A 46,847-nucleotide genomic window follows, 5' to 3' on the forward strand; every position below is an offset into this window, starting at 1 on the left:
TTCCAGGGCAAGGTAACGAACAACTATTCGGGCAACTCTTGTCTTGGCATTGGTAGCAGTTGGTGGGAGCGCTCGGTGAACCCGAACAACTCCTACAGCTTCCTCAGGGTCAACACCGACGGCGATCCGTCGGACTACTACAACGCGACGTACTCGTATTGTGTCTGTCCCGCTTTCTCCTTCTAACCTTCGCACATGGACCTCTCCGGCATTTGCTGGAGAGGTTCCTTTACGTTATCTAGAGGTCTCATGGTTCCCAAGAGCAAACAGACTGAATCAGTCTCGACTGAATATCTCCGACAAGCACGGATTGTCTGGCGTGAACTCATTTCGATAGCCAAGAAGCTACCGAAATCCCGTGCCCTCACCGAGACGCAGTACATCTGTCGCGCCGGCTACGACCTGATGCAGGCAACGGCCGAGGCCGATGGAATCTACGCGATGACTCAAGTCGAAAGTGCCCAGAGGCTTTCCTGCCTGAATGATGCCTACGGACGGCTTTGCCTGATTGCGATGTTGATCGATGCCTGGCTGGACGATATGCCCCAAGTTGTCTACACGGAAAGAGACCAGAATGGTGCCGAAATTCAAGTCAAGAAGCCGTTTGTGAAGATGGAAAGGCTTATCTCGCTCGCTGGATCCGTGTCCAATACCATGAAGGTAACCAAAGGCGCGATAAAGTCGGAACGGCATCGCCTGAAGCAATTTGCGTCAACAGGCGAGACGGATAATGGAGAATTTTCCTAACTTCCCGAGGCTGTTTACCTCTCGATGCTCACCCTGTGGAGTGCCGAGAGGTGGGCATCCGTAGATTGGTAGCAATTGGTGGGAGCGCTCGGTGAACCCGAACAACTCCAACAACTTCCTCAATGTCAACACCAACGGCGATCCGTCGAACAACAACAACGCGACGAACTCGAATTGTGTCTGTCCCGATTTTCTCCATTTGGTCTGAGTAGCGCATCTCGTGAAAGCGGAATGGTAAAGGAGAAAAGGGGATACCCACCGGTCGGCGTCCCATTCGGCGCTGCGAATACAGGCCCCGGTGATGCAAGATGGGCGGACTTGCCTCTCGAAAGAGACGGCATCTGGATCGCATCCGCGGTTGTCAGGCACATCGGAATCGGCACCTTGAATAGGGGTGCAGCCGGGGCTTATTGATGATTTGCGAAAGGAGGGAGCTCCTTGAACCGCTCCCAACGGGCAAGGCGGCGTGAACGCCGAGAGAAGAGCCGTCGAGATCTGAGCCGCCGATCGCTCGAGGCGGTACCGAAGACGCCTGAAGACGTTTTCTCTTTCGAAAACCTATATAGAGCGGCTCGTGTATGTGCGAAGGGTACCTTATGGAAATCGGCTGCGATGAAGTTCGATAGGTACCGCGCCGTCAACTGTATCCGCCTGCGCGAGAGTCTGCTATCGGGTAAGTATCGCCGCCAGCCCCCAGTCCGCTTCACCCTTTGCGAGCGTGGCAAGATCAGGCATATCGTGGGGCCGCGCTACAAGGATCGAGTCGTCCAGCGTTGCCTATGCGATCGCTTTATCGTCCCTATGTTGTCGCGAAGCCTCGTCTATTCGAACTCGGCGAGCCTGAAAGGCAAGGGTACCTCCTTCGCACGCAGCCGATTCGAACGGGACATGCTTGCGGCACGCAGGAGATATGGCCCAGACGCTCGGGTTTTCCAATATGACGTCAAGAATTATTTCGGAAGCATCCCCTCGGTTCGGGCGCATGCCGTCCTGTCTGAAATTATCTTGAAGCCCTATCAAGGACGGCCTGAATCGGACTCCATGTCACGCCTCCTCGATATCGCCGCTCTCTATAGCCGCGAATCGGATTTCCTGACATTGGGCAATCAAGTGAACCAGCTTGCAGCGATCGCCTATTTGAACAGGCTGGATCACGCCTTCCATGAACTCCTCGGGCAGGGCGGGGCTGGCCGCTATATGGATGATGGCTACATTTTCTGCTCTGAAAAAGACCTGCCGTACATCCGCCATCTCTTCCTAGCGGGTCTTGAATCCCTGGGGCTTCAGCCAAATGCAAAGGCCTGCTTCTCCTCCCGCCTGAATCGGGAGCTGACGTTTCTCAAGATTCGATTCTCTTGCGCTGATGGCCATCCGTGCCGCCATCTCTCCCAGACCACACTCATCCGATATCGAAGGCACCTCAAGTCCCTTTGCTCGTCTGTGGATTTGCAAGAACTGCCGCCTGAAGTCATCAACGCATCTATCGCGAGCTTCAAGGGTGTCCTGTCCGTCTCCACCGCAAGGCACAGACGTGCTCTCGAATCGAAAGCCTTGTCGCCGCTTCGGACATTTACGGACATTCCCGGACAATGTCCTAAAACAGCCCAAAAATGTCCGAAAACGCCCCCATATGTCCGCAATTGCTTACCATCCACCGATAACACAGGAAATATATAACGGCGCACCGTTAACTATGCTAGTATCCTAGCTGTCAGGCCGCACCCCAAACGACCTGCCGGACAGATAGGATGACGATATGAACACTCTGATTGCAGGAGGCGGAGCCAAATCCGCCTCCTCCCTTTTGCGAAGTGAAAAACCTATAGGAAGCCGAATGTTCTACTTCGAGGACGAGCCGCACGATGACGGCACCTTCGTCCATGAGGCGGTTCAGTCGCTGGTAGGCGAGGTCGTGGATGTCGCTATGCCGTCCCCGTTCAAGGCACGCGGCATGGAGACCGTGCGCATGGAGATTGCCCAAGCATACCCCGCATTTTTCATCGGACGCCGAGTGAGCGGCCACAAGCGCGGCCTCGTTGTGAGCGTCCGCTATGCCGATATCTCGAGCGGTACCTGTATATCAGACCAGATCTCCATCGCGGTGCGCCGAATCGAGGCATCCCACAGCCGAGCGGCAGGCCATGCGACCCGCGCAAAGCGTGCGAACTTCATCGCAGACCTTATCGATTAGCGTTTCGAGAGAGGAACCGACATGTCCGATATCAACAACGTTTCCCTGACCGGCCGTCTGACGCGACCGCCCGAGCTGCGTACGACCGCGGGCGGCACGCAACTCCTGTCGTTCACCCTGGCGTTCAACACCTCGGTTCGAAACAGGCAGACCGGCGAGTGGGACGAAAGGGGCAACTTCATCGACTGCACCATCTTCGGCAAGCGTGCCGAAGCCCTGTCGCGCTATCTCGCGAAGGGCCAGAAAGTCGCAATCGCAGGCGAGCTCCGTTACTCGACATGGGACAAGGATGGCCAGCGCCATTCCAAACTCGATTTGATTGTCGCTAACATCGAGTTCTTGGCATCCCCTAGGACGCAAGCCCAACCCACGCAGCCATCTGCCCCGCAAGCCCCGATGCCTCCCGTCGTCGATGACTTCGATGACGATATCCCTTTCTAGGGGCGTGGGTTCGTTGCGATTCAACAAGAGCTCGGTAGGCGGTCAGGCGGCAATCGAATTCATCTTATTTGCTGTCATGCTGATAATAGCGTTTGCTTTTCTCATCATGACGTATCTGGACAACGGTGGATTTCGAGGCGGACGCGATTCGCCTGACGTCGAGCTGACGCAGACGGGAACCATCGAGGGCAAATATATTGACTCGGCGGGCTTCAGCAAGAGCTACTACGTCACCGTCCGAAACGGTAGTCACCAGGCAGACCACGAGGTTTCCCTAGCCGAGTACAACGCCGCCGCGGTCGGTGCGGATTTCCCGATCGTGCTGACCGATTCCGATTCCGTCAAAACCGATGAGGCTCAAGAGCAAGCCGACAACACCGAAGCAGATTCTGCCAAATCCCAGGCGGCTGAGCGCCAGAACAATGCCTACTGGCAGTGGTTTTGGACCCACCGGTTGCTCACGAACATGAGCGCGGCCGGCGAATAATCGTGAAGCATTCTGAGCCCGAACACCTTCTAGTTTCACAGGAGCGCTAGATGCACATTATCGAGAAACTTCGCGATATCTGGATGAGATACGGCAGCGGGTTCAATAACCTGAGCCCTTACGAGCAGGACGAGTTCATACATAGCGCATGGATCTTCGTGATCAAATGCGGCGTCCTCGCATGTATCGGCACATTTATCGTGATTTTGGAACAATCCTTCTAGTTTCACAGGAGTGATATATGCACGTTATCGAGAAACTTCGCGATATTTGGACGAGATACGGCGGCGGGTTCAATAGCCTCGCCCGCTGCGAGCAGGTCGAGATTCTGCATGGTGTATGGACCTTCTCACTCGCGCTCAGCTGTCTCGCCTGCATCGCCACGCTCATCGTGACGATCGTACGCCTGATTGAGCTCTTGGCGTAATCCCCTGACATACAACTGTATATACCTGGGCGGCTCTGTCAGAGCCGCCCTTGAAGAAAGGAAGCTGCATGCTCTTCGAATCTGTAATCTTCAGCCTGCTCCCCATCATCGTCGGTATCCTAGTCGTGGCGATGGTCTTCGAGTCCTGCTGGCGCAAATGCCCGCCGGACAAACTGATGATCGTATCTGGATTCGGTCAGATGCGCAGCGTCTCCGGCAAGGGTACGTTCGTTATCCCGCTCCTCCAGCGCGTCGACACTCTCTCCCTCGGTGCCGTGCAGGTGCAGCTGACCACCGAAAATGAGATCCCCACACAGGATGCGATCCTCATCCACGCCTGCGCCGTGGCGAACTTCCAGATTGGCCAAACTCCCGAGCTCATCGAGACTGCGTCCAAGAACTACCTGAATATGGACAAGGAGGAGATGACGCGCCAAGTCACCGAGGTCATGCTGGGCAAGATGCGCGAGGTTATCGGTCAGATGGATCTGAAGGAGCTCATGCGCGACCGCGAGAGCTTCAATGCAAAGGTCTTCGACGGCTCCAAGGACGACCTTGCCAACCTCGGCCTCGAGCTGCGCACCTTCAACGTCCAGGACTTCTCCGACTCCCAAGGCATCATCCGCTCCATGGGCGCCGATCAAGCGGCCGAGATTAAAAAGGAAGCCGAGTTGGCGCAGATCAAGGCGGCCGAGGAGGTCGCCATCCGCCAGAACCAGCTCGACCTGAAACAGGCCGATCTCAAGAAGCAGGCCGACAAGGCAAAGGCCGAGGCCGATATGGTGAAAGCAACCGTCACGGCCGAGAAACAGCGCGAGCTCTACATCGCCCAGCAGGAAGCCGAGATCGCCGCGGAGACCAAGAAGGTCGAGCTTGCCGAGCGTCAGGCGGACGTGAGGGAGCGCGAGCTGAACGCGACCGTGAAGAAGCAGGCCGAGGCCGACCGCTACGCCGCAGAGCAGGCAGCCGAAGCCGATCTCTACAAGCGCACGAAGCAGGCGGAGGCCGCCCGCATCGAGCGTCAGAACGCCTCCGACGCCGAGCTGTATTCCGCTCAGAAGGACGCCGAGGGTATCAAGGCGAAAGCCACGGCAGAGGCCGAGGCTACGCGCCTGAAGGGCGAGGCTGACGGCGCATCCGAGAAGAGCAGGGGAGAGGGCATCGCTGCCGGCGTGAAGGCCCAGGCACAGGCCTACAACGGCATGGAGAACCCCTATCTGCTCGCCAACCGCTACATCGACATCATGCCCCAGGTGGCCGAGCAGGTCGCGAAGCCGCTGACAGCCGTCGACTCCATCAAGATGTACGGCTCGGGCAACGCCCAGAAGCTCGTAAAGGAGACCACCTCGATTGTCGACCAGGTCGCATCTGGCCTGAAGGACAGCACGGGAATCGACCTGCCGTCCCTGCTGAACGGCCTGATTTCGAGCTCCGATACCGATACCGACCCTGCAGAAAGCCCAGTTGACTGATGGCGGTCCTGCTGGTCGTCTCGGCCTTGCTGCTCGACTTCCTCGGATGCACGATGCCCCTGTCATGGATAGCGGACACCAAGGGCATCAAAGCAGGCGTCTTTCTGATTTGGCTGACACTCGCTATCGTTGCCGTCCTGATGGGATTGCTGCATCGCGATGAGCTGGCGGGGGTGAACCCCCTGTTGACGGCAGGTCTTGAATCAATCTGCCTAGTCTCCGCGATCTATCCCTTGTTCGGTTTCGCTACGAGCTTGGCTCCCTGCGGTACCGCCCAGATCAACACGGTAACCGTCCTTGCCATCTTAGATCTCCTTGTGTCGACCGCAGGATATGTTTCCCTGCTTTTAGGAACGGTCTGGCTCATATTTTTCTAGCTCAAGGGCTATGTGGCTCCGCAGCTGATTTTCTTCCCCCGCAACCCAGACGGTTGCGGGGGCTTTTCTTTGCCGATTGGACCCATCCCACGCAAATACTAACGACGCACCGATAATCCTCAGATAATGCTTGCATTATGCCGATAGGCTGTTATCATATAGTTAAGTCAAAAGCGTGCCCCAAGCGCTGATTGACGGACAGGAAGATGACTACGCGACATCTATAAATATCGCAAGGTAACGGACGGTACGCCGCCCGTTACCGAGGCTATCTATGTCTGTAATTCCGTTCGGGGTCGCACGAAACCGAAGGGAGTCCGATGATGGGTGCCGATGGCGTGGCGCAGGTCGCAAGGACGATTGCAGTAATCAACAACAAGGGCGGGGTCGGGAAAACCACCGCGAGCAAGGCCCTCTGCGAGGGCATGGCCGAGCGCGGGTTTAACGTTCTTCTGATCGATATGGATGCCCAGGCGAACATCACGACTTGGATGAAGGCCGAGACCGCTCCTGCCGTCCCCACGGTCTTCAATCTGCTCGAGAAGCCCAAGACATCCCTCTCTGATTGCGTCCAGTTCATGGAAGGTTGCGACATCATCGCTGGCGACATCACGATGAAGGATCTCGATTCGGTCCTCTCCCAAGGCCTCGGTCGAGAGTTTCGCCTGAAGCGGGCCTTGGAGCCTGCGATGGACGTCTACGACTACATCGTCATCGATTGCCCCCCGTCCCTCGGTCTTTCTACCTTGAACGCCCTCGTCGCGGCAGACGACGTGGTTATCGTAACCGAGCCGTCGATGTTCTCGATTAACGGTTTCGGCAACGTCTACGACCTCGTCGAGTCCATCAAAGCCGACTATGCGTTCAACCCCGACCTCAATATCGACGGCATCCTGCTCAACAAGTACAGCAAGGACGAGGTCGCATCCCGCGCCGCCGACGAACAGCTTCCCGCGATCGCCGAGCTCGGCCACACGAAGCTCTACGCGGCGCGCCCGATGAAGCACAAGGCGATTGAGGACGCGGCGAACAACAAGGAGCCGCTGTTCGGCTTCCGCCCCAACGATGCCGCCGTGGCCGAGTTCCGCAAGTTCGTTGACGAATATCTGGGCGGCGAATAGCCATGGGCGCACCATCGAAGAACCGCATGGATCTCACGGCCGACGCGAAGCGTGCCATGCTGAGCCGGCGTTCGGGGAGTCCGTCCGTGCGCTCTGCGGAAACTGCCAAATCGACAGGCCCCTATCCCTTTGGCGATGAATGCGTAAAGGGAATGGCGGCGGCGATCAAGGCCGCGTACTCGAAGGAATACGCTGCGGCTGACTTCCCGCGCCAGACGCAGGTCTCCTTCAAGATTGATTCCAAGGCGGTAGACCGCATGAAGGTCGCAGCCGTCACCCACCACATCCGCATGCGCGATCTTTGGGCGATAGCGACCGATATCGTCATCCAAGCACTCGATGAACTCGATAGGGAAGGAATTTAAATGGACGAGATTGAGGATATTACCGGAACCTCGCTTCGGGATTGGCAGGTCAAGCGGGTCTTGGAACCCAAAGACGCTCTCATTCCGAAGGGCATGAAGACGCTTGCCAAGACGCTTCGCCACGCGGGGCAGCTGCTCGCGGTGGCGACCGCTTCCAACCCCGATGATTCCGGAATTCCTTTCTATGCCTTTATCACCGTCTCCAGCAAGGACCGCTCCGAGATGAAGGCGTTTATCTGCGAGCTGACCCCCGAGCAATACGAAGACCTATTCGAAGATGAAAGCGAGTGACCCTATGTCCGATTCTGCAAACAAGCTGCCCGTCATGACCGATGAACAGCGCCGTGAGAACCTTGAGAAGGCCACAGCCGTCCGAAAAGAGCGCAAGGCCTTACTCGATTTGGTCCGACAGGGTTCCGTCGCCTTTGAGCAGGCTTCGGCCGACCCCAAATACTGGCGCATTCCCGTGGTTCGTCTGCTGATCGCCGTCCCAGGCATCGGCAAGGCGAAGGCGACCCAGCTCATGGCCCAAGCTGGCATCGCCCCGAATCGTCGAGTCAAGGGCCTCGGTTGCCGCCAGCGTGACTACATCATCGACCATCTCCCCGCATCCAAGGGTTAAGCCATGCTCTCATTTGCGGTGCTCGTGTATTTCGCGGCGGTCATATCAGTCTATGCTGCCGCCATGGCCCTGCTCCTTTGTCCTTGGCTGGCGAAGGAGCTGCGGCGTCGTCTCCCTCGTATTTGATCGATTCTATTTCACGGGTCGGGTTTCACGCTTTCCCGACACCCCATTTGTTTGACTCCTTTCCTTCCTTTATGTGACACGTGCCTGAGTGGAAGACGGCGCCGCAGCCCCCTCGCCATATAGCTGCCGACATGCTCGGCGCGCTGGACTCTGTTCGAATTCCATTGTTCTCCCCATTTATCCCTACAAGCAGTGGTTTCTCGACACGCCATAGAGTCCATCGCGCCGAGTAAGTCGGCGAATTTCCCTACGCCTATAAATAAGATTGGTGATCCGATATGAGCCAGCTGACTGCTGTCGATATTTCCGATAGCGATCGTTTTGAACTCGCAGAGGTCCTCAAAGAGGAATCTGAATCGAGCTCCGCCCCTCGTCCCCTTGAGGACATCCTGCAGGAGACCTGCGACGACGATTTCGACCCCATGAGCCAGCGCAGTTGCTACGAGCTACTCTCGGCATATATCGCCCGCCCGACGGCAACCATCGTGTCGAAAAACGGACATTCCCCCTGCTCGAATTGCGGTACCGGCATCCCATATCACACCCGCTTCGCCGCATACTGCCTGGGCTGCGGAGCCGTTTTCAGCATCTAATCGCACGCATGCCGACCCCGCCGCGCCGCTTCGCTCACTGGGACGACATGCGTTGGGACGCAAGTTGATAGCCATCCCCCCTTATAGAAAGCAGTATCCGAATGGAACCGACTTCAAATCCGATCGATCCTTTTCCCCGCATGGAGCCCGAGGAGCTTCGCGAGCGCCGAAACGCCCTGAAACTCAAGACTTGCCCCTTCTGCGGCGGGGCTGTGAAACCCCGCTGGGCTCCGTGGCTGGACGGGGCTCCGTGCTGGGAAATCGAGCATACAGATATCGAGCAGGCCGTCGCCGCCAAATGTCCGATCGAGATGGGCGGCTATGACTCCCTGGAGCAGTTGCAGCAGGTATGGGATGCCCGCTGCCCTAATGACTCCGCTCCCATGACTTACAAGGACGCAAACGATGCCGGCGCGTAAGTACAAGCTGGAACGGACGGCCTTTATCGGGTGTCCGAACACCTCCTACATGGATGTAGACGATGCTAAAGCCTGTCCCTTCTGCGGCAGCACGCAGGTGACCATCTATCCCTTCGGGCGGGGTGCGACCTCATATGTCGAGGGAGTTCCTACGCTCTACTTCTCCTCTGCCACCTGCAAATGCCAAGGCTGTACCGCAGAGATAGACGGTCCCCAGCGCAAATCGATTATCGAGGGCGAGGACGAATACAACGCCTGCATCGCCGCCCTTAAGACTTGGAACACTCGATATAGGGAAAAGTAGGGGGAATTGATTCATGGCCACAAATTGCAATATCAATTTTGGGACTCTCGAGCGGTCTTTAGGCGAGATTCGCGCGGAGCTGGAGCGGCGCAACGAAATCGAGGAGGAGAAGCTCCACGTCTTGAAGAAAATCGAGAAGGGTCTCCGAATGAAGTCGGACAGATAGCCGACTTTGCTGAATCCCATAGAATCAGGAGGCATAAATTGGGACAGCGTGAAGAGATGACAGAGGAGCTGTCCGAGCGTGTCTTGGCTCGGTTGCGCCACGAGTATTCCCTGGTGGCGTCCGAGGTCTGGGTGGATGATGATCACCGCGTCGATTTCGTCGCATTCAGGCCTGAACGCTTATCACCGTTTCCATCTTCCATCGAGCGGGGTGAGTTCGTCTTCGTCGAGGTCAAGTCGTGCATGGCCGATTTCAAGAGCGGTCACGGCCTGACCTTCCAGGGTGATTTAAACTGGCTTGTCTGTCCGCAGAGTCTCGCCGAATCACTCTACCAAACGCTGGGGCTCCCTAAGGATGCGCAGGTCTTCTGCCCGGACAAAGGGGGTCGCCTGCGGAAGAAATTCGATCTCAGCATCGGCGCGGGGAGCAGCCGCATCGCACCCGCCTCCGAGTTACTGTATCGAATGGTGAACCATAGCTACAACACTTGGCGGACCTCACGCGGTGTCTTCGGCTCATATTGCCCTTGGTGCTCCCCATACAATCCCAAGCCCCTGGGCGATATCGATACCGTCAGCGGGGACATGGACCTGATTGACGGGATAGGGCTCACGCTCGATGTCAGTGACCCACATGGGGCGCATTTGACGATGTCCCACGACAACGGCATCGACTGCGCCTATATTCCCATCAACTATTGTCCGATCTGCGGGCGAAATTTTCGGAAGGATAGATAAATGACCGTTATCCAGTATTGCCGTCACGAGGCCAAATGGCGCGATCTCGTGATTATCCGAGCTAACGGATGGGTGGAGTGCTCGGCCTATATCGAACACAAGAATTTATTACGCCTGCCGCCCGATATAGCCAATGCCGAGGTTGTCGGCGCAGAGCGCGGCTGGATTCGCATCGCGAACCGGTTAGGCGGGTTAGAAGATGCCCCATGCATCTATCTCGATATCAAATAGGGAAGTTAAAGGAGGCTGATTATGACCGTTATCGAATACTGTTGGCATAAGACCAGGGTGTACGAACTCGTGATTATCCGAGCATACGGACGGGTGAGGTGCTCGGCCTATATCGACCACGAGGATTTATTTCGCCTGCCGCGCGATATAGCCAATGCCGAGGTTATCCGCTCAAAGCGCGGCTATATTGACATCGCAACTCGCGAGGGCGGCGCATGGAGTTCTCCGTGTGTCTATCTCGATATCAAATAGGGAAGTACTCTGAATGGATCGAGACGAGATTGCAGTCATCATTCCCTGCTATAACGAGGCGCTGACCATCGGCAAGGTGGTCGAAGATTTCAAACGCGAGCTGCCAGCCTCGACTGTCTACGTCTACGACAACGATTCGACTGATGCGACGGCTGCGATCGCGATGAGGCACGGCGCGACCGTCCGATTCGAGCCTCGCCGCGGCAAGGGAAACGTCTGCCGGCAGATGTTCCGCGATATCGATGCCGCCTGCTACCTCATGGTGGACGGCGATGATACCTACCCAGCTCAAGCAGCGAGAGCCCTTTGCGAACCGATTCTAAGCGGACGAGCCGATATGGTGGTCGGGGACAGGCTGTCTAACGGGACGTACGCTAAGGAGAATAGGCGTGCGCTCCATGGCTTTGGCAACGATTTGGTTCGCGCCATGATCAAGTGGATTTACGGCTACGAATACGCCGACGTCATGACGGGTTTCCGCGCCATGTCCAAGCCCTTCGTCAAGACGTTCCCCGTTCTTTCAGACGGCTTCCAAATCGAGAGCGAGATATCAATACATGCCGTCGACCGCCGTTGGCGCATCCAAAGCGTCCCCGTAGACTATCGAGACCGACCTGAAGGTTCGCAGTCGAAGCTGAATACCCTGTCCGACGGCATTAAGGTCGTCGCAATGGTCGGCACCCTTTTCAAGAACTATCGACCCCGGAGTTCTTTTCCCTGATCGCGCTTTTATTCTTCCTCGCGGGGATTGCGCTAGGTGTCCCCGTCATTCACGAGTTCGTTGCGACCGGGGTCGTGCCCCGCTTCCCGACTGCGATTCTCGCGGCGGCATTGATTTTCCTCTGCGCTCTTTCGCTCGCCACCGGCTTTATTCTCGATGCCGTGGCGAAGTCGGATCGCAGGCAGTGGGAGCTTGAGGTCTATCGCTCTTTTCTTCATCCCAACAACAGCACGAACGATAAGCCGTGGTGGGCATCCGAGTTCCAGCCGCGAGGTAGCGACCCCTCGGCTTTATAGTTTCGTTTCACCGCGTAAATCTGAAAAGATTTACGCTCTGCTGACTTTCGTGCAGATATTTAGCTATAATAACTATAGTTAATGCGAACGTTCCCCAAGCGTTCCAATGGACAGGATGTAGTCGAAATGAATATCTACGAATCGCCCGCGCATTTGCCCGATTTAGACACTCGAATCCACTTCGCCGCAAGGCTCCGCCACAACTCGCACTGTCATTTCGCGGCGGGCATACCCATCTTTCCCGCTGCAATCGGCGGCATCATTGAGGAGACGGTCGCCGACGAGATGCCCTTTACCGATGAGGATACGCTGGGCATGCTTGCGAACCTGATTGACCCCGGCACCTGCGAGAACCTCAACGGGCCGCAGACCGGACACTTCACGTGCTCCGCTTGCGGGGCGGACGGCCCGCTCGGCAAGGTTCGCCTGCCCGATGATAGTTGCAAGAACGGATGGAGGGTCGAACTCATAAAGAGCTGCCCCTACTGCGGACGCAAGGTCGTGGCCCCCAAAGGGACGCTTTTTCAGGTAATTCCGGACGGCACTAAAGCCCGTCAAGACTGAAAATAGAATCGAGACCCCATATGGATAACCTAATCAACGTGAACCGCGAGATGGCCGGTGCGCTCCGTTCCCTTGCCCTTGCAGGTCCCAAGCCTGTCAGTGAATACGTCAATGTCGCCGCTGCACTGTCTAAGCTGGGCATTGAATGCCACAATGCCGAAGGGGAACTCCTTTTTGAGAGGCGCGACGCGCTCACACTTGCAGACTATATCGATCGCCCTGTAGGTGATTCCGGCTTCCAAAGGCAGATTCGTAGTGATATCGCCATGTCCCTCCGCTATGCAGTCTCGGACGCAGTCTTCGAGGAAATATCGGACGGCGATACTTTGGGCCAACGAGGCCTGCTGGACCTTTGCGACCTCGCCGAGGCTCTCGGCTTGGACGTGAAGTACTACAACGAGGAATATCCAGCGGTCGAGCAATGTGCCGCAAGAGACTTAGCCGACAAGATTGACGTGCAGACATGTAGATACGTCCGCGAGCGGGTTGGCGTATGGATTTGCGACAAATGCGGCCACGATGAGGGGAAGTACGGCGCCCATTCCTACCGCCATTGCCCCATCTGCGGCCGCAAGATCGAGAAGACGGTGGGGTAAAAGGTGCCGGAGGAAACCAACGCAATGACATCTCGGGAATGTCGCGCCTTATGGCAGGCTCTTAAATTTCAATATGCGGACATCGAGCCATATGATTTCGATGCCCTGCAGGGATATATCGCTCTCGAATGTGCCGAATCGTGCCGCAAGGGCGAGACTCCACGCTATACGATTCCCCGCCGCAAGGACGACAGCCTCTGCTGTAAGATGAACCCCGACGGTGGCATCCTAAGGGCATACCTGAAAATCGACTGTCCCGGCCAGTGGAACGGCCGCGAGGCGGTCAGTTTCAACTCCGACGGCTTTATCGGCTTCTGCGGCTGGGCTGACTCGGTCAACAGCCAGCCGTTTTACCGCGCCTGGCGCGCATGGTGCTGCAACTATATGACATACAAGCTCGAAGATCCGATAGTCTTGATAATGAATGGGATGGAAAATGTTTGATACTGCTGATTGTGACCGTATCCATAGCATGCATGGCGATTCGGTCATCGTAGACCCCGCCGAGCTCATCGGGCTCGCCGAATACCTTGAATCGATAACGAACACGGTGTACTGGGAGGGCAGGGCTATCTGCGGCGCGGGAAACGATATCTCCAAGCGCCTGCGGGAGATAGTCTACCAATCAAGGCCCTGCTGAAAGGAAACTGTCTTGGATATACTTCCATGCCCCTTTTGCAGCAACACTGACATAGAGCCGACCCGATACGACGTCGACGTCTGGGACGATAAGGACGGAAACACCCTTTATTGCGTCCGCATGATCATGAACTGTGGCGAGTGCAACATGCATATGATCGGTCCCGACGGGGTGGCCGAGACCATAGACGATGCCGAAAGCGCCGCGCGAGAGGGATTGATTCGCCAATGGAACACGAGATTCAAGAACTGACGGGAGCTGTAATTGGAGTTCTGGATTAGGATCATATTATTCGCTTTTGGTTTGGCTTGGATGATTTACATTTTAAGTGCCGTCTTAACGGCGCATAAGTCATCCCCAAAGCGATTCGATCTGTGTAGCGCCTTGGCTGTAATCATGGGATTGGCTCTAATGGCTTTATTGCAGGCAGGCGTTCCGACGGGTCTCGAAGCTGTAGATGGAAACGTCGAGGCTGTCGAGACCAATCCCTTGGTTTCGCTCAAGACCGATTCGCGCCTTGACGGCAAAGCGGCGCTATCTTTTGGATACCTCACGGAACAGGACGAGTATGTTGTGATGGTGAGAAAGGGCGATGGAGGCTATCGTAGAAAAAGTTACCCAGCCGACGATACAGTGGTGTACGAGGATGCAGATGCCGATGCTGCGAGGGTCGAAGTAGTCGATCAACATGTGGTCATCCGTGAAACTCACGAGTTTCCTATAGTAGGTGAGTGGACACGCGATCGACGAGAGCTCTCAAAGCGCGAGATACGCATGCATGTCCCCAAGGGAAGTATCGTCCAGGGAGAATACGACTTCCAATAGATACTCTTGGCGCTTGCACAATTCTCAAAAGGCGGTCGAGAGATCGCCTTTTTTAGTGTTCTTTCACCGATTGGATCTTGTATCCGGCTCCAAATACAACTATACTATGCGCTATCAGCGGGACGGAAAGCGGCTCGCAACCCAATATGAGAGGACGTTCTCCAAATGACATTCCATTGCCTGATAGTCGGAAGCAGGGGATATACCGATTACGCCTCATTCAAGGCGAAATGCGATGCCCTGCTTGCCGGCAAGACCGATATCGAGATTGTCTCGGGCGGTGCATCCGGCACCGATGCCATGGCGGAGCGTTATGCCCGCGAGCTCGGCTACTCGTTGCAGATTTTTCCCGCCGAGTGGTCCCGATATGGGAAACGAGCAGGTTACGTTAGGAACCGCGAGATGCATTCCTATATCTCCACCCATGCCGACCGCGGCGTTATCGCCTTTTGGGACGGACACAGCAAAGGCACCGCCCAGAGCTTCGCCCTTGCAAAAGAGTTCGACAACCCTATTAGGATTATCAGGATTGACCCTCGCCATGGCATTTATGCCACATGATTTCATAGGTATGTCTTATCGCCAGACCGTTATATCCAACGGAAACTGACGGCGCGTCGTTTTCCTGTGCTAAAATCAACGTCAGTTAATGCGTTTCCCCAAGACGCATCGGACAGGAGAAGAACAAGCGCAGCTCGGCAAAACCTCTCGGTCTGCGCTAGATTATAGGCAGGGCTGAACTTGCCGAAGGGCTGACCGATCGGTCGGGGAGACGCATCCGTACTTGGATACGAAAGGATGCGAGACAAATGACCCGACATACCGAAAAGAGCCGCCCGTGAAAATCTCCAATGCGAAAGTCAGACAACTGCTAGAGTTCGGCATCGCGCTCTTCTTTGCCGTAGGCACCTCGTTTTTGGCTCAAGGCGCTGGATTCTTCGGTGTCTCCGCTGCCAATCAGTTTGTCACGGCTCCCCATTCTTCTGATGCAACCTCGACCGCAAGCCAGCCGATTTCGATTCCTGGCTACACCGGCAACCCGTCTGTAACGCTTTCGGATACGAGTGGTTTGTCACCTAAAACGGCACCTACTGATCCGATTCTCCCAGATCTCGATTCGAGTGGCCGCTGCGGCTCAGTCGAGATGGTTGTGTCTCTTGAGACGGCTCCCGCACGAGGGGAGAAGCGTGGCTCAATCGGAATGGTGAGGCCCTCCGGTTGGCACACGGTTCGCGACGATTCCCTTGATGGCAAGTATCTGTACAATCGCTGCCACTTGGTAGCCTGGTGCCTGTCTGGCATGAACGCCGAGAAGCGCAACCTAATCACGGGAACCCGCTATATGAACATCGAGGGCATGCTGCCCTATGAGATGCAGGTGTGCGACTTTATCTTTGCCGGCGGCGGTCGCGTTTACTACAAGGTGACCCCCGATTTCCGTGACGGCGAATTGGTTGCCCGCGGTGTCCGCATCCAGGCGTACTCCTTGGCGGATAAGGGCAAGAGCATCGATTTCGATGTCTACTGCTATAACGTTCAGCCTGGCTACAGGATTGATTACGCCACGGGCGAAGCGACGAAAGTAAATTGATTTGATTTCAGAACGGAGATTCATACATGTACACAACGGTGACTTTTATGGGGCGCGACGTGACTGCCAATGCGGAGGATGAGCTCCCGATCAAGAACCACCTTCCTGCTGACCTGGGGGCGAGCTTCCGCACGCTGAACCAGTGGCTCAATCGCGGTTTCGCGCCAAAAGCGAAGGCCGTTGGATATAGGATGCATCCTTCGGTCATGGCTCGGAGAACGTATGTCTATTTCCATGAATCGGATGTTGAGGACGATTGCGGTCACAGCCCGGCCGACTCGGCCAGCTACCTCAATGAAAAACAGGTGGTTCAGAGCGCCTTAAAGCAAAGCACGGGCTCAGGCGGCTTGACTGCAATCGGCATGAAAGGCCTTATGGACTAGGTGGTTGTTTTGGAAGAGCCCGGAAACGAGACGCGCCTACCTATTCCATGGGGCGCCGTTATCTACGCCGCGATAATCCTAGCGGCTATCGGCACGGTTCTACTGATAAGGTCGTTCGTTATTGAGCCGTTCAGCATCCCCACCGAATCGATGTGCGATACGCTTCGAGTCGGCGATAGCGTGCTAGCTGAGAAGATTACCCTGGAGTTGGGTGAAACCGCCTCTGCGGGGGACGTTATCGTCTTCGAGAACCCCGAAAAGGGCTCCGAGAAAGACGTCCTATGTAAGCGTGTTGTCGCCTGCGCCGGACAGACGGTCGATATGAAAAACGGATCGGTATATATCGATGGGAAGAAAATCACGGAGGATTACGCGAAGGGCGATTCCTATCCGCTGTACCTTGGAAAGGGCAAGCATATATCCTACCCCTATAAGGTTCCCGAGGGCGAGATTTGGGTCATGGGCGACAACAGGGAGAATTCCGCAGATTCCCGCTATTTCGGCCCGATATCAGAGGACAGCGTGATAGGCATCTGCGTCATGCGCTACCTGCCTTGGAACCGTATCGGCCTCCTTTGAGACATATAGTTTGACATTTAGTCATACTCAAAAGGGCATCCTTTAATGGATGCCCTTTTCGTAAATCTCTTTGTTATTATTCTCATTTTGATCTTGCAGCCCTGCCCATATTCAACTATACTATATGGCAACAAGCGGGACGAACGGCGTCCTGCAGACCCGAAGGGAGATTCCCTATGAATCGTAAATTGGACGACTTCCTCTTCTATTTCCCGAGGATTGTCATGGCGCTGATTGGCGTAGCGTCGTTCGCTTTCAGTGCATGGTTCAGCCAGTTCTACTACCTGTACCTGAACTGCATCGTATTACCCATCTCTTGGGCTATTACTGCATATGGCATCGAGTGTGCTAGCCAAGTGGTCAAAGCCTACCGCTGCTCGCTTTAAACGCCAACAGGGGAGCGCAACAGCGCTCCCTACCTTATCGACCTATACCTTTTGGAGAAAGGAAACCGCAATGACCGAGGAAACCATGAGCCTGGATGAAGTCGCTAAGGAGTGCCGCCAAGCGGCCGAGGAGTTGGCAAATAAGCCCGGATGCGCTAGGGATCTCGATGCTCTCATGGACGAGAAGCACACCGAGTTCGGCCGAACCCTGTACGGCACCGACAGCGGTTGCAGCGATGCCCTGAGGGCCCGATTTGAAGCCAACAGGCGCAACAACCGAGCGGACGCGATTGAGAATCTCGAGGCTCTCGCAACGCTGCTCGAACGTCTCCCTGCGTGCGATTATTGCGGCTTCCAGATGACTGGATACGACAGCTATTTCTCGCAGGTCATATTCGGCGCAGTGGAGGTTCTCAAGAACAACAACTAGCCCTGAACAAAAGGCGGTCGCAAGATCGCCTTTTTTCGTGCAATTTTCCCAGACAGATGTTGTATCTTATCTAATATGCAACTATACTATATGTCAACAAGCGGGATGTAAAGGCGCCCCGCAAACCCGTAAGGAGACACTCTATGAACGACAACGTCTTGGCGGTTATTTTTACCCGACCCGAGGACGATGACTACGAAACTGTTGACCTGTTCGAGAGCTTTGCCGATGCTCGCGAGTTTATGCTTGAAGATTGCGCCAATCTAGTCGCGGAGTTCGGCGATGGGCTAGATATCGACGATAACCTTCATGAGTTAACCGTCCGATGGGTGGGGACACCGCTTTGGAAATGGTCTATCAAGAAGCCTCGCTTTCATTAGGCAAGATATTGTCGATCTCAACAGCAGGAGGAACCCCATGAAGGAATATTCCGATCAATTCTTTGAGCTCAAGTGGCATGAGCTGGGAAACGTCCCGATTAGTTGAGTAGATTGACGGCCGCATGCGCATCGACGCATACGGTTGAAAGGAGGACACGATGCAACCGAATCGCAAGGAGATCGAGACGATTGCTAGGGTTCGAGCCATGAACCATGAGGCGCAGCGCCTGATGGGCAAGGTCAAGGCGCTTGAAGATCCCGAACCGGGGGCGTTTCGAGACCGCATCAATGCGAATTACGACCAGATGCGCCTGGCGATGGAAAGAATTGGACTTCTGCTTGAGGTGAGATTGCATACGCCCGAACGGAATGGCGCCGACTATATATTCCAGAAACTAGACAGGGACTTGGATATCCTCGATTATGAGATTGGTGTCTTGGACACCCTGATTGACCTCTGGCAGCTTCAGAACTTTTAGACAGCTCGCCGGACAGGTGGCAACTAAAAGGTTGCCTCCTGAATCATCTGAAACGAGAAGGGAACGACCATGAAGAAGATTTACAAATACACCGAGACCCGTTCTTGGTATTTCGAACTCGACGTTGACGAGAAAATGCAACCCGAGAAGGCCCTGACGGCATTACAGTGAACTGCTTCAATTACTATCTGACCGACCGCGCCGAGGACGAGTTTGCCTGCGGATGGAGTAAAACGTCAGAAGACGAGAAATCCCCCTGCACTGATCGCGCTACCGAGTATTTCCGAGGGGTTGCGGAAAGGGAGCTAGCGGGAGAAGCCCGAAATATGGTTCTGAAATCATTGAATGGGACAGAATAACCTGAAATGAAATTAGTAGCTCCATGGCTGCTTTTTTCTGGACTATTTTCCTGAATGACCTTGCGTCCTCCTTTGTAAACAACTATACTATATGCCAACAAGCGGGATGAATGGCATCCTGCACGCCAGTTAGGAGATATTGATATGAGCTGCTACGTCGTTTCCGATCTCACGATTTCCGCAATCGTCGCCGCAATGGCAGACACCGATTTCGAGCCGGCGAGCTTGAAGGACGAGGAGTCGGGCGTCAAGTACAACCCCGCGACTTGCGGCCAGATTGTCGGGCAGATGCTTCTCGATGCCAATTACGCTTCCGTCAACGAGTACTACGGCAAGCATACCCGCGCCCATGAGTTCAAGCTCACGCAGAAGCAGGACGGGAAGCCCTTCACCCTCGGCGAGAAGTACGGCTGCATCGAGTGCTACGAGTATCAGGCCTGCCAGCAGCCCGGATACGATAATTCGGAGATCCACGGCGCACTCGATTACGCAAAGGACGACTTGACCCGCAAGATGCTTAAAAAGCTCGGTGAGGAGTGTGTCTGGGGTCTGGAATAACTTCATTTCACACAAAAGGCGGTCTCGCGACCGCCTTTTGTGTGAACGATTTCCCAGTTGGATCTTGCATCCCTACCCATATTCAACTATACTATATGTCAACAAGCGGGATGAAGGGCATCCCGCAAACCCGAAGGGAGACACCCCATGAAAAACTTCACAATCAAGGTCACCGAGCATCGTGAAGGTCTGTTCGTCGTTGAGGGCAAGGACGAGAATGATGCCCTGGAGCGTTTGGGTCGAATCATAGAGAGCAATGCTTTCTGGAATGACTTCGAGAACTGCGGCGAGTATTCGCTCGAAACTGAGGTCGAGTCCGACGACAGCTGTGATGATCCGATTTCCGAGTGGAACGACGAAAGCTACCGCGACCTGTTTGGCAATTAGTCCCAACAAAAGGGCATCGACCTATCCGATGCCCTTTTCATCCTATTTTCTCGGTCGATCTTGTATCCCAATCCATATTCAATACAAGCGGGATGAAAGGCATCCCGTACACTTAAAGGAAGGAACCTCAAATGCCCAACACGAACGATATTTCCAGGTACGTGACCAGGGTGGACGACGGTCTGATCCGTCCCATGACAGTGCGCGAACTGATGTCCAGACTGAACGAATTGATCTCTATCGACAAGTCTATCGCGAGGATGCCTGTGGGATTGTCGACTGACGCGGAGGGCAATATGATTTATGTTCCCCGTGTTTTCACACCGAATGACTCGGAGAAAAACGATGGATACACACCCTTTGCCGATCTTGTCGGCGTGCTTACCGACGAGGACTGCGCTTACTACCGTGTTCCCAAGTGCGTTGTGATTGGATAGGTAGGACACACGAGGACTGCAAAGATAACCTAGAGGGCGATTGGCAACGATCGCCCTCTTCCGTTAGATGCACAACCTTGAACCCTTGAGTTCTATTCGATTACTCCCCAACTTTTTCGAACTTTTCTCGATTTGATCTTGCACCCAGCTCCACTATCAACTATACTATATGTCAACAAGCGGGATGAATGGCATCCCGTAGACCCTAGTGGAAGGAACACACACCATGTCTATCAATCGCGTTCTGCTTTCCGGCAACCTCACCCGTGACCCCGAGCTCCGCGCTACCGCAGGCGGTACCCCCGTCCTCTCGATTGGCCTTGCCGTCAACGACCGCCGTCGCAACGCGCAGACCGGCGAGTGGGAGGATTACCCCAATTTCGTCGATTGCTCCATGTTCGGAACCCGCGCCGAGGCTGTCTCCAAGCACATGCAGAAAGGCGACAAGATTGCCATCGAGGGAAAGCTCCGCTTCACCCAGTGGGAGAAGGAGGGACAGCATCGTACCAAGCTCGAGGTGATCGTCGAGGATATCGAATTCATGGCCCAGCGTCGAGACCAGTAGGAACCAAAGGGCAGGTGGTCGCAAGATCGTCTGCCTTTTGACATATGCAACTAGCGGAACGATAGCCGTTCCGCGTTTTTTCGCGATGGAATTATCCAGCAATCTATAGATTGGCGGAGCGTATGGTAGTTGATTTTAAATATTCGGATGCCTACAGCCGCGCAAATATCGTCGCTTATAAAGCACAGGACGGAAGCATTTACGTGGGCGCGGCAATTTACCCCTTTGATTCTAGGGATTCGGTTTTCCGCCGCTGTTCGAGGTATTTGCCGGGGCGGGGATGCGAGGCAGCACAGGACTTCCAAGCATTGGTGGCCGGTGATCTCGATTTACTTGAGAAGTTTGATGCCTATGCTATTCCGGTCGATGCGGACATGTTGGCTCTTTGCGGGGTTAATCTGGCCCTGTCCAAGACAGACCTTCATCTGGCACTCGAGGAGGAAGCTGTATTGCTGGACAGAGACTTTGCCGATGCTTTCGATTTTGAAGAGGAATAGTTGCTAGGAGTATCGACATCTCGGTACTCCTTATATTTTTCCTAAGAGATCTTGCATCCCTATCCATAACTAACTATACTATATGCTAACAAGCGAAACGTTAGGCGTTTGGCAGACCTTAGTAGAAGGGAATTGACATGGCTACGAAAAGCTATCTGGCAACAGCATTTATCGGCGAGAAGGAAGTTAGCGGAGCTTTTGGAAGCAGCGAGTTTCGCTCGAGTCTGAACTTTGCGAGGCGAGAGCTTCGCGGGTACCAGCGCCTGGCAGAGACCATCTACCGACACGAAGTCGTATTCTGCAACCGACGCGGTCTCGAGGATATAGTCGCTCCAGAGCTTGTGTTTGGCATCCTTACCGAAACGAAAGATAGCGAGACCGGTATTGTTGAGTCCAATTATTCCGTGACGTCGACCTACACAGCCGAGGATTTCGTGTCGGATACGCGAAACGCTTTCCTTGCCTTTGCCACCGAAGATTTCGGCGAGCAAATCGCATCCGAATCCGCGGCGCTCATTGTCGGTCAAACCGCGTCGATGCCGTGGCATAAACGCTACGATATATGGAACTGTCTCGCGAGCTACGACGTATACGGCGTTGTGACTGCGGACCATCTTGTTGGTGGGGTCGAGGAGCTCGCTGTGACCCTTGCCGATAGTCGTCCAGCCGACATAGACGGGGTAAGCTCAGTATCCCAGGCTTTTCACCGCGTCGAACGAAATAACTGCGGCAAGGAATAGGGGAGCGGCAAGGATATCCCTTGGCATCGAATCGAAGATATGACCACGAACCTAGCTAATGTAATTCCATTAGTTCGGATTGCGATCACATAAGTCGCCGAAATACCCCAATCGCGAAAACAATACAGTCCCTTGAGAGGAATCGATAATGAAAAAGACTGTGATGTACACCGAGACCAGGACATGGTTCTTTGATTTGGATATGTATGAGGACGCAGATCTCGATAAGGTCATGCGTGCGTTGAAAGACACGAACGGTCTCTATTTCTACTTAGACGATTGCACGTCAGATGAATATGAGAGTTCCTGGCAAGAGATGCCGAAGGAGTGGTGCAGCGGCAACGACCCCGACTATACCGAGGACTTCCGCTCGATAGCCAAAAAAGAGCTGAAAGGAGAGAGCCTGAAAATCGTACTGTCCTCCTTGAAAGAACATGCGCAATAGAACGGGAAAGGCGTTAGCGAGATCGCCTTTTTTCTGCTGTATTCCTTAGATGATCTTGCATCCCTATACATATTCAACTATACTATATGTAGACAAGCGGGATGAAAGGCATCCCGTACCCTAGTGGAAGGAACAACCATGAGTGACACGCGCAGCATAATCGAGGAGCTTGACAAGTTGATTGACTCGGGCGAGTTCGATAAACTCACCCAGATCGAGACCTTACAGAGGATGAGGAACCAGCTCGTTTCTCGCGAGGTCGCAGCCGAGAAGATTGCGACGTTCAGGGCAGAGTTCGAGAAGACCTGTTGGCTTTTCTCTGATGCTTTAACTGCTCTAAGCATGACTGACGACTATGCCAGCATGGTCGACATGAAGATCGCGAAGGATATAGACGAACGCCTGCGCTATATCGACGCGCTGTGCCGCCAGACAGACTTCGGGCACGACCATCACTTCATCGACGATTAGGAGAAGCCCAAAGATATTTCCTTGATATCGAGAATAGGGGCATCGGTTATCCGATGCCCCTATTTCATACCGTTTTCCCAGCTAGATCTTGAATTTCCTCCCATATTCCCCTATACTATCATTAAGCAAAGTGGGATGAAGGGCGTCCTGCAAATCGGAAGGAGATATCTCCATGATTACATTGGTCAACGGCAAAGGCGTGCAGGTTAACGAATTTCAGTTCCTAGACTGGGAAGAGGCCGAAAACTATTTGACGGAGCAGCGCGAGAAAGGCAAGCGCGACCTGTATCTGCGTGGCGATTTCGTCACCCCGACTACCTATGATGGTGTCTATTTCATCGTAGTCGGTTTTGCTGATGACTACAGCATGGTTATCAAGGCTAAGCACCTGCCGTGTCCGGACGAAATCATGAACTGGATCGAGTCCGACATGAAGAGGTTCGGTTACTCCGATATCTTCGAGTATTACGTGACGGATGAGGACAACGTGTACACGGGCTACGACACCGATAACATCGACAACTGGCCTGTATTCGGAGCATAGTTTAGCGACTCAAGGCGATCGTTTCCGGTCGCCTTTTTCGTGCTATTATCCCCAATCGAGCTTGAAACCCTCCCCATATTCAACTATACTATATGCCGACAAGCGGAACGAACGGCGCTCCGCAAACCCGTAAGGAGAAACGACTGATGAACAAACAGGACTACATCGAGAAGATTGCAAACTGTATCGCCGATTGCTGGCAAGCTGCCGATGCAGGCGATCAGGTTGCCTGCAAGGCGGCAAAGCAGGGCGCCATGGAAATCGCCAAGCTGGCCGCCGAGAACCTCGGCCACACGGCCGGCTATTGGCTCGCCGAGTCCCAATTCCGAGCAGCCGACCTGTATTAGACCTCAATTTGGAAGAGACGCAGCCGATTAAATCGCGCCGGCGTCTCTTCTCGTTGTAACGCTTCGCATGAATTGAGGAGGACGATTCAAAACCAATGCTTGTTCTCAAGAAAAATGACCTGATAAAGCTCCTGGGCGATGAGCTCTACGGGATTGAACTGGACTATGCGATGCTCCGCGATATCGAAAGACGCGGGATCGAGAGGCGGGAGACCCTCGATATCGTTGGTGACCTTTGCGAGGCTTACGGATACAATCGACGCGAAGTGCAGGAGAGAGCCCAAGACCGGCTTGAGAGATTTCTTCTTCGCAAGGATGAAATACGCGATTGGGATCCTTACGCCAACATTAAGTTGACCGAGCTTTCTAAAGTCATTTGTCTTAGATGGCCCTTGTATCTCCGCCCATATTCAACTATACTATATCTCGATAAGCGAAACGAAAGGCGTTTCGCACGCCCGAAGGGAGATACCTCATGAACCCTATCGATTCCAAGCTCAAGAAGATTCTCGCCATGATTGATGGCGCGACTTCCGAGGGCGAAGCCAGGGCGGCATCCCTTGCCCTCCAGCGCCTCCTTGCCGCGAACAACATGACCATCGACGATATCGACCTCGACGACGATGCCCCCGATGTCAACGAGTATGCCGAAGATCTCGGCAAGCGCGTTCCGGAATGGGTCAAGGTCCTCGCATACGTTATCGCGAAGAACTACCGTTGCCGCTACTACATGCAGACGAGCCATGGCGCATATGACTATTGGAGCGGCCGCCACACCGTGACCGGTAGCCGTTTCGTTTTCGTCGGTGAAAGCCAGGACGCTACGGTCGCAGCCGGTTGTTTCCGTGCCACCAAGCATGCGATTGAGACGTGTTTCAAGAAGTTCTGCGGCAAACGTTTCGAACAGAATGGAACCAAGATTGGGCGGCGTGCGGGTGTGAAGAACAGCTATTGCCTCGGTTTCATTCAGGGGCTCGAGAACTCCTACCGTGAGCAGCTTGAGCAGGACGAGACCATGGCCTTGGCGATCGTGGTACCCGAGAGCGTCAATCGCTACATGAATGACGAACTGAACTGCAAAAAGATGAAGCCCCGCCCCATTACCGTCTCCTCCGATCACTCAATCGAGGATGCCGGCAGGCAAGACGGTTACGGCTTCGGTCAGGGCGACCGTATCGCATCCTGCGCATAGCGACCGACACCAAATAGGGGAGGGTGATGCCCTCCCCATCCATTTCCTATATATGGCCATAGGAAAATTAGCGCCGATTTGGGTGGAGTTGGTTCGCTATCGTACTGATAGAATTAGACAAAATGCATGACTGCAATGAGTCATGCGACCCCGCTACAGGAAGGGACGATTATGTTCGACTTCAAATGTTCAATGCAGGCCCAGCTCGATAACTTGTGGCTCAAGCCCGAAGACCTCGCACGAGGCATCGATGTTCGCGTGTCGAGCGTGCGCAAATGGCTCGACCCCGAGCTCTATTGCGTTCCGGTCAAGGACGCCTTTGATTGGGTCTACGACCAAACCGAGAAGCTCGGAAACCTTACAATGCATTGCCTGAACGAGGCGAATGAGTCTGCCGAGAAGTTCGGCCGACATATCCTTCGCTGGTATCGCGACGAGGATCTGCCCGAGACCGAACCGATGGGCCTCTACAATCTAGCGAGTCATCTCGTTGCCGACCAACTTGAGGCTAAGGATATAGAGTGCTCATTTGTCTATGCGTGCCGCGATGATGAATGGATCGAGCAGCACTTGGACGATTTTCCCGACCTCGATCCGAAGGCCGAGTTTTCCGCCTGGGCAGATATCTTGGGAGTGCCGACGTCAGAGATTGCAATGGGGCTGGGCATTACAGGTCGCTCGGTAAAAGACTGGAAGAACCCCAAGCGCGACACGATGCTGCCGGTAGACGAGGCATGGGACTTCCTGGAGGATTACGCCGACACGATTGAGATCCGAACCGCGGAGCTTCTCAAAAGCAAGCCCAATCCGATGCCGTATCATCCCATGACCCGTCTCGGGACCCTTTCGAAACGGGAACGTATCGATAACCTTGCAGCCCTCGCGGCTTCCAAGAAACTCATGGCCGATGGCAAGACCGTTGTTGATTTCGCATACGTCTAAGACCGTCCTGCGGGCTGAAACAGTTGCAACCCAATGGCTAGACCCAGCGCGAAGCATGCCGTGGCATCGCTTCTATTGGATGATGAATGGAAAGTGACCTATCAATGACCATAAGCGATGGAATGATCAGGGCAGAATGGCGCTCCTTGGAACAAGCCGAAAATGCCAAACGAAAATGCGCGGACTGCCTCTATTGCACTTGCAACGGAAACGTTCCGGACGATTTGCACCGTCCCGAAGATACGAAAGTTGAGTACATATGCCACCGCAGGGACGGCCATGAGTTCGAGACCGCCCATTCGAACCGATGCAATTACTGGAAGAAACGCGACGAAAGCTGATCAGAGCGCTACTTTTTCACATCGGTCCGCTGTTTGTTCTCGTCAATCCCACGCAGGTCGAACTGTTTGTTTCCGCGTTTAAGTACGAGCTGCCAGCCACACGCATCGCAGATCTTTACAAACTCATCGATGGTGAATCGCGTATTGTTGTGCAGTCGCGTTGACAGACTGCCTTTCTGCTTGCCGGTTTTAATCGATGCATCCTGCAGTGTCATACCGCAATCCTGCACCATATAGCGAATAGCGTCGGACGAACCGATTCGTTCAAGCACTGGATACCTCTTTCAGATATACGATAGTCTATTCTGATTATAGCCATTCTAGCTATTTCCTAGACGCGACAATGCGATCGGCCGTTGCCCGACCCCTGCCAAAAGCACTGAAAACAGTGCCGGATCGTCCCTCAATCGTCCTCGGTTCGCTCGTGAGATTGCCTCAGCGGCAAATCACGCTGGATATATTCAGTCTGTCCCAAGATGTAAGAACTAATTCCCACATTAGGAGGACAGATGGATAACGATACCCAATTCGACCCGGCAACCATTCGTATGGCGTATTTCGCCTTGCTCTTGAGCGGCAGGAGGGGCGACAACCTAGAGCTCGCCGTTGCCCAGGAAATGCTAAAGCTGGAACGTCTCACGGCCGATCGCTCGTTGCCGTCCATGATTGGCCGTTCGGTACGAATCGCGGCAACGATTAACTCGATTGAGTTCGAGGAATCTTCGAAGCGTTACCTGATTAAGTTCCAAGCGGACAACGGAGAAAAGGAGGAGAGGATCCGTTCCGAGCGCGTTGATTCCAACCATAAGAGCGCGGTAAAGAAGATTTGGGAACGTGACCTGGTCGGTCATCGTGTCCTCCTCTTCAAATACAAAGACAGGGTCGGAACAAAAGAGGCGCCCAACGGCTATCGAATCGCCCCATACTGCATCGACCACGGCAAGGCGGAGTAGGTGCAGATGAAGCGTACGAAACTGGAAGACCTAGATCTAAAGACAATTGTTTCGTCCGAACTCGAGAGTCGCAACTGCGATGGACTTTATTCTCCTTGTAACCGTTGTGAGTGTGGCTGTTCCCGAATGAAACTCTTTTCCTGCGGCAAGGCGTGTGCAGATTGCCGCCCCGGTTTACAACACCCCGGCACGAGCGACCTAAAGATCGTCTCACATGATGAATACTGTGAGATTATCGACCGAATCGAAGCTGAACATAAGCGCCACGAGGAGAAGCTCCGAGCCGAGGCAATTGAGAAAAGAAAGGCCGAACGACTCGAGGCAAAGCAGATTAAAGAGGAGAACGCCCTCAAAAAGAAGCAGGCGCGAGCCGAGGAGAAGCAGCGGCGAACAGATAAACGAAAGCAGTTCATTGATAGCATCCATGCAAAACTCGAGAAGCAGGTCGAAGATATTTCAGCCGCGATACACACGAGTATTCTTTGCAAACTTCTCAGTGGCGTATCAATCGGATCGATTGTCTTCTCGATTGCATCTATCATCTTCTTTGAGGTTATCAAGCATGAATGGATGACTTCGGCGGCAAAGGTAGAAGCGCTTGCAGCCGTCTATCTATTTCAAAAGCTGTTTATGTTCGAGGCGATCTACGTATTCGTTATCGTAGCGTTTACGATCGGCTTGATTATCGTCCGTGTCGTTCGCGGCGATTGGAAGGTTGATTTCGAGCTTGAAGAACAGTCTGAAAAGGAAGAAAAGGACGATCAGTTCTTCCTTTAGGATTATCTGTACCCTCGCTTCTTATATATCTCCAGCCTCGAGTTATTGGGTCAATTCATTTTGGATTGATCCATTTTCTTTCTTCAAAAGCAGTCTTGATAGCTGATTTAGATGTTCATCGGCTCGTTGCACAAGAGCCTGGCAGGACTATATTCGGCCGATAGTTTTTTAATTTCGCGGCCGAGGTGCGACATTACTGCGACAGAGGTGCGACATTTTTGTTGCCGCCTGTTTCATGCATGAATAGGTTGAGCATCTTCACAGGCTTTCAGACGATGATTTAGATCTACTTTGCTATCTGATTTCAACTCACCGTCCTAAAGAATTTCAATTGCCGATGCACTGCTTTTGCTTCAAAACGCCAGCGAACATTTAATTCAGCAGGGCTGAGATTCTTATAGGGCAGTTCTAATTTCAATTTTAAATTGCAGTCCAGATACCAACCAAACACCAACTTGAGACTAATTGAAACGCATGCGGAGTGCCTTGAATGGCACTCCGCGGTATCACTGTTTGCTATTATTCATATTCTTATAATTCCGCCGAAATGCCGATGCATTTGAATTGCGCGGCTTATTTGGGATTGTATTCTGCGTATTTTTGCCCGTTTGCTTTTTAGGAATCAAACGGAATCTATCTATCCACTCGTTAGGGTTGTCATTGCATCCCATCAAATATGGCAGAAGCTAATGCCTGATTCACACGCAGAAGCGAGAACGAAAACCTATCAGCTCACCCATGTCCACATGTTTTTATCGCTCATTTATATTCTTCAGCAATTACTTCCGTCCTTTACGTGCGCTGATTTCAGGTTGTAATTTATGGTTGCGGGTACTATCCTGCGTACGATTTAAAGCAATTTGCAAACCAAGCGGAGTGCCTTGAATGGCACTCCGCAGTATCACTATTTGTTCTTACTCTATTTATCCAAAGGCGAAAATAGCTTCGCAACCGGCCTGAATAGCCCATATTGCTGTGCAATAAGATTACCAGCAGTTTTTGATTTCCTTTATATCGAATAACGTTTTCAGTCTCAGAACTGCAACCAGTTTTTAATTTACGGCGTGCATCAATCGTTACGCGAAGCGCTTTTCTTTTCTATTTCAGCTGCCAGTCCATCAATAATACGTAGTCAATTTGCGTTTCTAAATTGGAAGAACTGGCTTTCTTTTTGCCAACAATCATCAAACACGAAGCGTTCGCACCATCGTTTTGCGTTGCACGGAACACATTTACCGACTTTCTAAGTTAATACAAAGGCATTTGCAAATATCGACTGCACTCCCGAACAACAACCAAATCAGCGTTCAAATCTTATTGCTAGAACCCAATCAACCTTACAAATAGTTTGTTGTCGAACTATTTCCGCCGTTGTTCAAATCGAAACTCGTATATAACTTACTAATTGCCGCACACACATCAGAACTCGATCCCAGACTACTGAACCGCTCACCAAATAGGGGAGTGCGCTACCTGATCCGAATTGCAGATCACTGTGGTTTCCTGCCAAGCGCATTTTCAAAACACACCTACTTTCATCGCCCGTAACTTCTTTGCTAGCCCTGTTCCCCATCTGTTTCATTGTCGGACATTCATCACGAACCTTATGTCCTGTCAGACATTTACGCTCCTCGGCTGTGGGATTGTCAGACATTACCTAGGCAATCAATAGCAGGCTGTCAGACATTTCCCAACGTCCCGACCACACGCCACGGAATAGCAGAAATTGCCCCAAGCAGGGGCCGATCACCCCGCGGCGCGGCCGCCAGCCCTGCGGACAGGCGGCAGGTGCAAAACGGCCTTGCCAATTATGGATGCCGCTGCGGCAACACCTGAGCCCACCTAAAAACGTGCCCCAAACTACCCATAAGGCCATTTTGCACGCCAGCTTCGTTCAACGTCAGACATTAGAAATGTCAGACATTGAACCTGCGGCAAAGCCGCAGCTGGGGCCGCTAGCGGCCTGTAATCGCGTCGCTCCGCTCGCTCCCGTCAAGCGAAATGTCAGACAGGCTGTCAGACATTTAGATCCGCTTGACGGACGGCCTGCTCGCGAAGCTCACCATCGGCCGTAGTTAAGGAGATACGAAATGTCAGACATTTCGACAGATCGAGAAACCCTAGAAACCGTCAGCCCAAATTTGTCAGACATTGCCCCCACCGCCATCCAAATGCCGGTCGACACGTCACCCTACGCCCCGCCAGTTCGGCCGCAACCCGAACGGACGCACACCGAAATGTCAGCCATCTCGCCGACCCCAAATGCTGCCCAGCCCGTAACTCGCCGCATCACAGTCCGCCTACCGACCGCAGACCTGACCGCCCTCGACGCCCGGGCCGATGCCCTCAACGCCAGCCGAAGCGACTACCTTCGCACCCTAGTTGCCCTCCCGGTGACCCTCGACCTGACATCCATCCGCCATGCCACTCCAGGCTCCGAATCGCTCACCCGTCCGCTCGGCCCAGGCCTAGCCCTCGCGCTCTCCGGCAACCAAACTGAAAGTTTGGCAATCCAAGCCATTACCGACAGCATGCTCGAATCAATCTCCAACGAGGTCCGCGCCATCGGCGTCAACTACAACCAGGCAGTCCGTGCCTTAAATCGCATCATCAAGAAGTACGGCAACCATCGCGCCCTCTCGCAGGATGAGCGAACGGAGATTGTTGAGCTCTATGAGCGCCTCTCAAAGCAGAACAAGGCGATCTATGAGCGCCTCAAGACTCTCGCATCCGATGTCGAGGCCCTGTCCGCCAAACCGTCCGTCAACCTGACTGCTATCGGCTTGGTTCAAACCGAGGCCCCTGTCAATAAAACCGAACCCGAGCGCCGCCGACGAGTTCGCGGCAAAAAACACGGCACACCCCGACCCGACCAATTTGAGGACGGCGATGACTCATGACCTATATGAAGCCCCTCTCCGGTCATAGCTCAGTCAAATGGATTCGCTACTATCTATTCAAGAACGACCGCGCCCTGGACAAGGATTTCCTGAACCTCACCGATCGCGACTGGAAAGGCCGCGACTGGGCGAAAGTGATGGACCGAACTCGCGAGATTTTCGGCAACGACGTGCCGGTCAAAAAGGACACCAAGGTTCGTACTTACGAGCACATGATTATCTCGCTCGACGAAAAGGACAATGGCGTAGAGCTCGATGACTTCCGCGACTTCGTGAACGAGTGGGCTTCCAAATGGTTCGACTCGCGCGGCCCTGAAGGGGAGGGCATCGGGCGCTTCGAGGTGGCCATCGCCTATCACGATGACAACACCGCCCGCGAGGCCGAAGGAAAACAGGGCATCCTGCACGCGCACATCGTCATCAACAACACTGAGCTCGAGACCAAGCGCCGCATCTCCGGTCTTCTTACGACTAAGGTTGTCCAGGCGATGCGAGCTGACTTGCAAACCATGTCGCTTGAACGAGGCTGGCACGCCTTCGCCACCGATGGCAAGTCATACACTCAGGCTGAAATGGACGAAAAGGGCTTGAAAGTTTCCCGCGGCAAGAGGCTCGACCGAGCCATGGCGGCGCTCGATAACGTCCTTGCAAACGAGGCGAAGGGTGCCAAAGTTGAAGACTTTGGCGAGGCCATGCAGCAGCAGTTGGATGAGCGTCGTTCGGTCGAAAAATTGATTCCCGAGACATATACGGACAGCTTGACCGCCAGCCGACGGCCAAGTGACGGTAAGCCCGACTCAACCAATTCCGACAAGTTCACCGGTCTTTCGTACACAACCATGAGGACCGATGACGGCCGCGCCATGCGTCTTGTTGTCCCGCGTGGATTCGGAGACTCCGATACCATGGCGGAGCGGCAAATCGAAACTCGTGAAGGCTGGTCTTGGAAGGATGATATCCGAGACCGCGTGGACGTCGCGATGCGCGTTTCCAAAGGCCCTGTCGATTTCGCATCGAAGCTCGCCGAACTCGGCATCAAGGTCAACTACAACCGTAACGGCGATATCGTCTATCACCATCCAAGTGACCCCGAATCCAGAAAAGTCAAAGGCTCAACGTTGGGCAAGCAGTATTCCGCAATATCGATAGAGCAGACGATGGCAGAAAAATACGCTAGCCAACGTCAAAAAGCTCAAGGACTCGTCAGTCGCGAGCGCTGGATGAACGAGGACGAGCGCTCCGCTGCGATGGCCATCGCCAAGGCGGCAACGCCATGCACCCGTGAGGGAGCGGAACTCATGGGACGCCTGAAAACGACCATTGAGCAAAATGATGCCGCTCCGCGCGACCGCACAGTTCGCGGTTCTAACGTTGAGTATCCGTCTTCCCATGCCAGCTCGCTCGGCATCGAGTACCCCAAGTCTTCCGCGACCGGTGATGGCCGTCGCAAGAAGATGACCGAGGAGGAGATCCTTGATGCGATGGCGGATGTACGCGACGCGAAGGGCTACGGCGGTCTTGCCGCAAACAACCCAACAGGCACTTCCTCCAATTCCGGCAATTCTCAGCATCAGGAAGATGCGACCGAGATTCAGAAAACCAAACATCACTAAGGAGTAGGCATGATTATTGCTATCGAGTACAAGAACGGACGCATGAAGGAGTTCGACACGAGCGCCTTCACCGCCACCAACGCCATGAGTGCGGGCGACAAGACAGCCCGAAACGTCATGACCGAGCTTGACCTACGGCTCGACCTCGTAAACGAGGTTGGTCTGAGACTTGATTTCTATTGGTATGACGCAACGCCCCAGGGACAGCGCGTCGATATTCCAGGTCTCACGGATTCAAAAGGGGACCCCGTCAGCCTCACCTCTGCATCGAGGCGCTTGGGGACCTCCGTGCTCCTCTGCTCCCGCGAAGGCATCAAACAGATTTCCCGCATCATCGTGCAGCGTGCGAACGGGACGGTGGATGCCCTTTGGCGGCAGGGTACGGGCGATTGGCTCATCAACGGGGCGAGGTTCGAGGCTCAGCGCGTGCTTTCCTACACGGACAGTAACGTCACTTCGATGAATTCCCAGGCGGTGTTCGTCTTCAAGTATATGAAGAAGGCTAACCCCTTGATGAGCGAAGAAGAGATTTGCGACCTTATTGGCTACCCGCTCGACGCATACAAGGAGATTCAGCTGGACGAGGCGAAGAACGCCGAGGGAATAGTCGGTGCAGAACTTATCGAATCGGATGATGGAGAGGACTCGGAATATCCTTCCGATTCCGCCGCCCCCGAACCTTCCGATTCAACCTCTAACCCATCCCTCGGGAAGCATTTCGCCGTGGACGATGATGATGACGGATTCGATGACGATGAGGACTCTCTGTTCGATGTCTGACATTTGCCACAGCCGTCGGATTCATGATATTTTGAATGTGCTGGCGTAACCCCAAGCGCCATGAAACAGGAGAGACGAATATACCGCCCGACCGTGCGAGGCACGGCTATCTATTCCAATTTGATTACGCTTGACTGACTCGGTATGACTCGGACCGTCTCTCCGCACGTTCTGACAGGAGATGACAGGTTTGCGGAAGCGTAACGACACCCAGACGGAAAACCAGATGAGCGCCTGGTCGAGGCGGTCTCGATGAAGGCGGCGGTCAAGGTAAGCGAGGCCATCTCTCGGCTTCGCAGGCAGATCGACACGACGGAGCTCGAGGAAGCCGTCGATGATTTCCTCGCGGCTTACGGAGAGCTCCGCAGCCAGTACTACTACGAGGACTCCGAGGCGAAGGCGAACGCAAAGACCGCCTCGACGCTTCTGGAAGCCGTTGACCGCGGGTTGATTGAGCTGCCCCAGACCGACGATGGAATCGTGATTGTCCCAGACATGAAGCTGCGTCTCCCCGATGGGGCGAAGCTCTACGTCAACTCAATCGAAATCGAATCGACCGCGACCGGCCGCGCCCCGATAGTCCGCTTCGAGGATGGCTCGTCTATCCGCTGTCGTCGCGGCTCGGGCGTGCAGATTGTCCGAATGCCCCTGGAGGAGGAGCAGAATGCCGACTGAACGTGACACCCAGCTCGCCCTGCCGTTCCGCATCCCCGTTCTGCGCGTCTTCCTGCTGCCTTTCATGCAAGACGGGAAGCGCGACCGCCTGTTCCTCATTCTGCTTGCCTGCGTCATGTCTACTGCAGGCTTTCTCATGCAGGGAAACGGATCGTATGACTCTGATGGTTGGTTCCTGCTCGGAACGGGAAAGCAAATCGTCGAGAACGGCATCCCGTACACCAACCCTTGGTCATTGGCGTCCTACAGGCCGATTGTCGTCCAGCAGTGGCTCCACGATGTGCTGCTATACGGTTCGTATACCCTGGCAGGATATGCCGGCACGATACTCTATCAGGTCCTCCTCTCCGCCGTCGTTGCCCTCGCGCTGGCCTTTGCAATCCAAGGATTCGGCGATAAACGCCTGACTTTGCCCCGCCTGCTGTTCTGCATCGGCCTAGCCCTTTTCGGGGCGGGAATCTACATCTCAGTCCGTCCTACGGCATGGTCGATGGCATGCATGTGCTTGACTGTCGGTGTCTGCACTCGTTGGAAGCGTACCGGCGACTGGCGCTATCTCATCGCCCTGCCCGCGATCACCATACTGCACGTGAACATGCAATCGGCCATGTGGTTCCTAGATGTCTTCCTCGCTGGGTGCTTCCTTTTGCCCCGTGACCTATCCGAATTCAAAACCACCACTCCCGATGAGATGCTGGCCGAGATCTTCCCGCTAACCATCGCCCTGCCTGCGATGCTTCTCGCCGCTTTCGTGAACCCGTACGGCGTCGATGGCGTCCGCTACGTGATCGACTCGATGGGTGCTGCATCTTACGGAAATGTGATATCGGAGATGAAGCCCGCCTTCGAGGCGACGAACGGGTTCTGCGTCGTTTTCTTCGCGGTCGGCTTCATTCCCACAGCACTTGCCGCCGCCATCTGGCGCAAACGGATCGATGCCCCGCTGCTGGTCATCCTCATCGCCGCCTTGGTCGCGACGATGCTCCATTGGCGAAACGTCTGGATCTTCTCGGTTGCATCCGCCCTCGCCTTCGCGAGCCTGCTGACGGGAATCGAAGACCCTTCCGCATCTAAATCGCACCATGCGGCAAAAACTGCTGCCTTGATTGCCCTCCTTGCCGCAATCGGCCCGCTTGTTGCGAACTGCTGTGTCTGTGCCGCGAACGGCGGACAGTCCTGCTGGCAGACCTCCGAACGCTCGGCAAATTCCCTTGTGAAGGAGATTGCCGAAAGCGGCATCTACGACCCCGTCGTATACGCCGAGGATCCCGTCATATACAACTACCTGGAGTGGGAGGGGATGAAAGTTCCCTTCGACCTGCGACCCGAGCTCTGGGACGATAAGGGTGCGGCGGGAGTCGTCTCCCCATACCGTGACTACGTGGACGGCATGCAATCCAAGAAAGCAAGGCTGTCCTACCTCGCTTCCGGCGATTTCGACTATTACATCGTCTCGACCGCATCGGCGCCTTGGTACGCAACTAAATTGAACCTGCAAACCATTGATTCCACCGACACCCTGACCCTGCTGAAGGATGCGAGGTAGGGAAGTGAAGATCAAAGTCTGGACTTACTCGGAGGGCGATGAATTTCCGATTCGCAGGTCCTCTTTTTTACGCAGGCATTGGAAAACATTTCTGATTGCTTTCTTGGCGATTATCCTCGCCGCTACGGCGTGGTCATCTATTGCGGCAAGTTCTGCGAGTCAGCCGTCTTTCACGCCCGATTCACCCTATGTGTACGATGGTGCCGATGTCCTGGACTCATCCGTTGCCGACACCCTGACGCAGCTAAACGAGACGCTGGAGAGCCAAGCAGATGGCGCACAGCTCTACGTAGTGACTATCGACAGCCTGCCGCTAGCTCAGACTATCGAGGACTATTCGATTGAGCAGGCGCAGCGTATCGGCGCGGGTGATTCCGAAAAGGACAACGGCGTACTCTACACGTTCGTGAAAAACACCCGCCAGGATAGGCTTGAGGTCGGATACGGTCTCGAGGACAGGCTGACGGATTCGGTCTGCGCGAAGATTCTCGACAGCGCCCACGGCTATTACCGAGACCGCGACATCAAAGCCGGCGTGAAAGACCTCGCGCGGGACGTGGCAAACGCAATTCAACCCGACATCGATGGCGGTACCTATTTCAACGATAACGCACAAGATGAGGAACAGCCCGATTTGGCCGCGACCGTGATTGCGTGGATCCTCTTTATCGGCATCATCGTGTTGGCGATTGCGATGCCAAATCCGCGCAACTCGAATTATGTCAGCGATTCCTCCTCCCGCACAGATCACTCGCACAGCTCATCCTCTTATCGCTCTTCACACTCTTCCCACCGGTCAGGCGGCGGCCATTTCGGTGGCGGGGGCGCTTCGGGCAGCTGGTAACAATCCGTCCAGCATCGCAACAGTAATTCACAGAACAGGAGACACGAAATGGAATCCAAAGACAATCGACCCGGAACACCGAAGCTGAAGCCGTGGATGGTGGCGGCATTTGCCATCGTCGTAATCCTCTTCTTGGGGATGGCAATCGGCGGCGGGATGTATAACTCCCTGAATGCCTCACGGCAGACCGTCGATGCCGACTGGGCGCAAGTAGAGAACGTGATGCAGCGCCGTGCTGACCTCATCCCGAACCTCGTCGCATCCGTGAAGGGCGAAATGCAAAACGAGCAGGAGATCTTCAAGTCGATCGCCGAAAGCCGCAAGCAGTTCGAGACATCCGACACCCAGGCGGAAAAACTCGCCGCAGACGACGAGCTGAACGCCCAGACAACCGTTCTTCTGAACGCCGTCAAGGAGAACTATCCCGAACTTGCCTCCTCCGAGCAGGTGAAGACCCTGATGACGCAACTCGAGGGTTCGGAGAACCGAATCTCGGTCGAGCGCAAGCGCTACATCGATGACGTTGCGGGCTACAACAGGAAGGTGACCTCTTTCCCGATGAACCTCATCGCAAAACCCTTCGGTTTCGACAGCGTTGCCCAATACAAAGCCGCACCGTCCGCGGCAAACGTCCCCGTTGTCGATTTCAATTGATATTCGGCCGTAAAACCTTACCTTGATATAGCCTTCCGCCGTTACGGGAGGCTATACTATTATTGATGTACCGGCAAGCGTTCCCCAAGCGCTTCAAGAAGACAGGAAGTGAATATGGCAGCATTCGCAGACCCACGCGAGAGCGGATTCGACCCCGAGCTTGTCAAGACGGCCCTGATGTCGCGCGAGCAATTCAGCTCCAAGCCCCGCAAGTTGGTTCTCGGCATCGACATGGGAATCGCCGATATCGGAATCTGCCTCATGGACGGACTGAACCAAGAGATCGTCCTCATGGCAACCCATCTGTTCGATTGCCCGAGAAATCCGAAAGACCAGACGAGTCTTGCATCTACGAGGCGTCAGGCGAGGTCGCAGCGCCGTAACATCGCCCGCCGCGCGGCGAGGAAGAAGCATATCCGCGAGATTCTGATAGCGCACGGCGTCATTCCCGAGGGCGCGGACGCCGAATGGTTCTCCGTACGCAAGGGCGAACGGGACAACATCCAACTGCGCGTGAAGGGCCTGAGTGAGGTTCTTTCCTGCCGCGAGCTCGCCCGTATCCTCTACGGCTTCGCCTCCCGCCGCGGCTATATCGATCATGGCAAAGCCGACAACGACAAGGATGCCGGCAAGGTGAAGAAGGCCCTGGAAGCCAACGCCGAGATTATGGAAGCGAACGGCTACGAGACGTTCGCCCAATACCTCATAACGCAGACGAAAATCCGCAACCGCCAAAATGACTACTCCCATACCATCGATATCGACATGGTGGTGGACGAGGTTCATACCATTTTCCGCCATCAGCGCGAGCTGGGAAACGAACTTGCCACCGAATCGCTTGAAGGGGAGTATCTCGTCGCCCTGCGCTGGCTTACGGATACGACCAAACGCGACCGGATTATCTACTCCAAGGTCGGTTACTGCACCTACCTCGGCGAGCCGGTCAAGCGCGGACCGAAATCATCCATCTCGTCCGAGATGGTCCGTGCCTACCAGACGCTCGCGAACGTCAAGATTGAGCATATCGGCGGTCCCGCTACGCAGATTGCGCCTGCAGTGCGCAACCAGATAGTCCACGAGCTGTTCAAGGTCTCCAAGAATCCAAAGCCGCTGAAATGGTCGCAGCTGCGCAAGAAGCTCGACCTTGCCGATACCGCCACGTTCGCCGGCATCCGCCAATCCGACGAGGCGAAAGATGCCTGCGTGAAGATTCCCGCATGGAACGCGCTCTGCTCGACACTCCATGCCCTGAACCCAGCCCTGCTCAATCGCCTGCACGATGATATCGACCTCGCCGATGAGGTATGCGCCGCCGCAACGTTTGCATCCTCATCCGAATCTTTCGCCACCCGTATCGCCGAGCGCACCGACGGGTTTACGAAAGAGGACATGGATGCGCTTCTCGAGCTGCCCTATGGCTCGAAGCTGTTCACCGGATACGGCTCGACGAGCTTGAAGGCGCTCCGGATGCTCCGTGATGCGTTCGAGGACACGAAGATCGAGCGCCTTTACGATGCCGAGGTCGCAACGGGGCTGTATGACGCACGTGAGGCACTCGCAGCCAAGCGCAACGCGCCCGATAATGGTTTCCTGAAACCCTATTCGAGCTATTCCCCAATCTGCACCAACCCAGTTGTCCTGCGTTCCTGCGCCCAGCTGCGCCGAATCATCAACTCGATTATCAGGCATTATGGTCTACCCGACACGATTCGCGTCGAGGTGGCAAACGACCTGAAGCACACTGAGCACGAGAAGAAAATCATCACGAGCGGGAACATCTTCAACCGAAGGACAAACGAGAAAGCCAAGGACGATATCGTTCAATTCTTCGGTCTTCCCGATTCCGCCCACGTGAAGGGCAGGGATTTAGAGAAGGTTCGGCTCTATAACGAGCAGGGCGGAAAGGACCCCTACACGGGGCAGGGGATTGACTTCGGTCGCATGCTGACGGAAAAGGACTATGTCGAGATCGACCACGTCCTTCCGTTCTCCCGTTCCTGCGACAACTCGAAGACCAACAACGTTCTCGTCCTGACGAAATCGAACCGCGACAAGGCGAACCGCACGCCCTACGAGTGGATGACCTCGGGCGAGCCGACCGCGCCGAACTGGGACGAGTTCTGCATTCGTATGAATGTCTGGGCAAAAGGCAAGGACCCGAAGCACTACTATTCTTCGAAGCTCGCGAAGTTGAAGGAAGAGAACTTCACGAATAACCTCGATACCTTCATCAGCCGAAACCTGAACGACACCCGTTACATGTCCAAGGATGTCGCGAAATGGCTCACCGACTGCCTTCCATTTCCCGATGACGGGCGCAGACACGTCTTCTGCGTCTCGGGCGCGGCGACGGGTCTCATGCGCCGAGTTTGGCGTATCGGAATCCTCGATGAGGATGGTAAGAAGGACCGAGACGATGACCGCCATCATGCCGTCGACGCCGCGGTGATTGCCGCCTGCACGCCCTCGGTCGTCAAGAGCATCGCCCTCATCAGCGAGGAACACGCCACGCACCGAGATGCCGACCGCCTGTTGAACCGCTCATTGCCCTATCCCGAGTTCAAAAATCAAGTCGATGCGTGGATTCCGTGCATCGTGCCGACCTATTCACCGACCCGCACTGCCACGGGAGCGCTGTTCAAGGAGAACGCCTATTCCTACAGGGGAGTCGACGAGAAGGGCAAAGACCTCATCAAGAAGAAAAAGGGCGCATTGGGCCCCTGCACTACCGCATGGAAGGATGGCAAAGGGACTGCCAGAGCCTACGATGGACAGTACGGCTTGCTTGCCGTTTATAACGAATCGACCTCACGTTGGCTTCTAGACCCCCTTTACTACATCGATGTACAAAGGCGAAAGGCGGAAAAACCGTTCATCAGGAAGTTCTCGAAAGACCTCTCAATCGACTACTGGGAGAAGATTCCACTGACTGGAGACGAACAGACACTATTTTTGAAGCCGGGAGACGTTTTGGCACAGGACGGCCTGGTGGGTCGTTTGCATTCCTACGACATTTCCGTCAACACAGTAAAGATGTATTACGCAAGAGGGGAAATTTCCTTCCAGAAAACTGGCCCGCTCGCGGCCGAGAGGTTCCCGACCCTGTCAAAGTGGAATGACGGGCTGAAGATTATGCAAGAGGATTGCTTAGGCCTCTGCTGGCTCGAATTCCTCACCGATCGAGCGGCCAGTTGCTAGCCGATAACAGACAGTCTTAAGAAGGGGAGTGCGCTGAAGCGCCTTCCCCTTCTTACTAAAACGTCAAGAAGAGCTGCGTTCCGGGTGTCTCATTCCCGCCGGAGTTCGAGGTTCCGGTGTTGACGAGAATCTCCCTGTCAACGTACTGCTTCTCGGTGAACTGCATCGCCACGACATGACCCGCCGGCGGGAGGTTTTTCCTAAGCTGCTCCGTATGGGTCTCAGCAGATGCCCTGCTGAGGAGATTCCGCGAGTAGATGCTGTTCTGCTCCCTGATATAGCCATCATCTTCCAGAAAACGCCTGAACTTGATGTAGGCATCCTTGTTGGATTTCGTCTTCGTGGGGAGATCGAACATCACCAAGAGTCTCATGATTCTCATAGCCTGCCTCTCGTTCTCAGACTGTCCGGTGTAGCCATTTCCAAACCGATAAGTGTGGGCAGCAGGAGCTGATCCGAATCCTTCAGCTCGACCGCCCTTCTCAGGGATTCACAATAGACGTCGATAGCCATCTGAATGGGCATCTCCTTACCGTCCACCAAGACGATAACCGACGTGACCTTCGTCAGGGTATCCTTGTTCATCCTCGATAGAGGACCCAAGATGTTCTCCTTGACCACCAGAAGATCGACGGCGGCTCGGAACGGTTCGATAAGGTCATCAACCAGATTGAAAGCGTTTTCGGCATTGTGGTGATGGATACCGCGCGAAACGAGCCAACCGTGTGATACCGCGCACTGCGCGATACCAGATCTCAAAATTGCATAGCCGAAATCCAGCGGCGCGGTCATGGGGCCTTCCCTGCGCGTTCCATAGGGAAGTAGTTTGGGGAAGTATGCACCCGCAGCGGCGCTCTCCATTTGGGTCTTGTCGTTGCTTCGAACATCCCTGGCATATCCGAGGAGTCTTTTGACATCAGATTGATCCCCACCGCATAACTCAAGACAACGCGCCTGATTCTCAATTTTCCTGCGGACGATTTTTGCCCAGAGCTGGTTTCTGAGCGGTTTCGAGATGGTGAGCTGATGCTCCACGATTTCCGCATGCCTTGAATGTGCGCCTATCGGGAGTGCCAGACCGTTGGGCATATGGTTGGAGCCGCAGAAAAGAATGCCAATACCTTCATCATTGACTTGCCCCATAAGAGAAGCCGTGATCGAAACTTGGGGGTTATCGATTATGATGACCCAGATGTCGGATAGAGGTATTTTATCGAGGACTTTATCCTCATGGCGTTCCTTGATGACAAGGTTATTGTCCTGAACGCAAAGGTACTTTGGAGTGCTGATCGTAACCGTCAATAACATAGGTGGCTCCGTTTTCTGGTATCTTATGAGATATGGACGGGGTCTTTACGTATGTAGACAACTAATCGATATTGTTATTGCCGAATTGGCAGGTTTTATTCACCAATGCACCATATTTGATTGAGCATTTTTCCAAAAACAGGGAAGGAAGGCCGGAGCGGAATGGCGATTATCATCCGAAAAAACGATAATTCGAAGCTGTATTCCGCTGATATTTCCCTGAAAAACGGCCTTCTTGAAAGGCATTTATGGGTGCCAAATATCGTTTTACAAAATTTGAAAATGAAAAAGCCCCTGCTAAAGGGGCTTTTTCGGCAGAGGGTATTCTAGCATCTCAATGAATGGCACTCTGCTAGGGCTTTTTATGTCTACTGAGCTCAAGACCACCAATTCTAGCATCTCAATGAATGGCACTCTGCTAGGGCTCATTGTGCTCCTTACTGGCACAATGAAAGATTCTAGCATCTCAATGAATGGCACTCTGCTAGGGCTACGCGCCCCCTGTACCCGGCGTTTTCCCTATTCTAGCATCTCAATGAATGGCACTCTGCTAGGGCGACTTACGAATAGCCCCGATGAGCTCAGAGATTCTAGCATCTCAATGAATGGCACTCTGCTAGGGCTCAATGATTTTCCCGTTTCCTTACTTTTCCATTCTAGCATCTCAATGAATGGCACTCTGCTAGGGCGGGCCATGACGGTCGGTGCTGCTGCTATTCTAGCATCTCAGCAAATGGCACTTCACAATGATTTTGCCCTAAGCAATGGGTATAATCATCGTACTACATTGTAATACTTTGATTGGAGTGGCCATGGCCATGAGTGCAACAGCTATCAGATTCGATGAGGGCGAGAAGGACTGGATCCAGTCCTATGCGAGCGTTCTCGGCATGTCCTTTTCCGAGTTTGTGAGGAGCGCCGCCCTCGACAAGGTCGAGGAGGCGGCCGACATCAAGGCATACAACGAGGCGCTGGCGGAAGATAACGGCACCCGCTACTCGATGGATGAGGTCCTGCGCATGGCCATGGAGGCCGAATGAGCTTCAGCGTCGTGTGGTCAAAGGCGGCGACCAAGCAACTTCTCAACATCCCGAAGAAACAGCGCCTCATTATCTTGTCTTGGGTTCAGGAGAACCTAGACGGGTGCGACGACCCGCGCCGCGCACCGAACGGAAAACAGCTTCAGGGAACCGATTCCGGTTGGCGCTGGCGCGTCGGCGTCTACCGCATCCTAGGAAGGATTGAAGACGGAAAGGCCGTCATCGAGGTCGTGAGAGTCGGCCACCGCCAGGGTGTCTACAAGAACATGCCGCGGCTGTAACCATCGCGAGGCCAAGACAACCGCAAGCGGTGCCAAACTGCCCGCTTGCGGTTGTCTGAGACATCTCTCCGCACAACAAAAAGGGGAGCCCCTAAAGAACTCCCCAGCACGGCACGGCACGGCACCGAAATTCCTAACCTCTATCCTGCTCGCCAGAAATCTCCTCGCAGTCCTCCTGCTCGAACTCCGCCTCGGCGCTCTTCGCATCGCAGATCTCATCGAGCGACTCGCCGGCCTCCTGTGATTCCGCATTGCCGACCGCCCAGCCATAGACCTCGCAAATTGCAGGCACGATGTCCTGCAAATGACCTTGCTTTTCCGCAAGGGCTACGATTACATCACTGATCGCGGTCTTCGTGCTGAACCCGTTTTCGCTGTAGAGATTGTCCACCTCATCGCCACTGAGATTTTCGATCTCGTTTACGAAATTCGCATCGACGAGCTTGACGATATGGTCTTCCATCGCGCCGACGTATCCCACGGACTCGCTTACGATCAATTCTCCGTCCTTGACCGACAACTCGATAGTGTCTCCGTTCATCTTTTTATAGAGAGCCTCAATCAGATCGCCGGCGTCGTTGATAGCTCCAATTATTTGATATGGGTTGTACTCATCGAGAAATCTGTACCCATCGTCACCGTCTTTGATGAGAGGGATGGACTTATGTATATCGATACCTGAAAGGTTCGCAACCTCGCAGTCTCGCCAGTCGGAATTGTCCTCATAGACTCGCTCGTCCAACTCGTCATAGAACCGCTCATCGATGATATTTTCGATGTTCTCCTTCTGGGCGAACTCGCGATAGGCCTCGACGAAATTGATGGTTTTCTCATCGCGACTGACTGCCTTTTCGATGGCGGCATCGATGGCCGCCTCTTTGACGGCGCCAACAAGGCTCGATGGAACCCAAGTCTCATTCGAGTCGCCCAAACCGAGTTTAGCGCGGACCTCATTGATCCAGTCACCCTTAATGTACTTCTTCTCGCTTTCTCGAGTCGAAGAATCGTTCGTCCAGATGACGTGCTTGTCTTTTCCCATGGCGCCTCCTAAAGCTGTCTTGCCTGCCTATCAGTTTGTCGGGCAGACGGCTCGCGAAGAGACCGTGGGACAGAAATAGAATTGGCCGAGCATGTTGACCGCTCAATGGCAGGACGCTCAGTATCCTGCCGAAACATAGACTAGAAGATAGACTGATAGTTTGCGAAGATGGCTAATCGAATGCTACTATCAGGTTGTGCCGCGAAACCCGCTCCTCAGGTAGTCACACTTTCGGAACGCGGGCAACGCAGGTGCAGTCGAATTGATAGCTCGGTGCCAGCCGGGCTATCTCTTTCTCCCTTCGCCATCCGAGCACATTTTTTTGAGAAGATATACCCTGGCCGGATAGGATGCGTACTGCTGGCTCGATGCCCGACTGAACCGCCTAAGGGGTATAGAAATATAGACCCGATCCCGCTCCCTAGGTTTTTTCAGGAATATCCGAAAAAACCTCCAAAAGAAAAGGGGGCCGACGCATCAGCCCCCTCCAGGTGTCGCCCAAAGGCTTCCACCGCAATTGATTTCATTCTAGGCTCGTTATGAATCGAGTCAATACCCGAAAGCGGGGGAGGGGCATCCGCACCCCCCCCCAAAAAACCGAATGAGGGCCGATTTAAGCCCTCTTTCCTGTGTCTGCTTCCACAGAATCGGCCAGCAATAAAATCGTCCCTCATTCACGGCTAAGGCAAGCCAGGTGCGTATTCGCAACGACCTTGCTTACTCCTTGGGAAGCTCGATGGGGTAGTAGGCCGCTAGGCTGCGGTACTTTCGGTAGAACCCCGACAGCAAGCTCACCACGAGGTGGCTGCACCACTCGATGGAAACGTTGGAGTGCTTGCATGAGAGCCGCACCACCGAGTAGAATTCTGGTTGAAAGAAGCGGACCCCGCGCAGGTGGCTAACCGATTACGCGGGCGATGCGGATTTCAACTTGCAAAGGCCGGGCTGCAACCCCGGCCTTATTTTTGGCTCGGATTGAACGGTTGACGCCTGTGGAGCGGCAGCCGTTATAGTTCAAAGCTCGACGGAAACCATCGAAAACAGGACGATATAGCCGAAAGCGACACTCCCGTACTCTCGATACAACATACGGAAGCGCCGCTTTCATTTGGCATCATATCTTACGAATTCCAACTTCGGCAACCGAATCAAGAAGAGCATATTGCCGCCCCGTCATCACTAGAACAGCATCGCCAAAAGAAAGCTCGTGCGGGGAGGTACGGGCTTAACAGCTGGGATTAGAAGCACCAGGCGGGGCAGACATTGATGACGTCCGGAGCGCCGCCAAAGGACGATGGCTGACCGTTGTCATGGACAAAGAGAAAGGACGTGGAAAGGGTGTTAGGAACCACCGAACGCTCCCACCAATTGCTACCAATCTTCAGGGATTCATTGGCCGAATAGTTATTCGTCACCTTGCCCTTGAACGCCTCGTACTGGGTACCCTCGGAGGAAGTCCAGGGATAGCTGGATGCCCAGTAGGAGGTGGGGACCATCTCGGAGTAGCTGAGCAGGAACAGCTTGTCGGAGGTCGCCGTGACGGCGGCATTCTTTTCGGCACCGCCGACATTGTTCGTGAGCTTGGTGACGGACTTTACCTTCGACTGGAGGTCGGACGGCATGAGTTTCCAAATCTCGCCGGAGTTCATCTTCTGGCGAAGCTCCGACTTCTCCCAGCCGCCGGCGTTTGTGCTCGTGGCGTTCATACGGGAGCTGATGGTCGTCGAGGTAGTGAGGAACGTCAGGCCCGCCTTGCCGCTACCGTCGGCCAAGTCATCGTGGTTGATGCCGATGATGCGATATTGCATCATCTTGCCGTTCGTCAGCTTCATCGAAAACTTAGTGCCGGCATCCATGGCGGCCTTGGCCTTGGCGTAGACCACAGAAGAAGTGCCGTTCTTGGCGATGTCGGTGGCCGCGGCCTTCTGCTCGTCGAGCGTCCAGTCCTTGGCTTCTTTCTGGGCAACAGTCTTCATCGCCTCGCGGTAGGCCTTTTCCTCCGCGCTCATGAAGCTGTCCCCGTCGGCGCCGGAGTCGACCGTGTTGGTGACTTGGTTGAATTGGTTTCTGATGGCGCCGGAGACCTGCGGCCCCGCGAACACGATAACCAGGCCGATGAGGGCGATAATCAGTACGTACTCGATAATCGATTGGCCTCGGAGACGGGTATTCCTAGGAGATACCCCCCCCCGAAGGTTAATTGCCGCTGCATGCATACGCGACACTCCCTTCGTATGGGAATTGATATTGCACGCAGGAGCGTACGATGCAGCGGGCCAATCAGCTCTCAACGTGCCGCAGCGGCATCCCAAAACACGCAGCTAATACTTCCCGAACGGCAAGCGGGACGCCTTCCTTGGCGTCCCGCAGTACGGCTAGTTGTTATTATTCTCATCCTCCTTTTCATCCCTCTCATCCGGCGCTCATGCGTCGAACCTAACCCCCCCCCCCCCCCTGCTCCTCAAC

At 54.4% G+C, this 46,847-nt stretch carries 66 protein-coding genes and 1 CRISPR repeat array; of the genes, 60 read left to right on the plus strand and 6 right to left on the minus strand.

The genetic code is table 11. From position 1 onward, the window contains the following. The 48 genes from DW754_RS11165 to DW754_RS06780 all read left to right on the plus strand — a co-directional run. Nucleotides 1-186, plus strand: a 186-nt coding sequence (locus DW754_RS11165; protein ID WP_233508898.1) for a hypothetical protein, incomplete at its 5' end; no start/stop codon positions are given. A 63-nt stretch (nt 187-249) separates the two neighbouring features. After that, nucleotides 250-747: a hypothetical protein gene (locus DW754_RS06555; protein WP_117758962.1), complete on the plus strand. Its 498-nt coding sequence runs from the start codon at nt 250-252 to the stop codon at nt 745-747. Between the two features lie 612 nt (nt 748-1,359). Beyond that, complete coding sequence (locus tag DW754_RS06560) at nt 1,360-2,424, plus strand: hypothetical protein (RefSeq protein WP_117758961.1); 1,065 nt, start codon at nt 1,360-1,362, stop codon at nt 2,422-2,424. Between the two features lie 157 nt (nt 2,425-2,581). Beyond that, nucleotides 2,582-2,938, plus strand: coding sequence for a hypothetical protein (locus DW754_RS06565; RefSeq protein ID WP_117758960.1), 357 nt, complete (start codon nt 2,582-2,584; stop codon nt 2,936-2,938). Between the two features lie 21 nt (nt 2,939-2,959). Then, nucleotides 2,960-3,379 (plus strand): single-stranded DNA-binding protein, encoded by a 420-nt coding sequence (locus DW754_RS06570; protein WP_117758959.1) that lies wholly within the window; start codon nt 2,960-2,962, stop codon nt 3,377-3,379. Between the two features lie 13 nt (nt 3,380-3,392). Next, nucleotides 3,393-3,866 (plus strand): hypothetical protein, encoded by a 474-nt coding sequence (locus DW754_RS06575; RefSeq protein ID WP_117758958.1) that lies wholly within the window; start codon nt 3,393-3,395, stop codon nt 3,864-3,866. A gap of 50 nt (nt 3,867-3,916) precedes the next feature. Further along, nucleotides 3,917-4,090, plus strand: a complete 174-nt coding sequence (locus DW754_RS10960) for a hypothetical protein (RefSeq protein WP_158561635.1) — start codon at nt 3,917-3,919, stop codon at nt 4,088-4,090. 17 nt (nt 4,091-4,107) lie between these two features. Beyond that, nucleotides 4,108-4,293 carry a hypothetical protein gene (locus DW754_RS06580; protein WP_117758957.1) on the plus strand — a complete coding sequence of 62 codons (186 nt, stop codon included), beginning with the start codon at nt 4,108-4,110 and terminating at the stop codon, nt 4,291-4,293. A 68-nt stretch (nt 4,294-4,361) separates the two neighbouring features. Then, entirely contained in the window at nt 4,362-5,765 is a 1,404-nt protein-coding gene (locus tag DW754_RS06585; protein WP_117758956.1) for a flotillin family protein, read from the plus strand. Beyond that, complete coding sequence (locus tag DW754_RS06590; protein ID WP_117758955.1) at nt 5,765-6,142, plus strand: hypothetical protein; 378 nt, start codon at nt 5,765-5,767, stop codon at nt 6,140-6,142. Before DW754_RS06585 ends, DW754_RS06590 begins: the two co-directional genes overlap by 1 nt. A 320-nt stretch (nt 6,143-6,462) precedes the next feature. Continuing rightward, complete coding sequence (locus tag DW754_RS06595; RefSeq protein ID WP_117758954.1) at nt 6,463-7,263, plus strand: ParA family protein; 801 nt, start codon at nt 6,463-6,465, stop codon at nt 7,261-7,263. A 2-nt stretch (nt 7,264-7,265) separates the two neighbouring features. Continuing rightward, complete coding sequence (locus DW754_RS06600) at nt 7,266-7,628, plus strand: hypothetical protein (protein WP_118072011.1); 363 nt, start codon at nt 7,266-7,268, stop codon at nt 7,626-7,628. Next, on the plus strand, nt 7,629-7,919 hold the full coding sequence (locus DW754_RS06605) for a hypothetical protein (RefSeq protein ID WP_117758952.1): 291 nt from the start codon (nt 7,629-7,631) through the stop codon (nt 7,917-7,919). A 4-nt stretch (nt 7,920-7,923) separates the two neighbouring features. Continuing rightward, the gene (mihF, locus tag DW754_RS06610) at nt 7,924-8,250 is read left to right on the plus strand and encodes an integration host factor, actinobacterial type (protein ID WP_117758951.1); all 327 of its coding nucleotides are present in this window, start codon (nt 7,924-7,926) and stop codon (nt 8,248-8,250) included. A gap of 404 nt (nt 8,251-8,654) precedes the next feature. Then, entirely contained in the window at nt 8,655-8,969 is a 315-nt protein-coding gene (locus DW754_RS06615) for a hypothetical protein (protein WP_117758950.1), read from the plus strand. A gap of 101 nt (nt 8,970-9,070) precedes the next feature. Beyond that, nucleotides 9,071-9,388 (plus strand): hypothetical protein, encoded by a 318-nt coding sequence (locus tag DW754_RS06620; protein ID WP_118072012.1) that lies wholly within the window; start codon nt 9,071-9,073, stop codon nt 9,386-9,388. Further along, entirely contained in the window at nt 9,375-9,692 is a 318-nt protein-coding gene (locus tag DW754_RS06625) for a Lar family restriction alleviation protein (protein ID WP_117758948.1), read from the plus strand. The genes DW754_RS06620 and DW754_RS06625 overlap by 14 nt, the downstream gene beginning before the upstream one ends. Nucleotides 9,693-9,896: 204 nt before the next feature. Continuing rightward, a complete protein-coding gene (locus DW754_RS11060) occupies nt 9,897-10,595 on the plus strand; it encodes a hypothetical protein (protein ID WP_199411456.1) in 699 nt (232 codons plus the stop codon). After that, nucleotides 10,596-10,826 carry a hypothetical protein gene (locus DW754_RS06635; RefSeq protein WP_117758947.1) on the plus strand — a complete coding sequence of 77 codons (231 nt, stop codon included), beginning with the start codon at nt 10,596-10,598 and terminating at the stop codon, nt 10,824-10,826. Between the two features lie 21 nt (nt 10,827-10,847). Continuing rightward, nucleotides 10,848-11,078 carry a hypothetical protein gene (locus tag DW754_RS06640; protein ID WP_117758946.1) on the plus strand — a complete coding sequence of 77 codons (231 nt, stop codon included), beginning with the start codon at nt 10,848-10,850 and terminating at the stop codon, nt 11,076-11,078. A gap of 13 nt (nt 11,079-11,091) precedes the next feature. Next, a complete protein-coding gene (locus tag DW754_RS06645; RefSeq protein WP_233508897.1) occupies nt 11,092-11,799 on the plus strand; it encodes a glycosyltransferase family 2 protein in 708 nt (235 codons plus the stop codon). A gap of 422 nt (nt 11,800-12,221) precedes the next feature. Next, nucleotides 12,222-12,659, plus strand: a complete 438-nt coding sequence (locus DW754_RS06650; RefSeq protein WP_117758945.1) for a hypothetical protein — start codon at nt 12,222-12,224, stop codon at nt 12,657-12,659. A gap of 20 nt (nt 12,660-12,679) precedes the next feature. Continuing rightward, nucleotides 12,680-13,255, plus strand: coding sequence for a hypothetical protein (locus DW754_RS06655; RefSeq protein ID WP_117758944.1), 576 nt, complete (start codon nt 12,680-12,682; stop codon nt 13,253-13,255). Between the two features lie 3 nt (nt 13,256-13,258). After that, nucleotides 13,259-13,699 carry a hypothetical protein gene (locus DW754_RS06660; protein ID WP_147336386.1) on the plus strand — a complete coding sequence of 147 codons (441 nt, stop codon included), beginning with the start codon at nt 13,259-13,261 and terminating at the stop codon, nt 13,697-13,699. Beyond that, on the plus strand, nt 13,692-13,895 hold the full coding sequence (locus DW754_RS06665; RefSeq protein WP_117758942.1) for a hypothetical protein: 204 nt from the start codon (nt 13,692-13,694) through the stop codon (nt 13,893-13,895). The genes DW754_RS06660 and DW754_RS06665 overlap by 8 nt, the downstream gene beginning before the upstream one ends. A 12-nt stretch (nt 13,896-13,907) precedes the next feature. Then, nucleotides 13,908-14,147 carry a Lar family restriction alleviation protein gene (locus DW754_RS11285; protein ID WP_117758941.1) on the plus strand — a complete coding sequence of 80 codons (240 nt, stop codon included), beginning with the start codon at nt 13,908-13,910 and terminating at the stop codon, nt 14,145-14,147. Between the two features lie 12 nt (nt 14,148-14,159). Then, nucleotides 14,160-14,720, plus strand: a complete 561-nt coding sequence (locus DW754_RS06675; protein WP_117758940.1) for a hypothetical protein — start codon at nt 14,160-14,162, stop codon at nt 14,718-14,720. A gap of 165 nt (nt 14,721-14,885) precedes the next feature. Further along, nucleotides 14,886-15,281, plus strand: coding sequence for a DUF2493 domain-containing protein (locus DW754_RS06680; RefSeq protein WP_117758939.1), 396 nt, complete (start codon nt 14,886-14,888; stop codon nt 15,279-15,281). 277 nt (nt 15,282-15,558) lie between these two features. Next, a complete protein-coding gene (locus DW754_RS11170) occupies nt 15,559-16,311 on the plus strand; it encodes a DNA/RNA non-specific endonuclease (protein ID WP_233508896.1) in 753 nt (250 codons plus the stop codon). A 26-nt stretch (nt 16,312-16,337) separates the two neighbouring features. Next, entirely contained in the window at nt 16,338-16,694 is a 357-nt protein-coding gene (locus DW754_RS06690) for a hypothetical protein (protein WP_117758938.1), read from the plus strand. Further along, a complete protein-coding gene (gene lepB / locus DW754_RS06695; RefSeq protein WP_117758937.1) occupies nt 16,695-17,273 on the plus strand; it encodes a signal peptidase I in 579 nt (192 codons plus the stop codon). Between the two features lie 176 nt (nt 17,274-17,449). Next, entirely contained in the window at nt 17,450-17,659 is a 210-nt protein-coding gene (locus DW754_RS06700; RefSeq protein ID WP_117758936.1) for a hypothetical protein, read from the plus strand. A 70-nt stretch (nt 17,660-17,729) separates the two neighbouring features. Further along, a complete protein-coding gene (locus tag DW754_RS06705; RefSeq protein ID WP_117758935.1) occupies nt 17,730-18,089 on the plus strand; it encodes a hypothetical protein in 360 nt (119 codons plus the stop codon). Nucleotides 18,090-18,232: 143 nt separating this feature from the next. Continuing rightward, nucleotides 18,233-18,469 (plus strand): hypothetical protein, encoded by a 237-nt coding sequence (locus tag DW754_RS06710; protein WP_117758934.1) that lies wholly within the window; start codon nt 18,233-18,235, stop codon nt 18,467-18,469. A gap of 158 nt (nt 18,470-18,627) precedes the next feature. After that, a complete protein-coding gene (locus tag DW754_RS06715) occupies nt 18,628-18,948 on the plus strand; it encodes a hypothetical protein (RefSeq protein ID WP_117758933.1) in 321 nt (106 codons plus the stop codon). A 503-nt stretch (nt 18,949-19,451) separates the two neighbouring features. Further along, a complete protein-coding gene (locus DW754_RS06720) occupies nt 19,452-19,865 on the plus strand; it encodes a hypothetical protein (protein WP_117758932.1) in 414 nt (137 codons plus the stop codon). A gap of 147 nt (nt 19,866-20,012) precedes the next feature. Further along, nucleotides 20,013-20,252: a hypothetical protein gene (locus tag DW754_RS06725; RefSeq protein WP_117758931.1), complete on the plus strand. Its 240-nt coding sequence runs from the start codon at nt 20,013-20,015 to the stop codon at nt 20,250-20,252. A gap of 131 nt (nt 20,253-20,383) precedes the next feature. Continuing rightward, a complete protein-coding gene (locus DW754_RS06730) occupies nt 20,384-20,689 on the plus strand; it encodes a hypothetical protein (protein ID WP_117758930.1) in 306 nt (101 codons plus the stop codon). Between the two features lie 226 nt (nt 20,690-20,915). Then, entirely contained in the window at nt 20,916-21,254 is a 339-nt protein-coding gene (locus tag DW754_RS06735) for a single-stranded DNA-binding protein (RefSeq protein WP_117758929.1), read from the plus strand. A gap of 122 nt (nt 21,255-21,376) precedes the next feature. Continuing rightward, nucleotides 21,377-21,751, plus strand: coding sequence for a hypothetical protein (locus DW754_RS06740; RefSeq protein ID WP_117758928.1), 375 nt, complete (start codon nt 21,377-21,379; stop codon nt 21,749-21,751). Between the two features lie 137 nt (nt 21,752-21,888). After that, nucleotides 21,889-22,491: a hypothetical protein gene (locus DW754_RS06745; protein WP_233508895.1), complete on the plus strand. Its 603-nt coding sequence runs from the start codon at nt 21,889-21,891 to the stop codon at nt 22,489-22,491. 148 nt (nt 22,492-22,639) lie between these two features. Beyond that, nucleotides 22,640-22,936, plus strand: a complete 297-nt coding sequence (locus DW754_RS06750) for a hypothetical protein (RefSeq protein WP_117758927.1) — start codon at nt 22,640-22,642, stop codon at nt 22,934-22,936. Between the two features lie 138 nt (nt 22,937-23,074). Beyond that, entirely contained in the window at nt 23,075-23,407 is a 333-nt protein-coding gene (locus tag DW754_RS06755) for a hypothetical protein (RefSeq protein ID WP_117758926.1), read from the plus strand. A 172-nt stretch (nt 23,408-23,579) separates the two neighbouring features. Then, nucleotides 23,580-23,951 (plus strand): hypothetical protein, encoded by a 372-nt coding sequence (locus DW754_RS06760; protein ID WP_117758925.1) that lies wholly within the window; start codon nt 23,580-23,582, stop codon nt 23,949-23,951. Nucleotides 23,952-24,097: 146 nt separating this feature from the next. Further along, entirely contained in the window at nt 24,098-24,298 is a 201-nt protein-coding gene (locus DW754_RS06765) for a hypothetical protein (protein ID WP_117758924.1), read from the plus strand. Nucleotides 24,299-24,393: 95 nt separating this feature from the next. Beyond that, on the plus strand, nt 24,394-24,777 hold the full coding sequence (locus tag DW754_RS06770) for a hypothetical protein (protein WP_117758923.1): 384 nt from the start codon (nt 24,394-24,396) through the stop codon (nt 24,775-24,777). Further along, on the plus strand, nt 24,774-25,490 hold the full coding sequence (locus tag DW754_RS06775; RefSeq protein WP_117758922.1) for a DUF2786 domain-containing protein: 717 nt from the start codon (nt 24,774-24,776) through the stop codon (nt 25,488-25,490). Before DW754_RS06770 ends, DW754_RS06775 begins: the two co-directional genes overlap by 4 nt. Nucleotides 25,491-25,661: 171 nt before the next feature. After that, on the plus strand, nt 25,662-26,432 hold the full coding sequence (locus DW754_RS06780) for a hypothetical protein (protein ID WP_117758921.1): 771 nt from the start codon (nt 25,662-25,664) through the stop codon (nt 26,430-26,432). 349 nt (nt 26,433-26,781) lie between these two features. Here the strand turns inward: DW754_RS06780 and DW754_RS06785 are convergent, their stop codons facing one another. Continuing rightward, nucleotides 26,782-27,045, minus strand: a complete 264-nt coding sequence (locus tag DW754_RS06785; protein ID WP_117758920.1) for a hypothetical protein — start codon at nt 27,043-27,045, stop codon at nt 26,782-26,784. A 237-nt stretch (nt 27,046-27,282) separates the two neighbouring features. Here DW754_RS06785 and DW754_RS06790 point away from each other — a divergent pair, with 237 nt between their 5' ends. The 10 genes from DW754_RS06790 to cas9 all read left to right on the plus strand — a co-directional run bounded on the left by DW754_RS06790 (nt 27,283) and on the right by cas9 (nt 40,713). Further along, nucleotides 27,283-27,726 carry a hypothetical protein gene (locus DW754_RS06790; RefSeq protein ID WP_117758919.1) on the plus strand — a complete coding sequence of 148 codons (444 nt, stop codon included), beginning with the start codon at nt 27,283-27,285 and terminating at the stop codon, nt 27,724-27,726. A 126-nt stretch (nt 27,727-27,852) separates the two neighbouring features. Beyond that, nucleotides 27,853-28,503, plus strand: a complete 651-nt coding sequence (locus DW754_RS06795) for a small VCP/p97-interacting protein (RefSeq protein ID WP_147336385.1) — start codon at nt 27,853-27,855, stop codon at nt 28,501-28,503. Between the two features lie 2,237 nt (nt 28,504-30,740). Next, nucleotides 30,741-31,403, plus strand: coding sequence for a hypothetical protein (locus DW754_RS06800; protein ID WP_147336384.1), 663 nt, complete (start codon nt 30,741-30,743; stop codon nt 31,401-31,403). After that, a complete protein-coding gene (locus DW754_RS06805) occupies nt 31,400-33,016 on the plus strand; it encodes a relaxase/mobilization nuclease domain-containing protein (protein ID WP_117758916.1) in 1,617 nt (538 codons plus the stop codon). The genes DW754_RS06800 and DW754_RS06805 overlap by 4 nt, the downstream gene beginning before the upstream one ends. Before the next feature lie 9 nt (nt 33,017-33,025). Continuing rightward, nucleotides 33,026-33,796 carry a hypothetical protein gene (locus tag DW754_RS06810; RefSeq protein ID WP_117758915.1) on the plus strand — a complete coding sequence of 257 codons (771 nt, stop codon included), beginning with the start codon at nt 33,026-33,028 and terminating at the stop codon, nt 33,794-33,796. A 252-nt stretch (nt 33,797-34,048) separates the two neighbouring features. Beyond that, a complete protein-coding gene (locus tag DW754_RS06815; RefSeq protein WP_117758914.1) occupies nt 34,049-34,471 on the plus strand; it encodes a hypothetical protein in 423 nt (140 codons plus the stop codon). Beyond that, nucleotides 34,461-36,017 carry a hypothetical protein gene (locus tag DW754_RS06820; RefSeq protein WP_117758913.1) on the plus strand — a complete coding sequence of 519 codons (1,557 nt, stop codon included), beginning with the start codon at nt 34,461-34,463 and terminating at the stop codon, nt 36,015-36,017. The genes DW754_RS06815 and DW754_RS06820 overlap by 11 nt, the downstream gene beginning before the upstream one ends. Nucleotides 36,018-36,021: 4 nt before the next feature. Beyond that, nucleotides 36,022-36,861, plus strand: a complete 840-nt coding sequence (locus DW754_RS06825) for a YgcG family protein (RefSeq protein ID WP_158561634.1) — start codon at nt 36,022-36,024, stop codon at nt 36,859-36,861. A gap of 48 nt (nt 36,862-36,909) precedes the next feature. Then, complete coding sequence (locus DW754_RS06830) at nt 36,910-37,515, plus strand: LemA family protein (protein WP_199411455.1); 606 nt, start codon at nt 36,910-36,912, stop codon at nt 37,513-37,515. A gap of 114 nt (nt 37,516-37,629) precedes the next feature. Beyond that, nucleotides 37,630-40,713 carry a type II CRISPR RNA-guided endonuclease Cas9 gene (gene cas9, locus DW754_RS06835; RefSeq protein WP_199411454.1) on the plus strand — a complete coding sequence of 1,028 codons (3,084 nt, stop codon included), beginning with the start codon at nt 37,630-37,632 and terminating at the stop codon, nt 40,711-40,713. Nucleotides 40,714-40,768: 55 nt separating this feature from the next. Here cas9 and cas2 read toward each other — a convergent pair whose 3' ends face one another. Beyond that, a complete protein-coding gene (gene cas2 / locus DW754_RS06840; protein WP_117758911.1) occupies nt 40,769-41,095 on the minus strand; it encodes a CRISPR-associated endonuclease Cas2 in 327 nt (108 codons plus the stop codon). Further along, nucleotides 41,092-42,021, minus strand: a complete 930-nt coding sequence (gene cas1, locus DW754_RS06845) for a type II CRISPR-associated endonuclease Cas1 (protein ID WP_117758910.1) — start codon at nt 42,019-42,021, stop codon at nt 41,092-41,094. The genes cas2 and cas1 overlap by 4 nt, the downstream gene beginning before the upstream one ends. Nucleotides 42,022-42,344: 323 nt before the next feature. After that, nucleotides 42,345-42,772: a CRISPR direct-repeat array (repeat unit 36 nt; unit sequence ATTCTAGCATCTCAATGAATGGCACTCTGCTAGGGC). A gap of 67 nt (nt 42,773-42,839) precedes the next feature. On the opposite strand from cas1, the gene relB reads away from it, so the two are divergent. Together relB and DW754_RS06855 are read left to right on the plus strand one after the other, a co-directional pair. After that, entirely contained in the window at nt 42,840-43,061 is a 222-nt protein-coding gene (relB, locus tag DW754_RS06850) for a type II toxin-antitoxin system RelB family antitoxin (protein WP_233508894.1), read from the plus strand. Next, the gene (locus DW754_RS06855; RefSeq protein ID WP_117758908.1) at nt 43,058-43,342 is read left to right on the plus strand and encodes a type II toxin-antitoxin system RelE/ParE family toxin; all 285 of its coding nucleotides are present in this window, start codon (nt 43,058-43,060) and stop codon (nt 43,340-43,342) included. The genes relB and DW754_RS06855 overlap by 4 nt, the downstream gene beginning before the upstream one ends. Nucleotides 43,343-43,475: 133 nt before the next feature. On the opposite strand, the gene DW754_RS06860 is transcribed toward DW754_RS06855, so the two are convergent. From DW754_RS06860 to DW754_RS06865, 3 genes are all read right to left on the minus strand, one after another. Next, nucleotides 43,476-44,381, minus strand: a complete 906-nt coding sequence (locus DW754_RS06860) for a hypothetical protein (protein WP_117758907.1) — start codon at nt 44,379-44,381, stop codon at nt 43,476-43,478. Between the two features lie 717 nt (nt 44,382-45,098). Beyond that, nucleotides 45,099-45,236, minus strand: a complete 138-nt coding sequence (locus DW754_RS10965) for a hypothetical protein (protein WP_158561633.1) — start codon at nt 45,234-45,236, stop codon at nt 45,099-45,101. Nucleotides 45,237-45,619: 383 nt separating this feature from the next. After that, entirely contained in the window at nt 45,620-46,597 is a 978-nt protein-coding gene (locus DW754_RS06865) for a DUF6273 domain-containing protein (RefSeq protein WP_118072013.1), read from the minus strand. Nucleotides 46,598-46,847: the final 250 nt, after the last annotated feature.

Origin of the sequence: Collinsella sp. AM29-10AC (genome assembly GCF_003469085.1) — a bacterium.
GTDB lineage: Bacteria > Actinomycetota > Coriobacteriia > Coriobacteriales > Coriobacteriaceae > Collinsella.

What these genes read in the sequence shown, in the direction of transcription:
- DW754_RS06555 (WP_117758962.1), top strand. Translation starts at nt 250, where the DNA reads ATGGTTCCCAAGAGCAAACAGACTGAATCAGTCTCGACTGAATATCTC.
- DW754_RS06560 (WP_117758961.1), top strand. Translation starts at nt 1,360, where the DNA reads ATGAAGTTCGATAGGTACCGCGCCGTCAACTGTATCCGCCTGCGCGAG.
- DW754_RS06565 (WP_117758960.1), top strand. Translation starts at nt 2,582, where the DNA reads ATGTTCTACTTCGAGGACGAGCCGCACGATGACGGCACCTTCGTCCAT.
- DW754_RS06570 (WP_117758959.1), top strand. Translation starts at nt 2,960, where the DNA reads ATGTCCGATATCAACAACGTTTCCCTGACCGGCCGTCTGACGCGACCG.
- DW754_RS10960 (WP_158561635.1), top strand. Translation starts at nt 3,917, where the DNA reads ATGCACATTATCGAGAAACTTCGCGATATCTGGATGAGATACGGCAGC.
- DW754_RS06580 (WP_117758957.1), top strand. Translation starts at nt 4,108, where the DNA reads ATGCACGTTATCGAGAAACTTCGCGATATTTGGACGAGATACGGCGGC.
- DW754_RS06585 (WP_117758956.1), top strand. Translation starts at nt 4,362, where the DNA reads ATGCTCTTCGAATCTGTAATCTTCAGCCTGCTCCCCATCATCGTCGGT.
- DW754_RS06590 (WP_117758955.1), top strand. Translation starts at nt 5,765, where the DNA reads ATGGCGGTCCTGCTGGTCGTCTCGGCCTTGCTGCTCGACTTCCTCGGA.
- DW754_RS06595 (WP_117758954.1), top strand. Translation starts at nt 6,463, where the DNA reads ATGATGGGTGCCGATGGCGTGGCGCAGGTCGCAAGGACGATTGCAGTA.
- DW754_RS06600 (WP_118072011.1), top strand. Translation starts at nt 7,266, where the DNA reads ATGGGCGCACCATCGAAGAACCGCATGGATCTCACGGCCGACGCGAAG.
- DW754_RS06605 (WP_117758952.1), top strand. Translation starts at nt 7,629, where the DNA reads ATGGACGAGATTGAGGATATTACCGGAACCTCGCTTCGGGATTGGCAG.
- mihF (WP_117758951.1), top strand. Translation starts at nt 7,924, where the DNA reads ATGTCCGATTCTGCAAACAAGCTGCCCGTCATGACCGATGAACAGCGC.
- DW754_RS06615 (WP_117758950.1), top strand. Translation starts at nt 8,655, where the DNA reads ATGAGCCAGCTGACTGCTGTCGATATTTCCGATAGCGATCGTTTTGAA.
- DW754_RS06620 (WP_118072012.1), top strand. Translation starts at nt 9,071, where the DNA reads ATGGAACCGACTTCAAATCCGATCGATCCTTTTCCCCGCATGGAGCCC.
- DW754_RS06625 (WP_117758948.1), top strand. Translation starts at nt 9,375, where the DNA reads ATGCCGGCGCGTAAGTACAAGCTGGAACGGACGGCCTTTATCGGGTGT.
- DW754_RS06635 (WP_117758947.1), top strand. Translation starts at nt 10,596, where the DNA reads ATGACCGTTATCCAGTATTGCCGTCACGAGGCCAAATGGCGCGATCTC.
- DW754_RS06640 (WP_117758946.1), top strand. Translation starts at nt 10,848, where the DNA reads ATGACCGTTATCGAATACTGTTGGCATAAGACCAGGGTGTACGAACTC.
- DW754_RS06645 (WP_233508897.1), top strand. Translation starts at nt 11,092, where the DNA reads ATGGATCGAGACGAGATTGCAGTCATCATTCCCTGCTATAACGAGGCG.
- DW754_RS06650 (WP_117758945.1), top strand. Translation starts at nt 12,222, where the DNA reads ATGAATATCTACGAATCGCCCGCGCATTTGCCCGATTTAGACACTCGA.
- DW754_RS06655 (WP_117758944.1), top strand. Translation starts at nt 12,680, where the DNA reads ATGGATAACCTAATCAACGTGAACCGCGAGATGGCCGGTGCGCTCCGT.
- DW754_RS06665 (WP_117758942.1), top strand. Translation starts at nt 13,692, where the DNA reads ATGTTTGATACTGCTGATTGTGACCGTATCCATAGCATGCATGGCGAT.
- DW754_RS06680 (WP_117758939.1), top strand. Translation starts at nt 14,886, where the DNA reads ATGACATTCCATTGCCTGATAGTCGGAAGCAGGGGATATACCGATTAC.
- DW754_RS06690 (WP_117758938.1), top strand. Translation starts at nt 16,338, where the DNA reads ATGTACACAACGGTGACTTTTATGGGGCGCGACGTGACTGCCAATGCG.
- DW754_RS06700 (WP_117758936.1), top strand. Translation starts at nt 17,450, where the DNA reads ATGAATCGTAAATTGGACGACTTCCTCTTCTATTTCCCGAGGATTGTC.
- DW754_RS06705 (WP_117758935.1), top strand. Translation starts at nt 17,730, where the DNA reads ATGACCGAGGAAACCATGAGCCTGGATGAAGTCGCTAAGGAGTGCCGC.
- DW754_RS06710 (WP_117758934.1), top strand. Translation starts at nt 18,233, where the DNA reads ATGAACGACAACGTCTTGGCGGTTATTTTTACCCGACCCGAGGACGAT.
- DW754_RS06715 (WP_117758933.1), top strand. Translation starts at nt 18,628, where the DNA reads ATGCAACCGAATCGCAAGGAGATCGAGACGATTGCTAGGGTTCGAGCC.
- DW754_RS06720 (WP_117758932.1), top strand. Translation starts at nt 19,452, where the DNA reads ATGAGCTGCTACGTCGTTTCCGATCTCACGATTTCCGCAATCGTCGCC.
- DW754_RS06725 (WP_117758931.1), top strand. Translation starts at nt 20,013, where the DNA reads ATGAAAAACTTCACAATCAAGGTCACCGAGCATCGTGAAGGTCTGTTC.
- DW754_RS06730 (WP_117758930.1), top strand. Translation starts at nt 20,384, where the DNA reads ATGCCCAACACGAACGATATTTCCAGGTACGTGACCAGGGTGGACGAC.
- DW754_RS06735 (WP_117758929.1), top strand. Translation starts at nt 20,916, where the DNA reads ATGTCTATCAATCGCGTTCTGCTTTCCGGCAACCTCACCCGTGACCCC.
- DW754_RS06740 (WP_117758928.1), top strand. Translation starts at nt 21,377, where the DNA reads ATGGTAGTTGATTTTAAATATTCGGATGCCTACAGCCGCGCAAATATC.
- DW754_RS06745 (WP_233508895.1), top strand. Translation starts at nt 21,889, where the DNA reads ATGGCTACGAAAAGCTATCTGGCAACAGCATTTATCGGCGAGAAGGAA.
- DW754_RS06750 (WP_117758927.1), top strand. Translation starts at nt 22,640, where the DNA reads ATGAAAAAGACTGTGATGTACACCGAGACCAGGACATGGTTCTTTGAT.
- DW754_RS06755 (WP_117758926.1), top strand. Translation starts at nt 23,075, where the DNA reads ATGAGTGACACGCGCAGCATAATCGAGGAGCTTGACAAGTTGATTGAC.
- DW754_RS06760 (WP_117758925.1), top strand. Translation starts at nt 23,580, where the DNA reads ATGATTACATTGGTCAACGGCAAAGGCGTGCAGGTTAACGAATTTCAG.
- DW754_RS06765 (WP_117758924.1), top strand. Translation starts at nt 24,098, where the DNA reads ATGAACAAACAGGACTACATCGAGAAGATTGCAAACTGTATCGCCGAT.
- DW754_RS06770 (WP_117758923.1), top strand. Translation starts at nt 24,394, where the DNA reads ATGCTTGTTCTCAAGAAAAATGACCTGATAAAGCTCCTGGGCGATGAG.
- DW754_RS06775 (WP_117758922.1), top strand. Translation starts at nt 24,774, where the DNA reads ATGAACCCTATCGATTCCAAGCTCAAGAAGATTCTCGCCATGATTGAT.
- DW754_RS06780 (WP_117758921.1), top strand. Translation starts at nt 25,662, where the DNA reads ATGTTCGACTTCAAATGTTCAATGCAGGCCCAGCTCGATAACTTGTGG.
- DW754_RS06790 (WP_117758919.1), top strand. Translation starts at nt 27,283, where the DNA reads ATGGATAACGATACCCAATTCGACCCGGCAACCATTCGTATGGCGTAT.
- DW754_RS06795 (WP_147336385.1), top strand. Translation starts at nt 27,853, where the DNA reads ATGAAACTCTTTTCCTGCGGCAAGGCGTGTGCAGATTGCCGCCCCGGT.
- DW754_RS06800 (WP_147336384.1), top strand. Translation starts at nt 30,741, where the DNA reads ATGTCAGCCATCTCGCCGACCCCAAATGCTGCCCAGCCCGTAACTCGC.
- DW754_RS06805 (WP_117758916.1), top strand. Translation starts at nt 31,400, where the DNA reads ATGACCTATATGAAGCCCCTCTCCGGTCATAGCTCAGTCAAATGGATT.
- DW754_RS06810 (WP_117758915.1), top strand. Translation starts at nt 33,026, where the DNA reads ATGATTATTGCTATCGAGTACAAGAACGGACGCATGAAGGAGTTCGAC.
- DW754_RS06815 (WP_117758914.1), top strand. Translation starts at nt 34,049, where the DNA reads ATGAAGGCGGCGGTCAAGGTAAGCGAGGCCATCTCTCGGCTTCGCAGG.
- DW754_RS06820 (WP_117758913.1), top strand. Translation starts at nt 34,461, where the DNA reads ATGCCGACTGAACGTGACACCCAGCTCGCCCTGCCGTTCCGCATCCCC.
- DW754_RS06830 (WP_199411455.1), top strand. Translation starts at nt 36,910, where the DNA reads ATGGAATCCAAAGACAATCGACCCGGAACACCGAAGCTGAAGCCGTGG.
- cas9 (WP_199411454.1), top strand. Translation starts at nt 37,630, where the DNA reads ATGGCAGCATTCGCAGACCCACGCGAGAGCGGATTCGACCCCGAGCTT.
- cas2 (WP_117758911.1), bottom strand. Translation starts at nt 41,095, where the DNA reads ATGAGAATCATGAGACTCTTGGTGATGTTCGATCTCCCCACGAAGACG.
- cas1 (WP_117758910.1), bottom strand. Translation starts at nt 42,021, where the DNA reads ATGTTATTGACGGTTACGATCAGCACTCCAAAGTACCTTTGCGTTCAG.
- relB (WP_233508894.1), top strand. Translation starts at nt 42,840, where the DNA reads ATGAGTGCAACAGCTATCAGATTCGATGAGGGCGAGAAGGACTGGATC.
- DW754_RS06855 (WP_117758908.1), top strand. Translation starts at nt 43,058, where the DNA reads ATGAGCTTCAGCGTCGTGTGGTCAAAGGCGGCGACCAAGCAACTTCTC.
- DW754_RS06860 (WP_117758907.1), bottom strand. Translation starts at nt 44,381, where the DNA reads ATGGGAAAAGACAAGCACGTCATCTGGACGAACGATTCTTCGACTCGA.
- DW754_RS06865 (WP_118072013.1), bottom strand. Translation starts at nt 46,597, where the DNA reads ATGCATGCAGCGGCAATTAACCTTCGGGGGGGGGTATCTCCTAGGAAT.